Origin of the sequence: Leisingera sp. SS27 (assembly GCF_028368855.1) — a bacterium.
Taxonomy (GTDB): Bacteria; Pseudomonadota; Alphaproteobacteria; order Rhodobacterales; family Rhodobacteraceae; genus Leisingera.
Map to the genome: position 1 here is coordinate 280282 of NZ_JAQNCY010000005.1, position 57671 is coordinate 337952.

General features: G+C 60.8%; 49 protein-coding genes (2 of these 49 only partly in view). 24 read left to right on the forward strand and 25 right to left on the reverse strand.

Going from position 1 to position 57671, the window contains the following annotated elements:
* The 3 genes in view from N6L27_RS13320 to N6L27_RS13330 are tightly spaced (each overlapping or abutting the next) and all read left to right on the forward strand, a layout consistent with a single transcriptional unit that may run on beyond the window.
* Positions 1–551, forward strand: partial view of a TolC family protein gene (locus N6L27_RS13320; protein ID WP_271907760.1) — the end only. It extends 730 nt beyond the left edge of the window; only the last 551 of its 1281 coding nucleotides appear in the window; its start codon lies off the left edge, out of view; the stop codon is at positions 549–551.
* Positions 548–2884 (forward strand): type I secretion system permease/ATPase, encoded by a 2337-nt coding sequence (locus tag N6L27_RS13325; protein WP_271907761.1) that lies wholly within the window; start codon positions 548–550, stop codon positions 2882–2884. The genes N6L27_RS13320 and N6L27_RS13325 overlap by 4 nt, the downstream gene beginning before the upstream one ends.
* Positions 2881–4059, forward strand: a complete 1179-nt coding sequence (locus N6L27_RS13330; RefSeq protein ID WP_271907762.1) for an HlyD family type I secretion periplasmic adaptor subunit — start codon at positions 2881–2883, stop codon at positions 4057–4059. The genes N6L27_RS13325 and N6L27_RS13330 overlap by 4 nt, the downstream gene beginning before the upstream one ends.
* 62 nt (positions 4060–4121) lie before the next feature.
* On the opposite strand, the gene N6L27_RS13335 is transcribed toward N6L27_RS13330, so the two are convergent.
* Positions 4122–4835: a trypsin-like serine peptidase gene (locus tag N6L27_RS13335; protein ID WP_271907763.1), complete on the reverse strand. Its 714-nt coding sequence runs from the start codon at positions 4833–4835 to the stop codon at positions 4122–4124.
* Between the two features lie 573 nt (positions 4836–5408).
* On the opposite strand from N6L27_RS13335, the gene N6L27_RS13340 reads away from it, so the two are divergent.
* The 4 genes from N6L27_RS13340 (at position 5409) to N6L27_RS13355 (ending at position 10621) form a co-directional block, all read left to right on the forward strand.
* Positions 5409–7772 carry a methyl-accepting chemotaxis protein gene (locus tag N6L27_RS13340; protein WP_271907764.1) on the forward strand — a complete coding sequence of 788 codons (2364 nt, stop codon included), beginning with the start codon at positions 5409–5411 and terminating at the stop codon, positions 7770–7772.
* A 471-nt stretch (positions 7773–8243) separates the two neighbouring features.
* A complete protein-coding gene (locus tag N6L27_RS13345; RefSeq protein WP_271907765.1) occupies positions 8244–8975 on the forward strand; it encodes a response regulator in 732 nt (243 codons plus the stop codon).
* Between the two features lie 124 nt (positions 8976–9099).
* Positions 9100–9558 carry a response regulator gene (locus N6L27_RS13350; RefSeq protein ID WP_271907766.1) on the forward strand — a complete coding sequence of 153 codons (459 nt, stop codon included), beginning with the start codon at positions 9100–9102 and terminating at the stop codon, positions 9556–9558.
* Entirely contained in the window at positions 9530–10621 is a 1092-nt protein-coding gene (locus tag N6L27_RS13355) for a sensor histidine kinase (RefSeq protein WP_271907767.1), read from the forward strand. Before N6L27_RS13350 ends, N6L27_RS13355 begins: the two co-directional genes overlap by 29 nt.
* Positions 10622–10784: 163 nt before the next feature.
* On the opposite strand, the gene N6L27_RS13360 is transcribed toward N6L27_RS13355, so the two are convergent.
* Positions 10785–11399 (reverse strand): helix-turn-helix domain-containing protein, encoded by a 615-nt coding sequence (locus N6L27_RS13360; RefSeq protein ID WP_271907768.1) that lies wholly within the window; start codon positions 11397–11399, stop codon positions 10785–10787.
* Between the two features lie 172 nt (positions 11400–11571).
* Between N6L27_RS13360 and lpdA the strand changes: the two genes are divergently transcribed.
* From lpdA to N6L27_RS13395, 7 genes are all read left to right on the forward strand, one after another.
* Entirely contained in the window at positions 11572–12954 is a 1383-nt protein-coding gene (gene lpdA / locus N6L27_RS13365) for a dihydrolipoyl dehydrogenase (protein ID WP_271907769.1), read from the forward strand.
* Positions 12955–12970: 16 nt separating this feature from the next.
* The gene (gene lipA / locus N6L27_RS13370; RefSeq protein ID WP_271907770.1) at positions 12971–13915 is read left to right on the forward strand and encodes a lipoyl synthase; all 945 of its coding nucleotides are present in this window, start codon (positions 12971–12973) and stop codon (positions 13913–13915) included.
* Between the two features lie 25 nt (positions 13916–13940).
* Positions 13941–15308, forward strand: a complete 1368-nt coding sequence (locus N6L27_RS13375) for an alanine/glycine:cation symporter family protein (protein ID WP_271907771.1) — start codon at positions 13941–13943, stop codon at positions 15306–15308.
* 68 nt (positions 15309–15376) lie between these two features.
* Complete coding sequence (gene gcvT / locus N6L27_RS13380; RefSeq protein WP_271907772.1) at positions 15377–16474, forward strand: glycine cleavage system aminomethyltransferase GcvT; 1098 nt, start codon at positions 15377–15379, stop codon at positions 16472–16474.
* A gap of 21 nt (positions 16475–16495) precedes the next feature.
* Positions 16496–16861, forward strand: a complete 366-nt coding sequence (gene gcvH, locus N6L27_RS13385) for a glycine cleavage system protein GcvH (RefSeq protein WP_271907773.1) — start codon at positions 16496–16498, stop codon at positions 16859–16861.
* Positions 16862–16922: 61 nt separating this feature from the next.
* Positions 16923–19775, forward strand: a complete 2853-nt coding sequence (gene gcvP / locus N6L27_RS13390) for an aminomethyl-transferring glycine dehydrogenase (RefSeq protein ID WP_271907774.1) — start codon at positions 16923–16925, stop codon at positions 19773–19775.
* A 105-nt stretch (positions 19776–19880) separates the two neighbouring features.
* Positions 19881–20885: a helix-turn-helix domain-containing protein gene (locus tag N6L27_RS13395; RefSeq protein ID WP_271907775.1), complete on the forward strand. Its 1005-nt coding sequence runs from the start codon at positions 19881–19883 to the stop codon at positions 20883–20885.
* A 70-nt stretch (positions 20886–20955) separates the two neighbouring features.
* Here N6L27_RS13395 and N6L27_RS13400 read toward each other — a convergent pair whose 3' ends face one another.
* The 4 genes from N6L27_RS13400 to N6L27_RS13415 form a co-directional block, all read right to left on the reverse strand.
* Positions 20956–22251, reverse strand: a complete 1296-nt coding sequence (locus N6L27_RS13400; protein ID WP_271907776.1) for an ABC transporter permease — start codon at positions 22249–22251, stop codon at positions 20956–20958.
* Entirely contained in the window at positions 22248–23168 is a 921-nt protein-coding gene (locus tag N6L27_RS13405) for an ABC transporter permease (RefSeq protein WP_039170412.1), read from the reverse strand. Before N6L27_RS13405 ends, N6L27_RS13400 begins: the two co-directional genes overlap by 4 nt.
* Before the next feature lie 12 nt (positions 23169–23180).
* On the reverse strand, positions 23181–24293 hold the full coding sequence (locus N6L27_RS13410; RefSeq protein WP_271907777.1) for an ABC transporter ATP-binding protein: 1113 nt from the start codon (positions 24291–24293) through the stop codon (positions 23181–23183).
* A gap of 155 nt (positions 24294–24448) precedes the next feature.
* On the reverse strand, positions 24449–25573 hold the full coding sequence (locus N6L27_RS13415) for an extracellular solute-binding protein (protein ID WP_271907778.1): 1125 nt from the start codon (positions 25571–25573) through the stop codon (positions 24449–24451).
* 502 nt (positions 25574–26075) lie between these two features.
* Between N6L27_RS13415 and N6L27_RS13420 the strand changes: the two genes are divergently transcribed.
* On the forward strand, positions 26076–28511 hold the full coding sequence (locus N6L27_RS13420) for a GcvT family protein (protein WP_271907779.1): 2436 nt from the start codon (positions 26076–26078) through the stop codon (positions 28509–28511).
* 66 nt (positions 28512–28577) lie between these two features.
* Here N6L27_RS13420 and N6L27_RS13425 read toward each other — a convergent pair whose 3' ends face one another.
* From N6L27_RS13425 to N6L27_RS13435, 3 genes are all read right to left on the reverse strand, one after another.
* A complete protein-coding gene (locus tag N6L27_RS13425; RefSeq protein ID WP_271907780.1) occupies positions 28578–29843 on the reverse strand; it encodes an ABC transporter permease in 1266 nt (421 codons plus the stop codon).
* A complete protein-coding gene (locus N6L27_RS13430; protein WP_271907781.1) occupies positions 29840–30646 on the reverse strand; it encodes a taurine ABC transporter ATP-binding protein in 807 nt (268 codons plus the stop codon). The genes N6L27_RS13425 and N6L27_RS13430 overlap by 4 nt, the downstream gene beginning before the upstream one ends.
* Positions 30647–30746: 100 nt before the next feature.
* Positions 30747–31742, reverse strand: a complete 996-nt coding sequence (locus tag N6L27_RS13435; protein ID WP_271907782.1) for a taurine ABC transporter substrate-binding protein — start codon at positions 31740–31742, stop codon at positions 30747–30749.
* A 207-nt stretch (positions 31743–31949) separates the two neighbouring features.
* Here N6L27_RS13435 and N6L27_RS13440 point away from each other — a divergent pair, with 207 nt between their 5' ends.
* Together N6L27_RS13440 and hisD are read left to right on the forward strand one after the other, a co-directional pair.
* Positions 31950–32921, forward strand: coding sequence for a LysR family transcriptional regulator (locus tag N6L27_RS13440; protein ID WP_271907783.1), 972 nt, complete (start codon positions 31950–31952; stop codon positions 32919–32921).
* Between the two features lie 145 nt (positions 32922–33066).
* Entirely contained in the window at positions 33067–34356 is a 1290-nt protein-coding gene (hisD, locus tag N6L27_RS13445) for a histidinol dehydrogenase (RefSeq protein ID WP_271907784.1), read from the forward strand.
* A 3-nt stretch (positions 34357–34359) separates the two neighbouring features.
* Here the strand turns inward: hisD and N6L27_RS13450 are convergent, their stop codons facing one another.
* The 6 genes from N6L27_RS13450 to N6L27_RS13475 are packed head-to-tail and all read right to left on the reverse strand — an operon-like array spanning position 34360 to position 41967.
* Positions 34360–34878 (reverse strand): nitrous oxide reductase accessory protein NosL, encoded by a 519-nt coding sequence (locus N6L27_RS13450; protein ID WP_271907785.1) that lies wholly within the window; start codon positions 34876–34878, stop codon positions 34360–34362.
* Positions 34875–35696: an ABC transporter permease gene (locus N6L27_RS13455; RefSeq protein ID WP_271907786.1), complete on the reverse strand. Its 822-nt coding sequence runs from the start codon at positions 35694–35696 to the stop codon at positions 34875–34877. Before N6L27_RS13455 ends, N6L27_RS13450 begins: the two co-directional genes overlap by 4 nt.
* Positions 35693–36595, reverse strand: a complete 903-nt coding sequence (locus N6L27_RS13460) for an ABC transporter ATP-binding protein (RefSeq protein ID WP_271907787.1) — start codon at positions 36593–36595, stop codon at positions 35693–35695. The genes N6L27_RS13455 and N6L27_RS13460 overlap by 4 nt, the downstream gene beginning before the upstream one ends.
* On the reverse strand, positions 36588–37856 hold the full coding sequence (locus N6L27_RS13465; protein ID WP_271907788.1) for a nitrous oxide reductase family maturation protein NosD: 1269 nt from the start codon (positions 37854–37856) through the stop codon (positions 36588–36590). The genes N6L27_RS13460 and N6L27_RS13465 overlap by 8 nt, the downstream gene beginning before the upstream one ends.
* 2 nt (positions 37857–37858) lie before the next feature.
* On the reverse strand, positions 37859–39766 hold the full coding sequence (gene nosZ / locus N6L27_RS13470) for a TAT-dependent nitrous-oxide reductase (protein WP_271907789.1): 1908 nt from the start codon (positions 39764–39766) through the stop codon (positions 37859–37861).
* An 11-nt stretch (positions 39767–39777) separates the two neighbouring features.
* Positions 39778–41967 (reverse strand): NosR/NirI family protein, encoded by a 2190-nt coding sequence (locus tag N6L27_RS13475; RefSeq protein WP_271907790.1) that lies wholly within the window; start codon positions 41965–41967, stop codon positions 39778–39780.
* A gap of 375 nt (positions 41968–42342) precedes the next feature.
* Between N6L27_RS13475 and N6L27_RS13480 the strand changes: the two genes are divergently transcribed.
* Positions 42343–42618: a hypothetical protein gene (locus tag N6L27_RS13480; RefSeq protein ID WP_271907791.1), complete on the forward strand. Its 276-nt coding sequence runs from the start codon at positions 42343–42345 to the stop codon at positions 42616–42618.
* Here N6L27_RS13480 and N6L27_RS13485 read toward each other — a convergent pair.
* Genes N6L27_RS13485 through N6L27_RS13500 form a run of 4 tightly spaced genes read right to left on the reverse strand, consistent with a single transcriptional unit; the run spans position 42561 to position 45676 of the window.
* Positions 42561–43322 carry an ABC transporter permease gene (locus tag N6L27_RS13485; protein WP_271907792.1) on the reverse strand — a complete coding sequence of 254 codons (762 nt, stop codon included), beginning with the start codon at positions 43320–43322 and terminating at the stop codon, positions 42561–42563. The genes N6L27_RS13480 and N6L27_RS13485 overlap by 58 nt on opposite strands.
* Positions 43319–44065, reverse strand: coding sequence for an ABC transporter permease (locus N6L27_RS13490; protein WP_271907793.1), 747 nt, complete (start codon positions 44063–44065; stop codon positions 43319–43321). Before N6L27_RS13490 ends, N6L27_RS13485 begins: the two co-directional genes overlap by 4 nt.
* 9 nt (positions 44066–44074) lie before the next feature.
* Positions 44075–44839, reverse strand: coding sequence for a transporter substrate-binding domain-containing protein (locus tag N6L27_RS13495; RefSeq protein ID WP_271907794.1), 765 nt, complete (start codon positions 44837–44839; stop codon positions 44075–44077).
* A gap of 39 nt (positions 44840–44878) precedes the next feature.
* Positions 44879–45676, reverse strand: coding sequence for an ABC transporter ATP-binding protein (locus tag N6L27_RS13500; protein WP_271907795.1), 798 nt, complete (start codon positions 45674–45676; stop codon positions 44879–44881).
* Positions 45677–45773: 97 nt separating this feature from the next.
* Here N6L27_RS13500 and N6L27_RS13505 point away from each other — a divergent pair, with 97 nt between their 5' ends.
* Genes N6L27_RS13505 through N6L27_RS13520 form a run of 4 tightly spaced genes read left to right on the forward strand, consistent with a single transcriptional unit; the run spans position 45774 to position 49986 of the window.
* A complete protein-coding gene (locus tag N6L27_RS13505; RefSeq protein ID WP_271907796.1) occupies positions 45774–46415 on the forward strand; it encodes a TetR/AcrR family transcriptional regulator in 642 nt (213 codons plus the stop codon).
* Positions 46415–47599: a pyridoxal phosphate-dependent aminotransferase gene (locus N6L27_RS13510; RefSeq protein WP_271907797.1), complete on the forward strand. Its 1185-nt coding sequence runs from the start codon at positions 46415–46417 to the stop codon at positions 47597–47599. The genes N6L27_RS13505 and N6L27_RS13510 overlap by 1 nt, the downstream gene beginning before the upstream one ends.
* A complete protein-coding gene (locus N6L27_RS13515) occupies positions 47596–49200 on the forward strand; it encodes a 5-guanidino-2-oxopentanoate decarboxylase (protein ID WP_271907798.1) in 1605 nt (534 codons plus the stop codon). Before N6L27_RS13510 ends, N6L27_RS13515 begins: the two co-directional genes overlap by 4 nt.
* A gap of 3 nt (positions 49201–49203) precedes the next feature.
* Complete coding sequence (locus N6L27_RS13520; RefSeq protein ID WP_271907799.1) at positions 49204–49986, forward strand: arginine deiminase family protein; 783 nt, start codon at positions 49204–49206, stop codon at positions 49984–49986.
* Between the two features lie 226 nt (positions 49987–50212).
* On the opposite strand, the gene N6L27_RS13525 is transcribed toward N6L27_RS13520, so the two are convergent.
* Genes N6L27_RS13525 through N6L27_RS13550 form a run of 6 tightly spaced genes read right to left on the reverse strand, consistent with a single transcriptional unit; the run spans position 50213 to position 56490 of the window.
* A complete protein-coding gene (locus N6L27_RS13525) occupies positions 50213–51769 on the reverse strand; it encodes a cryptochrome/photolyase family protein (protein ID WP_271907800.1) in 1557 nt (518 codons plus the stop codon).
* 17 nt (positions 51770–51786) lie between these two features.
* The gene (locus N6L27_RS13530) at positions 51787–52335 is read right to left on the reverse strand and encodes a DUF3833 family protein (protein ID WP_039186557.1); all 549 of its coding nucleotides are present in this window, start codon (positions 52333–52335) and stop codon (positions 51787–51789) included.
* A complete protein-coding gene (locus N6L27_RS13535) occupies positions 52332–53558 on the reverse strand; it encodes an MFS transporter (protein WP_271907801.1) in 1227 nt (408 codons plus the stop codon). The genes N6L27_RS13530 and N6L27_RS13535 overlap by 4 nt, the downstream gene beginning before the upstream one ends.
* Positions 53559–53560: 2 nt before the next feature.
* Positions 53561–54052, reverse strand: a complete 492-nt coding sequence (locus tag N6L27_RS13540; RefSeq protein ID WP_271907802.1) for a hypothetical protein — start codon at positions 54050–54052, stop codon at positions 53561–53563.
* Complete coding sequence (locus N6L27_RS13545) at positions 54045–55202, reverse strand: SAM-dependent methyltransferase (RefSeq protein WP_271907803.1); 1158 nt, start codon at positions 55200–55202, stop codon at positions 54045–54047. Before N6L27_RS13545 ends, N6L27_RS13540 begins: the two co-directional genes overlap by 8 nt.
* The gene (locus tag N6L27_RS13550; RefSeq protein ID WP_271907804.1) at positions 55141–56490 is read right to left on the reverse strand and encodes an NAD(P)/FAD-dependent oxidoreductase; all 1350 of its coding nucleotides are present in this window, start codon (positions 56488–56490) and stop codon (positions 55141–55143) included. The genes N6L27_RS13545 and N6L27_RS13550 overlap by 62 nt, the downstream gene beginning before the upstream one ends.
* A 122-nt stretch (positions 56491–56612) precedes the next feature.
* On the opposite strand from N6L27_RS13550, the gene N6L27_RS13555 reads away from it, so the two are divergent.
* A complete protein-coding gene (locus N6L27_RS13555; RefSeq protein ID WP_271907822.1) occupies positions 56613–57383 on the forward strand; it encodes a DUF1365 domain-containing protein in 771 nt (256 codons plus the stop codon).
* Positions 57380–57671, forward strand: the 5' portion of a protein-coding gene (locus N6L27_RS13560) for an SDR family NAD(P)-dependent oxidoreductase (protein WP_271907805.1). Its footprint extends 434 nt past the window's final position; only the first 292 of its 726 coding nucleotides appear in the window; it begins with the start codon at positions 57380–57382; its stop codon lies beyond the right edge, outside the window. The genes N6L27_RS13555 and N6L27_RS13560 overlap by 4 nt, the downstream gene beginning before the upstream one ends.

The following is a 57671-nucleotide window of genomic DNA, read 5'->3' on the forward strand; positions in this document are numbered from 1 at the left end:
ATCTGTCAATTGGCACACCGCCCGAACAGGGCCAGTTCCTTTCAGTGCTTAAGGTCGGCGCCGAGGCGGAGCGCACCATTGCCCAGGCCAGATCCGGCCGCGCCGGGCTCCTGCCGCAAATTTCCGCGGCTGGAAATGTAACCACGGACGGGTCGGGTGCCGGTATTACCCTGGGCACCGGACAGCCGCTGGGGCTGGGCACACCCGCTGCGATTCAGGCTCTGGAAGCTTCAAAGGAAGCCGCCAAGCGTCAGGTGGGAGAAGCTGAGGAAGCTGCCCGGCGCGCCTACAGCCGCCAAGTGCAGCAGATCGCCTCCTATCAGCGGCAGGAGGGCGAGACCGCCATGCTGGTGCGCCGCAGCCGCGAAACATATGAGCTGTTCCAGAAGCAATTCGAGGCAGGTCAGCGTCCGGTAATGGAAGTGATCCAGGTCTATGAAGAGCTGGTGCGCCGCGAGCAGGCCTATATCGACGCGAAGTTCGAGGTGGTTCTGATCCAGCTGGAACTGGCACGCGATCTGGGGCTGCTGGCTGATGGGGACAAAATTTGACCGACACAACGCAAAAGCCGCCCCGCCCTCAACCCGCGCCCGGGAATAAGCCGGTTCTGCGGGCCGTTCCCGCTGCCGCGCCGAAAACTGCCGCGCAGGACAGGATCAAACCCGCCAATGCTCCGGCCCCTGCCGCACCCCCCGGGCCAAACACGCAGATCAAGCCGAAGACAGACAACCGGCCCAAGCCGCAGGACGCACAGCCCGAGGTTGGCTCCCTGCTGGAAGGGGCAGCCGCCCGCATCCAGCACCGGGCCAGCCTGATCGCCACCCTAGCCGCCCTGAAGGGCAGCGAAGTGCCCGTCAGCGATGTCGCCGCCTTCCTGTGGCAGGAGACGCCCGGCGATCTGTCGCTGCACACGCTGGCCAAGGCAGTGCAATCCGTCGGCCTGCAGCCCAAGGTGCTTGAAAAGCAGAGCCTTGCCCCCGCGTTGTGGCCGGCGCTAGCGATAATGTCCGGCGGCCAGTGCGTGCTGGTTCTGGGCCAGGCCGACGATGCGCTGACCATCTATGACACCTCCTGCCCGGATAACCGCACAGAGGTGCCGCTGGCGGAATTCAGCCCCTATTTCACCGGCACCGTGCTGTCGGCCCGCCCCTCGCTCAAGCAGATGGCGGCCAAGCACACGCCGCAGATTGATCCCGGCCACTGGTTCTGGAGCGAATTCCCCAAATACCGCCGCCAAGTGGGTGAGATTATGCTTGGCTCGCTGGTGGCAAACATATTGGCTGTGTCCGTCGCGCTGTTTTCCCTTCAAGTCTATGACCGAGTGGTGCCGCATCAGTCGCACGCCACGTTGTGGGTGCTAGCAGTCGGTGCCTTTTTAGCAATTGCGCTGGAAGCGATGCTGAAACTGGCCCGCGCCCGGCTGACCGATGCTGCAGGCCGCCAGATTGAACTATCGGTGCAGCACAATTTGATGCGCCGCCTGATTGGCATGAGGTCCGACAAAAAGCCACTGCCGCCTTCAGGCTTGTTTGCCGCGATGCGCGATTTCGGCTCGGTGCGGGAGTTCTTCACTTCTTCCACCATCTCTACGCTGGCAGATATCCCTTTCATCGCAGTGTTCCTGCTGCTGGTCGCCTCGATCGCTGGTCCTGTGGTCTGGGTGATCATCGCGGGCGGCATCCTGATGTTGCTGCCGGCCTACTTCATGCAGAAGAAGATGATCGCCTATACCCGCCAGACCCAGGGTGCGAATGCCAAGGCCGGGCGGCTGCTGCATGAAGTAGTCACAGAACTCGACACCGTGAAGACCCAGCGCGGCGAGGAGCGGGTGCTGCGGCTGTGGGATGAGCTGAACACGCTGTCTTCACACTCCGCGACCGAGCAGCGCAAGCTGTCCAGCGCCCTCACCTACTGGTCGCAGGGCGTGCAGCAGGCAACCTATATCACCGCGGTGGTGCTGGGCACTCTGCTGGTGTTTGCGGGCGAATTCACAGTCGGTACAATCATCGCGACCGGCATCCTGACCAGCCGCACGCTGGCGCCGCTGACACAGTTTGCCGCTACCCTGGCGCGCTGGAGCAACGTCAAGGCGGCGCTGGAGGGGCTGGACGCCATCGCTCAGGCGCCGCAGGAGAAAGAGCAGGAACGCACCTATCTGCGCCGCCAGAAAATCGAGGGCCGTTTCGAGCTGCGCGAGATTATGTTCCGCTATGAGGATGACGCGGCCCCGACGCTGGACGTGCAGGCGGTGGCGGTCACACCGGGCCAGCGGGTTGCGGTCCTTGGCGTCAATGGCTCCGGCAAGTCCACCCTGCTGAAACTGCTGTCCGGGCTATATGCGCCCGACCGGGGCCGTATCCTGCTGGATGGCACCGACATGGCGCAAATTGATCCGCGCGACCTGCGCGCAAACATCGGCTACCTCAGCCAGGACGTGCGGCTGTTTGCCGGTTCCCTGCGCGACAACTTGAACCTCAACCAGCTGGAGCGCGACGACGACCGGCTGATGGAGGCGCTGGAGTTTGCGGGTCTTGGCGCCCATGTGCGCAACCACCACAAGGGGCTGGACCTGGAGATCAGCGATGGCGGCCACGGACTGTCGATCGGCCAGCGCCAGTCGATCGGCTGGGCGCGGCTGTGGCTGCAAAACCCCTCTGTCGTGCTGCTGGATGAACCCACTGCGGCGCTGGACCAGACACTGGAACGCACCCTGGTGAGCCGCCTCGAGAACTGGCTGGAGGGCCGCACCGCGGTTATCGCTACACACCGGATGCCGATCCTGTCACTGACCAACCGGACCTTGATCCTGCAGTCCGGCCGGATGGTCGTGGATGGCCCGCGCGATCAGGTTCTGGCACATCTGGCCGCAGGAGAAGGCAAATGACCATGGCGCTGCACGACCCCTACGGCAACATGGAGGCTCCGCGCAGCGCCAGCCGCATCATCTACCTGGCGCTGGCGGCAGTGCTCACCTTCCTGATCTGGGCGGCCTTTGCCTCCATCGACGAAATTGTGCGCGGCGAGGGCCAGGTGGTTTCTTCCTCGCGCGCGCAAATCGTGCAGAACCTGGAGGGCGGCATTCTGGCGGAACTGCATGTACGCCAGGGCGACATCGTGACCGCAGGCCAGGTGCTGGCCAAGCTGCAGGACACCAAGTTCCGCACAGCCGCGGACGAACTGCAAAACCAGATTGATGCGCTGGAGATCCGGCGACACCGGCTGGAAGCACAGACAAAAGGGGCCTTTGAGTTTGCCGTGCCGGACATGCTGGCACAACGCTCGCCTGGCATTCTGGCCTCAGAGCGCGGCCTGCTGACCGCGCGGCAGACCGACTTTGCCAGCCGCCGCGACAGCGCCCGGCAGATCATGGATCAGCTGAACGCAGAGCTGGCCAACATGGAGCGGCTCTACAAGCAAAAAATCGTGGCGCTGATCGAAGTGAACAAGGCCCGCAAGGCCGCCACAGATGCCCGCGCCAAATTTAACGAAATCGGTACTCAGGCCGAGCTTGAGCAGGCTGAGGAATACGCCCAGACCCTGCGGGAAATCACCACCCTCCGGCAGGAACAGCGGCTGGCCGTTGATCAGCTGAACCGCACGATCATTACATCCCCGATGGCGGGGATCGTGAACAGTCTGGCTGTCACCACCATCGGCGGCGTAATCCGCCCCGGTGAGGAGATCCTGGAGATCATACCTTTGGGCGAGGAACTGTTCGTCGAGGCGCGGGTAAAGCCTGAAGATATCGCCAGCGTTCAACCCGGCCAGGACGCCACCATCAAGCTGTCCGCCTATGACTACACCATCTACGGCTCGTTGCGCGGTAAGGTGGATTTCGTCTCTGCCGACACCTTCGAGGATGAGCGCAATCCGCGCGCTGATCCCTATTACCGGGTGACGGTGCGGGTGGACAAATCCGGTTTCACCGAACGCCAGCAATCGATTGAGATCCGCCCCGGCATGCGTGCCACTGCAGAATTGCAGACCGGAGCCAAGACGGTGCTGCAATACCTGCTGAAACCGCTCTACAAGTCACGTGAGGCACTTCGCGAGCCTTAGAAAACGAAGAGACTGCTCCAATTGGGAGCAGCCTCCGAACGTTAGGTTGCCGGAAAGGGGCGTCAGCCGGCCCGGCGGATCAGGTCACTGAGCGTGGCGTCCAGTGCGGTTCCGATCGACACCGGTCTCCGGCCCATGGCTGCCTTCGCGGAAATCACCGATACCAGCCGCGGTGCCCGGCCCGGGCGCAGCTCAAGCACCGGCGACCCGGAAGCCCCAAAATCCACCAGGCATGACATAACAAGTGTGCGGCTCTTACGCGCCAGAACACTGCAGGATCGTTTCAGACTTGGCCGGGTGGCGTGATGCTGCGTATAAGACATCACATCCAGGGTATCGCCACGCTGGACACCCGCGTGCATGGCCAGCGGCACGATCTGCCGGCTGCTGATTGGCCGGTCCAGCCGCAGCACAGCCAGATCATTTCCGATTTGGTGCGTTCCCGACGGACGGTACTGGTACTGCGGATGCACAACCGCCTTTACCACTTGGCGCAACGCAACTGCGCGGCGCCCAGACAATCCGGCCTCAAACCAGATGCTCTGCGGGTCGACCCGTGCACCTGTCCTTGGATCGAACAGGCAGTGCGCTGCAGTCAGCACCAAATTGGGTGCCACCAGCGCACCGGTACACATGCTCTTGTTGGCGATGTTCAGCCGGCCGACGGCTTCAAGCCCCTGTGTAGACCCGGCGCGTGCCTGCGGCTCATCCGCAGCCGCGCCTAGGGGCATGCCCAGGGACAGGCATGCCACAATTGCAGCAATAGTCAGTCTCATAACCCACTCCAGGTTCCCACAAGGGCATCGTCATTCAAGCGTGCGGCTGGAATGAGACCCAATGTTGCCGGGCTGAGACCAAAAGGTGGACAGAATGCGGCAGCGTTAACAATTCCCTAACCCCCCGGTTATTGATGCTTAACCATGGCAAAAAAGTCTGCCGCTTGGCTAGAGAAAGTAAACAAAGTGTAAATATTTTTTCCAAATCCAGAACAACAAAGGGGAAGTCGATGATCTGCCTAAGGAGAAATCCGGCCGGAAACGCGGTTGATTGTCGCGAAACAAGGTCACCAGAGCGGAAAAAATTAACGAATCCATCCCGGCGAAGCGACAGCCTGCCCGCAGCCATTAACCAATTCGGCCCATGCCGCCACGCCCAACACGTTAACGCCGGACCGGTCAATCACCACCTGAGCAGGTCAGCCACGGCAGGGAAATACCATCATCTTGAAAGTTTTTGCCGCCTTTTTTCCGCAACATTAACGGATCGAAAATCAATCTGACATTGTATCAAACCCAATCCAGTCCCCTACCCCGGCGTCAAGCCGGAAGATGCCTGCCGGAGGTGTTGTATTGAAAATGTTGCAGTCTCTTAAGCTTTCTCAAAAACTCCCTCTGCTGGTGGTCGGCACAGCGGTGACGGTAACCATTGTCCTGATCACCTTCAGCACCAGCTACTTCCGGCGTAGTGTCATCCATGATGCTGAGATCGTCTTGCAATCTCTGGTCCGTGACCGCGAAGCAGCGCTGAATAACTACCTCGAATCCATTGAAGCGGCTATTGTCACAGTCTCCGCAGTTCCCTCCACCGCAAAAGCGATGAAAGACATGGGCGTAACTTGGGGCACCCGTAGCGGCAGCGGCCAGGAAGAAGTCAGCAATTTGTCTATGTTTGCCTCGGCGTCATCACCCTACGATATTCACTTTGAGCGCAGCCACCCGGCATTCGCAGGAATCATGGAACGCCTGGGCTATTACGACATCTTCCTGCTCACTCCAGAGGGTGACGTGATCTTTTCGGTCACCAAGGAAGCCGACTACACCACCAACGTGGTTTCCGGCCCATACAATGGAACTGGTCTGGCGCAGGCATTCCAGCTTGCTGTGGCAGGTGAAAGACAGCATGTCTATTTCTCTGATATTGCACCTTACGCACCCAGTGCGGACGCACCCGCGGCATTCGCTGCGACCCGAATCCAAGACAGCGGCGGACGTTTCATTGGTGTATTTGCGGTGCAGGTCGCAATTGACGAAATATCCGCGATCATTACGGACTTTGGCGGCGACTTGGAAACCCTCGACGTTTACCTTGCCGGTCAGGACTTCAAAGCCAGAACCGCTTCGCGTCAGGACGGAGGCCACAGTCTCTTGGGCGACCTGGGGCGACGGGCCTATCTCCTGGATGCCTTTGCAGACCTTACTGAAACAAACGCTTCTGATGACAACATGGCGGGCGGCACTTTCCACCCATCAACCGCACTGGCCGACGGCAGCACCGTTGCCGCGGTTTCGGCACCAGTGACATTCCGCAACCTCCAGTGGGCACTGGTTGCGGAACTTGACCAGGATGAAATCCTGGCGCCGGCGGTTGCCCAGCAGCAAATTATGATCCTGATCTCTCTGATCTGCGCCGCCCTTGTGTCCCTCGTCGGCTGGCTTTTTGCGCGCTCTGTGACGCGTCCGATCGACCGGATCTGCGCGGACATGGAGGCGGTGTCCTCGGGCGATCTCGATACGGAGGTCGCGGCGGCCAGCCGCGGCGACGAGATCGGCCAGATCGGCAAGACTCTGGTCTCCATGCAGGACGACCTGAAGCTGGCCCGCGCCGCCGAAGAGGAACGCGCCGAGATGCAGCGGCAGCAGCAGCAGGTGGTCGAAAAACTGAGCTCTGGCCTGGTGCAGCTCGCCGATGGCGATTTCTCGCAGCCGATCAGCAGCGCTTTCCCGGAGGAATACGAGCAGCTGCGGCAGAACTTCAACAGCACCGTCAGCAACCTCAGCACCACGGTGCAGCAGGTGATCGAGGCCTCCGGCAGCATCCGCAACGGCGCCGCCGAGATCAGCCAGGCCTCCGACGACCTGTCGCACCGCACCGAAAGCCAGGCCGCAACGCTGGAACAGACCGCCGCGGCGCTGGATGAGCTGACCGCTTCCGTCAAATCCGCCGCCGACGGCGCGCGCAGCGTCGAGGCCACCATGGCCGAGGCCCGCACCGAGGCGGAGAACAACCGCGAAGTGGTGCAAAGCGCGGTCTCGGCAATGACCGAGATCGAGCAGTCCTCGAACCACATCAGCCAGATCATCAGCGTGATCGACGACATCGCCTTCCAGACCAACCTGCTGGCGCTGAACGCAGGCGTCGAGGCGGCGCGGGCGGGTGAGGCCGGCAAGGGCTTTGCGGTGGTCGCGAGCGAAGTGCGCGCCCTGGCGCAGCGGTCCTCGGATGCGGCGATGGAGATCAAGACGCTGATCTCGGACAGTTCCAAACAGGTGGAGCGCGGCGTCGATCTGGTCGGCAAGGCCGGCGAGGCGCTGCAGAGCATCGTCGAGCAGGTGACCCATATCTCGCAGCTGGTTTCCGGCATTGCCGAGGGTGCGGCGGAGCAGTCCACCGGCCTCCACGAGATCAACACCGGGGTCACCCAGCTGGACCAGGTCACCCAGCAGAACGCGGCAATGGTGGAAGAGGCCACTGCGGCCGGCCACATGCTGAACACCGATGCCGGCAAGCTGGCTGAACTGGTGGCGCATTTCCGGGTCTCCGGCGGCACCCTGTCCGCCCGCCCGGCCCCGGCAGCGGCCCCCGCCGCCGCCCCGGCCGCCAGGCCCGCGCCGTCGGCGCATGGCGAGGACAACTGGGAGATCGAGGCCAGCCCGGCACCGGCAGCTGCCGCCAGCAGCGGCAATGCCGCCCGCGATCTCTGGCAGGATTTCTAAAAAACAACAGAAGGCGCCGCAAAAAAACGCGGCGCCTTCAGGCAGTCCAGTTGCTACAAGGCCGCCACCGAGCAGGCCAGCCAAAGGGGTAATAGCGGCTAATGTGCCGCCGGCGGAAAGCAGCAGTCTTTTAACTCGTATCCCCACACGCCCTGCAGAGGCAATTCTGACCAAATGCTCTGGTAAAAACACTTGTGCGCAGCTTTGCGCATGTTGCGAACTTTCAGTAATTTTCAAAAAATTCGAAGCGTCGTGATCGTGGCAAAGCCCTATAAAACCCTCACAAATAGCCACCTTCAACCATAGAGAGAACGTTAAATTCTCCAGCCTTCACGCACCGCTCAGCTTTCCTTAATCAACTCCCGTCAGATAATGACCCTAAGCGTGATTGAATGTGCTACACTCAACTTAAGAGTGTTTCGCTCAGGTGACCTTTGCTCGAAGGATCATCTCAACACAAAGGGGTACATAATGAGTGACAATGGTTTTTCAGAGGTGACCGCTCCGCCTTTTATGCAACCCGTGATTCTCAACATCCTTTCAGTTGATGATGACGAAATTGACAGGCTGCGCCTGAAGAAACTGTGCCGCAAGGCCGGAATGGAGGCCGAGTTCTTTGAGGCTGCGAATCTGGACGAGATGCGGCGGCGACTGGATCAGGAACAATATGACCTGGTGTTTCTGGACCATAACTTGGGTATGGACACTGGCCTTGATGCCCTGAAGCTGCTGCTCTCTCACGAAGATCAAGTGCAGGCTGTGCCGATAATGCTGACGAGCGTCACCAGTTATCAGACCGCAGTGGAGGCCATGCGCCGCGGTTGTGCGGACTACATCGTCAAGGAAGAATTGTCGGTGGATGCTCTGATCAAGTCAATTGCCTCCGCCATCGAACGGCGGGCGCTCTATGGCCAGCTCTCCAGTGCGCGGGCTTCTGAGAAGGAGCTGCGGCGCATTTTCCAGCGTTTCATCGTTGGATGCGGCCCCGACCTCCGGCTGCTGCTCAGCCGGACCCTCGCGGGAGTCAGAGTTGTGAAATCTCAAGCCCGTCAGGACGACAGTGTTTCCCCTGCCGTATTGGCAGATGTGACAATGCTCGAGCGAAGCTGCAAAGATCTGGTGGCATTCATGGATGATCTGGATAGCGTCATTGACGACACCCGTGAGTTCACCGCCCGCGTATCGCCCAATCTACTGCAATAGCATATTTTTTGGGCGAAGTCCGATCCAAGGATGTTCCGTTCCGCCACAGTTTCACCCATCGGAAACCCTAGGCCAGAGGAGTGACTTTAGGTTGCAGCTTGCATCTCTACCAAGCCGCCCGGCCTTGAATATTATTCTTGTCGAGGATGATGATGCCGATGCCAAGGCTCTGCACCGGGCCTTCGAAAAGGCTAAGATCGCCAACCCGGTGATACGGTTTGCGGACGGTGTTGAAGCTTTGGCTTTTCTGCGCGGCGAAATGAACCAGGTACCGCCGCCTCATTTCGTGGTGCTGAGTGATATCAAGATGCCGCGCAAGAATGGAATAGAACTGCTGCGGGAAATCCGTGCTGACCCGTTGCTCCATAACATCCTTTTCCTTGTGCTAACGACCTCGGATGACGAGCGCGACATTTCCGAGGCTTACGCTAACAACGTCGCAGGCTATATTCGGAAATCCAAAGCTGGCGACATGTTTGCTGACCTGATGGCTACGCTCGACAGCTATTGGCGCATTGTTGAGATACCCGAAATTCACACTGGAAAGGTGGCTGATGGCAGTTCTCAAGATCCTGCTCATTGATGATGACGCCGGAGACCGGAAGCTGCTGCGCCGGCTTCTGACGAAAACACATCCCGGGGCTAAAATCACCGAAGCCGAAAGCGGCGAAGCTGCGCTGGAACACACCGGGCATCCCGCCGACGTGATTTTCCTGGACTATCTGCTTCCCGATGGGACCGGGCTGGACCTTATCACACGGCTGAACGAAGCTTGGCCGCGGGCGGTGCTGTTTATGACAACCGGTCACGGTGATGAGGAGATTGCCAAGAGCGTAATTCTGGCCGGAGCCAGCGACTATATTCCCAAGTCAGCTCTCAGCGCAGAAGCACTCAATCGGATGATCGCAAACGGGCTGAAAGTCGCAGACATGCGCTGGCGGATCCAAGAGCAGCAAAGCGAGTTGAGGTTGTTTTCGGATGTGCTGGTCCACGACATGCGCGCGCCCCTGAGGGCCATCAAGTTTCTAAGCGAACAGATCCAGGAGGAGTACGAGAGCGGCGACCTTGACGAGGTTGCCAGGCAATTCGACCTGATGAAGAAGTCAGTAAATAAAACGTCCGAACTGATCGAACGGCTGGCCAACCATATCAACCCTCACAGCGAAGGACGAGCGGAGCGTGTCACTGTTGAAAGCCTCTTTGACAGCCTGCGCGCAGTCCTGGCCCAGGACCTTGCGGTGTCGGGCGCCCGGCTGGAATGGCAGCCCCACGGATTGAGCGTGCTGTGCTTCCCGCCGGATATCGTACAGCTGCTGCAAAATCTGGTCAGCAATGCTATCAAGTACAGTGGCAGCAGGACGCCTGAAATTTCCGTAGTTGCCGAACCTGCCGAATCCGGACTGATGATCTCTGTCTCTGACAATGGGATTGGCGTTCCGCCGGAATATCGGGAGAAGATCTTTGAACCGTTCAAAAGGCTGCAGCGCGGCAGAGAACAGCCTGGTACGGGCCTCGGTCTGGCTACCTGCGCGAAAATCGCCAAGCGGCACAAAGGCCTGATTTGGTGCGACCCGCAAGCAGTTGCCGGCACTACAATCCGCTTTACGGTCTGCCTCGACGCGCTGGACACGCGAGAGACCGCTTGACCGCAGCTGCACTTCTGCCCCACGTCATGACGTTCCCTAAAACTGAAAAAGGCAAATTCTCGTTAAACACGAGAACTCTGCCCGGCTTTTTCTCTTGATTGGCGCCTCTCTCGTGGAGCGGCGGCTTCGAAAACAGCTTCGGCCCTTCAAAAGTCTTGGAGCTTCACCCTTCCAGAGACACCCAAAGAACCCTGGCATCTTCTTCGCTAACCGAGACGCAGCCATGGCCCATACCGCTGTCATAGTAAACTGAATCACCCGTCCTCATCCGCAACGGCCGGTAATGCTCAGTATAGAGGACCAGTTCTCCGCTCAAAACAAACATGAACTCCTCCCCTTGATGGCGGACCCAGTTGTCGAACTCGGTCACGTCCCGCGCCTTGATTGTACTGATGTATGGCACCATGCGCTTGCTGGTCAGTTCACTGCACAACAGCTCATGATCGTAAGTGGTGGTTTCCTTGTGCTCACCCTCTCCGGTACGAGTGAAGTCCCGTCGTCCTGTGACGCCGCTCTGGCCTGACTGCACAAACAATTGAGGTGTTTCCAGTTCCAGCGTTTGCATCAGTCGGCGGATAATTTCGAAACTGGGCCGGGTTTGGTTGTTCTCAATCTTGGACAAGGTGGACCTGCCAATGGCTGCGGCCTTGGCCGCTTCCTCCAGCGTCAGTCCCTTTTCTTTGCGGGCATCCCGAATCATTTTCCCAAGGATTTCTCCATCCGGGGCCTCTACCGCCTCGGGACCCAGTCCTGTTTCTTCTAAGGGAATTGGTTCCATTCCGCGAATTCTCCTGATCTGCAAGCACCTTAGCTTTGATGTATCTGCGGGTCAAAATTTCCGTGACCGCACTTTATGTTTGCAAAAGGGAAAAAGTTTCCTATAGGAGATCGAACGTCGTATACGACTGAATACGTGCCGGTCCTGAACCGCTTTTCGGAGGAGAAACCACATGAGCGCATATGATCTGATCGTGATCGGAGCCGGTCCGGGCGGTTATGTCGCAGCAATCCGTGCAGCACAGTTGGGTCTGAAAGTCGCCTGCGTCGAAGGCCGCGGCTCTCTGGGTGGCACCTGCCTCAACGTTGGCTGCATTCCCTCCAAGGCCCTGCTGACCTCCTCAGGCAAATATGCGGAACTCTCCCATCTCTCCTCGCACGGCATTTCAGCCGGGGAGGTTAGTCTGGATCTGGACGCACTTATGGCGCGAAAGGAAAAGATCGTAGCCGACCTGACCAAAGGCATCGCGTTCCTGTTCAAGAAGAACGGGGTCGACTACATAGACGGCTGGGCAAGCATCACCGCCCCGGGCCATGTGCAGGTCGGCGACGAAACCTACACCGCAAAGAACATCCTCATCGCCACTGGTTCGGAACCCGCCACCCTCCCTGGTGTGGAGATCGACGAAGTGGACGTGCTGAGCAGTACCGGTGCGCTGGCGCTTGAAGCCGCGCCAGAGCATCTGGTGGTGATCGGCGCCGGCGTGATCGGGCTTGAGCTTGGCCAGGTCTGGTCCCGCCTAGGTTCCAAAGTGACGGTTGTGGAATACCTCGACCGTATCCTGCCCGGCATCGATGGCGAGATCGCCAAACTGGCCCAGCGCGCGCTGTCCAAGCGCGGACTGAAGTTCCAGCTGGGCCGCGCGCTCAAGACCATCGAAAAGGGCGAAAACGGCCTCACCCTGACGCTGGACCGTGTCGGCAAGGACAAGGAAGAGCAGCTTGAAGCGGACAAGCTGCTGGTCGCCATCGGCCGCCGCCCGGTAACCCGCGGGCTGGGCCTGGAAGACTTGGGCGTTTCCATCAACCCAAGGGGCTTCATTCAGGTCGACGAGCGCTTCTCCACTTCTGTTCCGGGCATCTTTGCCATCGGCGACTGTGTGCCTGGACCGATGCTGGCCCACAAGGCAGAGGAAGACGGCGTCGCCTGTGTCGAGATGCTGGCAGGCCAGCATGGCCATGTGGACTACAACACTGTGCCGGGCGTGGTTTACACCGACCCCGAAGTTGCCTCCGTCGGCCAGACCGAGGAAGCGCTGAAAGAGGCAGGCACCGACTACATCACCGGAAAGTTCGCCTTCATGGCCAATTCCCGGGCCCGCTCCACTGGTGAAACCGACGGTGCGGTGAAGGTGCTGGCAACGCCCGGCGGTAAGATCCTCGGCGCCCATATTTGCGGCGCGCATGGCGGCGACCTGATTGCTGAACTGGTGCTGGCAATGACCAAAGGCGCCACCGTTGAAGAGGTCTCCCGCACCTGCCACGCGCACCCGGCGATGGGCGAGGCTGTGAAGGAAGCCTGCCTCGACGCGCTTGGCCGCGCCATTCACGCCTGATCCGGAGGTTCGCCAGATGACGATCCAGCTGCGCCCCCGCCATCCGGAAAAGGCCCATAAAGCCGACAGCGCCATCCCACGTAAACCTCAGTGGATCCGCAAGAAGAAGATCGAAAGCGCGGAGTATTATGAGACCCGCAAGCTGATGCGGGAGCATGATCTGGCGACCGTCTGCGAAGAGGCTGCCTGCCCCAACATCGGTGAATGCTGGTCCAAGCGCCACGCCACCATGATGATCATGGGCGAGGTCTGCACCCGCGGCTGCTCCTTCTGCAACGTGACCACCGGCAAGCCGGACACGCTGGACGCCTTTGAGCCGGGCCGGGTTGCCGCAGCGGTCAGGAAGCTGGGCCTGCGCCACGTTGTGATCACTTCCGTCGACCGCGATGATCTGGCGGACGGCGGCGCAGAGCATATCGCCCAGACAATCCGCGCAACCCGCCACCAGAACCCGGGCACCACCATCGAGGTGCTGACCCCGGATTTCCTGGGCAAGGGCGAGGCGGCGCACACGGTGTTCGAAGCGGCGCCGGACGTTTTCAACCACAACCTGGAAACGGTGCCGCGCCTCTACCCGCGTGTGCGCCCTGGTGCCCGCTATTACACCTCGCTGCGGCTCTTGGATGACGCCAAGCGCGCCAATCCGCAGCTGTTCACCAAATCCGGCATCATGGTTGGCCTGGGCGAGACGCTGGACGACGTACGCCAGGTGATGGACGACCTGCGGGCCGCACAGGTCGATTTCCTGACCGTGGGCCAGTACCTGCAGCCCACCCCAAAACACCACCCGATCGACCGCTTCTGGTCGCCGGAAGAGTTTGCGCAGCTGGAACAGATCGCGCGATCCAAGGGATTTTTGCATGTGTCAGCGACACCGCTGACCCGCTCTTCGTTCCACGCGGATGAAGATTTTGCCGCCCTGAAAGAGGCCCGTCAGATGGCCTTGGCAAAGGGTACATAACCATAACGCAAGCGGGAGGAGACCCATGGAAGCGTTAAATTCAATCGTAGGAGCCGTAAACGGCGTGGTTTGGGGGCCGATGATGCTGGTCCTCATTCTGGGCGTTGGCTTCTTCCTTCAGGTTGGCCTGAAATTCATGCCGATCCGGAAACTGGGCATGGGCTTCGGCCTGATGTTCAAGGGCCGTGAAGCTACCGGCGAAGGTCAGATCACCCCGTTCAACGCGCTGATGACCGCCCTGTCGGCCACCATCGGTACCGGGAACATCGCAGGCGTTGCAACCGCTGTCTTCCTCGGCGGCCCCGGCGCACTGTTCTGGATGTGGATGACCGCATTGGTCGGCATGGCCACCAAGTATTCCGAAGCTGTCTGCGCCGTGAAATACCGCGAGCGCGACGAAGAAGGCAATTATGTCGGCGGCCCGATGTACTACATCAAGAACGGCCTCGGCGCGAAGTGGGCCTGGCTGGGTGTAGCCTTTGCCGTGTTCGGCTCCATCGCAGCCTTCGGCATCGGCAACGGCGTGCAAGCCAACGGTGTGGCGCAAGTGCTGGAAACCAACTTCGGCTTCAACACCTCTGTCACCGGCATTGTGCTGATGGTGCTGACCGGCGCCGTAATTCTGGGCGGCATTACCCGCATTGGTGCGGTGGCTGGTTTCCTCGTTCCGTTTATGGCTGTTGGCTACATTGTAGCCGGCCTGATCGTGTTGGTCATCAATGCAGACGCCATCGGCACTGCCTTCAGCCTGGTTTTCACTCATGCCTTCACCCCCTCGGCAGCCGAAGGCGGCTTTGCCGGTGCAGCGGTTTGGGCAGCCATCCGCTTTGGTGTGGCACGCGGTGTGTTCTCGAACGAGGCAGGCTTGGGTTCCGCGCCTATCGCTCACGCTGCAGCTGAGACCAAAGGTCCGGTCAACCAGGGCCTGATCGCTATGCTGGGCACCTTCATCGACACCATCATCGTCTGCTCGATCACCGGCCTGGCGATCATCGCCTCCGGCGCCTGGACCTCCGGTGAGTCCGGTGCGGCGCTGACGTCGCTGGCGTTTGAAACATCTTTGCCGTACGGTGGCTATTTCATTGCCGTAGCTCTGTCGATCTTTGCCTTCACCACCATCCTTGGTTGGTCCTATTATGGCGAGAAGTGCATGGAGTTCCTGTTCGGTGTGAAGGTCATGCTGCCCTACCGTATTCTGTGGATCGTCGCGATCTACTTCGGTGCCACCGCCGACCTGGGCTTCATCTGGCTGCTGGCTGACACGCTGAACGCGATGATGGCCATCCCGAACCTGATCGCCCTGGCGCTGCTGAGCCCGATCGTCTTCAAGGTGACGAAAGAGTTCTTTGCCACCGGCGGCAAATCGGAAGAAGCCGGCCACGCTGCCGAGTAAACTCTCCGGGAGGGCGCGCCCTGCGCCCTCCCCACCCCGAAACCCTAGTAATTCAAAGGCTGCACAGGATGACCGACGCACCCAAACGCACCCCGCTTTATGACCTGCACGTCGAACTTGGCGGCAAGATGGTCGACTTCGCCGGCTGGGAAATGCCGGTCCAGTACCCTATGGGCATCATGGGCGAGCACAAACAGTGCCGCGAAAAGGCCGCGCTGTTCGATGTCTCCCACATGGGCCAGGTGATCCTGCGCGGTGAAAACGTGGGCGAGAAGCTGGAAACGCTCTGCCCGCAGGCCTATGCCACCCTGAAGGAGGGCAAGGCGCGCTACGGCTTCTTCACCAACGAAGACGGCGGGATCATGGACGACCTGATCGTGTCCAACGCCGGCGACCACTACTTCGTGGTGGTGAACGCCGCCCTGCGTCACCAGGACATCCCGCATATGCAGGCGAACCTTGACGGCGTCGAAGTGACTGAGATTTTCGACCGCGCGCTGGTTGCCGTGCAGGGCCCCAAGGCCGAAGAGGTGGTGGGCGAGCTGTGCCCCGCTGCCCGTGAGCTGAAGTTCATGGAAACCGCCATTGCCGAGATTGGCGGTGTCGAGTGCCGCATCTCGCGCCTCGGCTACACCGGTGAGGACGGCTATGAGATCTCGATCCCGGAAGCCGACGCGATCCGCGTGTCGAAACTGTTCCTGGCCCATGACGACTGCGAGCCCGCAGGCCTTGGCGCCCGCGACAGCCTGCGCCTGGAAGCCGGTCTTTGCCTCTATGGCAACGACATTGACCAGTCGACTTCGCCGATCGAGGCGTCGCTGTCCTGGGCGATCCAGAAGCGACGCAAGGAAGAAGGCGGATTCCCTGGGGCTGCCCGCATCCAGAAGGAACTGACTGAGGGCGCCGCCAAGAAGCTGGTCGGCATCAAGCCCGAAGGCCGCGCCCCGGCACGCCAGGGTGTGGGAATCCAATGCGCCGAAGGCAATACTATTGGCGCGATTACCTCGGGAAGCTTCGGACCGACCGTCGGCGGCCCCGTTGCAATGGGTTATGTCTCGGCAGGCCACGGCGAGCCGGGCGAGAAAGTGAACCTCATCATCCGCGGCAAGGCGCAGCCGGCTGAGATCGTCGCCCTGCCCTTCGTCACTCAGAACTACAAACGCTAAGACATCATCAGGAGAGTCAAAATGGCCACCTATTACTCCGAAGACCACGAGTGGATCACCGTTGAAGGCGACACCGCAACCCTGGGCATCACCCAGCACGCCGCTGACCAGCTGGGCGAGGTTGTTTTCGTCGAGCAGCGCGAAGCCGGCGACGAGTTCGAAAAAGGCGGCGAGATCGGCGTCATCGAATCCGTTAAAGCGGCCTCCGAAATCTACGCGCCGCTGGATGGCGAAGTTATCGAGGTGAACGAAGCCCTGGCCGACAATCCCGGCGCTCTGAACGAAAGCCCGGAAGGCGACGCCTGGATCTACAAGATCAAGCTGTCGGACGCGTCCCAGCTGGACGATCTGATGGATCTGGACGGCTACAAAGCCCTGATCGGCTAAGCACCCCCTCCCCGCCGGAACCGTCCGGCGGGGTCCATTGCCCCAGACAAGGACCTCTGTAATGGCCTTTAAACTTACCGATTACGAAGCCTATGACTTCGCCAACCGGCGCCATATCGGCCCGTCTCCGACTGAGATGCGGGATATGCTGCAGGTGATCGGCTTCAAAACCCTGGACGAGCTGATCGACGCCACTGTGCCGCCCGCCATCCGCCAGAAAGAGGCGCTGGACTGGGGCCCGGCGATGACCGAGCGCGACGCCCTCTTCCACATGAAAGAGGTGGCTTCCAAGAACAAAGTGCTGACCTCGCTGATCGGCCAGGGCTACTACGGCACCACCACCCCGGCACCGATCCTGCGCAACATCCTGGAAAATCCGGCCTGGTACACCGCCTATACACCCTACCAGCCGGAAATCTCCCAGGGTCGTCTTGAAGCTCTGCTGAACTTCCAGACCATGGTCAGCGACCTGACCGGCCTGGACATCGCCAACGCCTCGCTGCTGGACGAAGCCACCGCTGCTGCCGAAGCCATGGCAATGGCGCACCGCGGTTCGCGCTCCAAGGCGAACAACGCCGCCTTCTTTGTCGACAAGAACTGCCACCCGCAGACAGTCGCCGTTATCCAGACCCGCGCCGAGCCTTTGGGCATCGACGTGGTGGTTGCCGATCCCGACGAACTGGACCCTGGCGCGGTCTTTGGCGCGATCTTCCAGTACCCCGGCACCTACGGCCATGTGCGCGATTTCACCAAGGAAATCGAAGCCATCCACGAGCACAAGGGCATCGCCGTTGTCGCCGCCGACATCCTGGCGCTGGCGCTGCTGAAGTCGCCCGGCGAAATGGGCGCGGACATCGCCATCGGCTCCACCCAGCGCTTTGGCGTTCCGATGGGCTATGGCGGCCCGCACGCAGCCTACATGGCAACCACCGATAAGCTGAAGCGCGCCATGCCCGGCCGCATCATCGGTGTGTCCGTCGACGCGCGTGGCAACAAGGCCTACCGCCTGGCGCTGCAGACCCGCGAACAGCACATCCGCCGCGAAAAAGCCAACTCCAACGTTTGTACCGCTCAGGCGCTGCTGGCTGTCATCGCGTCGATGTACGCGGTCTACCACGGCCCCGACGGCATCAAGGCCATCGCCCAGTCGGTGCACCGCAAAACTTCGCGCCTGGCTGCAGGACTTGAGGAGAACGGATACAAGGTGCAGCCGGAAGTCTTCTTCGACACCATCACCGTCGAGGTCGGCCCGCTGCAGAAAACCGTCATGGAAGCGGCGGTTGCCCGCGGCGTGAACCTGCGCAAGATCGGCGACAGCCACATCGGCATCTCGCTGGACGAGCAGACCCGCCCGGAAACCATCGAGGCTGTCTGGGGTGCCTTTGGCATCGACAAGAAAGACGACAGCGTTGCCAACCGCGCCTACCGCCTGCCCGACTATGCGCTGCGTGAAAGCGAGTATCTGACCCACCCGATCTTCCACAAGAACCGGGCCGAGGCAGAGATCACCCGCTACATGCGCCGTCTGGCAGACCGCGACCTGGCGCTTGATCGTGCAATGATCCCGCTGGGATCCTGCACCATGAAGCTGAACGCAACCATTGAGATGATCCCGGTCACCTGGCCGGAATTCGGCAACCTGCACCCCTTCTGCCCGGAAGACCAGGCGCAAGGCTACCACCAGATGATCGCCGATCTGAACGACAAGCTGTGCCAGATCACCGGCTATGACGCGATCTCCCAGCAGCCGAACTCCGGTGCCCAGGGCGAGTACGCAGGCCTTCTGACCATCCGCAACTACCACGCATCGCGCGGCGAAGCGCACCGCAAAATCTGCCTGATCCCCACATCCGCGCACGGTACCAACCCGGCGTCGGCACAGATGGTGGGCTACAAGGTGGTTCCGGTGAAATCGGATGACAGCGGCAACATTGACGTCGCCGACTTCCGCGCCAAAGCCGAAGAGCATTCCGCGAATCTCGCGGCCTGTATGATCACCTACCCGTCGACCCACGGCGTGTTTGAGGAAACCGTGCAGGAAGTCTGCCAGATCACCCATGATCACGGCGGTCAGGTTTATATCGACGGTGCCAACATGAACGCCATGGTGGGCCTGGCCCAGCCAGGCAAAATCGGCGGCGACGTTTCGCACCTGAACCTGCACAAGACCTTCTGCATTCCGCATGGCGGCGGCGGCCCCGGCATGGGTCCGATCGGCGTCAAGGCGCACCTCGCGGAGCACCTGCCGGGCCACCCGGAATACGGCACTGCGGTGGGGCCCGTTTCAGCGGCGCCGTTCGGCTCGCCCTCGATCCTGCCGGTCAGCTGGGCTTACTGCCTTCTGATGGGCGGCGCTGGCCTGACCCAGGCGACTAAGGTTGCGATCCTGAACGCGAACTACATCGCAGCCCGTCTCAAGGATGCCTACAAGATCCTCTACACCTCGGACACGGGCCGCGTGGCGCATGAGTGTATCCTGGACACCCGCCCGCTGGATGAGGAAGGCCACGTCACCGTGGACGACATCGCAAAGCGCCTGGTCGACTCCGGCTTCCACGCCCCGACCATGTCCTGGCCGGTGGCCGGCACGCTGATGGTGGAGCCGACCGAGTCCGAACCCAAGGACGAGCTGGACCGCTTTTGTGATGCTATGCTGTCGATCCGTAAGGAAGCGCAGGACATCATCGACGGTAAGATCGATCCCCAGAACAACCCGCTCAAGCACGCACCGCACACAGTGCGCGACTTGGTCGGGGAATGGGACCGTCCTTACAGCCGTGAGCAGGCCTGCTTCCCGCCGGGTAACCTTGGCGTCGACAAGTACTGGCCAGCAGTTAACCGAGTCGACAACGCCTATGGCGACCGTCACCTGATCTGCACTTGCCCGCCAATGTCGGACTACGAAGAAGAGTAAGCCCGGGTTTTCCAGGCTTACTGCCCCGCCGGCTTGTCCGGCGGGGCACCCAGCAGCCCGGACAAGCCGGCTGCATCCCGCATGACCCGCTCAGAGGAGAGAATGATGTCCCGTCTCGAACCGCTGACCGTGCCAGCGCCCCGGCAAACCGCTGACAGCGCGGCACAAGCCCGCTTCCACGATGTAGAAATCATTCTGCCGCAGCCGGATTCACCCGCCGCAGCCCAGATGATCTGCGAAGTCTTCCGAGCCGCCAACGATCTGTTTCCCGACAGCGGCTACCGCACCGCCGTGCGCAATCTGGCGTCACAAATGCGCAGCGTGCCGGAAGGCTGGAAGCCGCAGACCGTCATATTCCTCGGCGGCATTTCCAGCCGCTGGCCACTGAACGGAGGCGAGAAAGCCAGCCTGCAGCGGATCTGCCGCCAAGCGCAGCGCTGCCTGTTTGCCGGCAGCGCCATTTTCCTTCTGCCGGAAACCGGCCTGAACGCCACGGTCGAAACCGCCGTGCACACGAATTTTGCCGCTGCCGCAGAGGAGGAGCAAGTGATCGGCGCCCCGGCTGGCACGCTGACCACCACGTCTGGCCGCATCAGCACTGCTGTCAGCAGCTTTGCCGCACTGCGTCTGCTGACCGGCTTCCTGCGCGCTGACCGCGGCGCCTTTATCGCGGATGCGGTTTGCGATTACCTGGGCCTGGCCTTTGGCCCGGCGTCGGAACAATCTAGGGTCTCCCTGCAGTTACGCCAGACTGCTGGCGGCGACGCGCTGGTGGTAAAGATTCTCGACCTGATGCAGCAGAACCTTGAGGAGCCCCTTTTGATCCGCGACATCGCTCAGCAAGCTGGGGTTTCTCCGCGCAAACTGGAACGCCGGTTCCAGCAGAAGGCCCGGACCAGCCCGCTTGCCGCCTACCGCAAGCTGCGCATTGAAAAGGCCCGCCAGCTCTTACTGCACACCACGCTGCCGCTGGCCGAAATCGTCGCCGCCACCGGATTCGGCTCCCGAAGCAGCCTGACGGAATGGTTCAAGCGCGAATACAAGACCAGCCCGCAGGCCTTCCGCAAACAGTATTATGCTGACCGCCACCCTGCGGGTTCCCTGGCCTGACAGATGCTGGCCCCGGCAACGTAAAAGGCGGCCCCATTGGGCCGCCTTTGGTGTTTCAGGGTAGAGGAGTTCAGTTTCCGGAATCGCTGTCCTCGCCGTCGCCCGACAGGGCATTCGGGTCAAAGACATTGCCGAAGCCGGAGCTGTTGCCTTGCGGCTCTTGCTCTGCTTCAGGCGCCGCCTCGCCGTCGCCCGACAAGCTGCCCGGGGCAAACACACCGCCAAAGCCGGAATTATTGCCGGAGCCGGTAGAGGGTGCAGTCTGAGCCGGTGCGGCCTCTCCCTGCTCTTCCAGCTGCTGCTGGCGGCGCAGTTCGCGCTGGCGGCGCAGTTCCTGGATGCGCTCTTCGGTCTCCAGGCGTTTCTGCTCCTGCACGTTGGCAATGCATTGCGCCGGGCTGTAAACCGAGGCGGTGCCGACCACTGCCACCGTTGCACAGGCCACAACGACCAGCGCCACCGCAGCCACATTGGAGCTGAGGAAGCCCGGCAGCCGCAGCTTGCCGCTTTCCAGCTCTTCCACGGTTGCCTTTTTACGTGCTTCGGCCACCAACTGCTTGCGGCGGATGCTGGCCTCGTTGAAGAGTGCCGCGAACACCGTCAGCACCACGATGATAAAGGCCAGGGCCGAGATCGCCGGCGTGATGCCGTAACGCACCTTCTGCGCCAGCTCGATGGTCAGCGTCGGATATTCGCCGAAGGTGAAGGTGGTGGTGTTGTAGTTCTCGAAGCTTGCCAGGAAGGCCAGCACCGCAGCCGATGCAATGGCCGGCCGCATGAATGGCAGCAACACCTTGCGGAAGGCCTGAGCATGGGTTGCGCCCAGATCCAAAGCCGCCTCTGTCAGCGCGATATCATAGCGCTGCAGACGCGCCACCAGCACCAGCATGCAGTAGCTGGCGATAAATGTGGACTGGCCGATGATGGTCAGGAACAAGCCGTTCGACAGGAAGCTGTCGGCGCCAAGCCCCAGCATCCGGTTGATCCGGTCCCAGAACACCAGTGTCGAGATACCAAGCACCACACCCGGGATCAGGATCGGCGCAATGATGACGGTGTAGTAGGTCGCCCGCAGCTTGGGCCAGATCTGGGTGAGCATCAGCGCACCCGCCAGACCCATCGCAACAGACAGCACAACCGTACCTGCCCCCACAAGGATCGAGTTCCAGATGCCGTTCAAAATCCGCTCGTCCTGAAACAAGGCCGAGAACCATTCAAACGTCAGGCACTCCCAAGGTGTCATCCGCGGGAACGATGGCGAGTTGAAGGCGGTTGCCGACATGATCACCAAAGGGCCCAGGAGATAGGCAAAGAAGATCGCCAGATAGACCCAAAGGCTCAGGCGCATAAAGGTGAAGTTCTTCATTTGCCGATATCCCCCATGTTCACCTTGAACAGGCGCATGACCGCCAGAACAAGCAGGATACAGGTGACCAGCAGAACCACAGCATAGGCTGCGCCCTGCGGCCAGTCGGAGTTGTCATTGAACTGCTGGTAGATCAGCTGCGTGAACCAAAGGGAAGAAGGCCCACCAAGGATCTGCGGTGCCGCCAGCGCACCTGCTGACAGCATGAACACCATGGTGCAACCAGAAGAAATCCCGGGCTTGGCATAGGGAATGACCACCCGGCGATGGATCATCGGCCAGCTGGCGCCCATGTCGCGTGCGGCCTCGATCTGGTTGCGGTCAAGACTCTCGATCACGTTGTAGATCGGGAAGATCATCAGCAGGATATAAGCGTAGCCAAGGCCCGCATAGAGCGCGATGTCATTGCGGATGAAGTCAAAGGGCGTGTCGAAGACACCCAGCCCCACCAGCATGTTGTTGAGCACCCCGGTCTCGCCGAAGATGATGCGCAGCGCAAAGGCGCGCAGGATCTCGTTGATCCAATAGGGGATGATCAGCATAAGCGCGAAGATGCGGATGTGATTACCCTTGGTCTGGGCCAGGTAATAGGCGATCGGATAACACAGGATCAGGTTGAAAATTGTGACGCAGACCGCTGCCACCAGGGTGCGGAAGAACACCTTGAGGTCGACCGCATTATAATCCTGGCTGCCGCCCTCCGGACCGTAGATCAGGTATTTGTAATTCTCCAGCGTATAGACGTCCTTAGGTCCGCCAATCTCTGGCGGCGGCAAATTCGGACGGAACGAGAAGTCGAGCATCGACAGCTGCGGCAGAATAATGAGGCCAATGGTCCAGAACAGGACAAGACCCAGCATCAAACTGCCCATGCCGACACCGTTTCGTTTGAAGAACTCCCTCAGGAAGCTTGGCATGGCTTGGCCTCCTTATTCTGCGGCCAGTTCACCAGCCGGAACACAGACGGCATTGTTCGTCTCGTATTCCAGGGTGATGTTCTGGCCGGTGTGATCCTCAAACGACTGGCCGAGATTGGGGATTGAGACCTTCAGTTCCTTGCCGCCTTCGCCTTCCATGAAGATGTTGAAGACGTTACCCTCGAACTCCTCGTGGTTGACCTTGGCGGTCACGAAGTGGTCGCCGGACGCGCCTTGCGGCGCCAGGGCAAAGGCCTCGGGGCGAATGAACATCATCGCCTCGTCGCCTTCTTTCATCCTGCCTTGGTTGGCAGTGGAAATCCGCGCCACCAGTTCGCCGGAGCGGTTGGTCGCGATCAGAGCTTCATTGCCCATGACGCGCTTGATTTTGCCGCGGAAGACATTGTTTTCGCCAACGAAAGACGCGGCAAAAGCAGTAGAGGGATCATTATAGATGGTCTTGCCATCGGCAATCTGATCAATGACGCCCGCCTTCATCACCGCGATATTGTCGGACATGGTCAGCGCTTCGCCCTGGTCATGGGTGATGTAGATGAAGGTGATGCCGACACGCTGCTGGATCTCGCGCAGCTCGGTGCGCATGTGCTGGCGCAGCTTCAGATCGAGCGCCGATAGCGGCTCATCCAGCAGAAGCACATCAGGTTCTGCGCAAAGGGCCCGCGCAATCGCCACACGCTGACGCTGGCCGCCCGACAGTTCGCTGGGCAGCTTGTCGCCCTGACCCGGCAGCGCGATCATGTCCAGGAGCTCATCCGCGCGCTTGCGGCGCTCCTTCGCGGAGGCCCCCTTGATCTCCATGGAAAAGGTGATGTTCTCCCAGATCTTCATCAGCGGGAACAGCGCCAGGTTCTGGAAGATCAGCGCGGTCGGACGCTTGTTCGGCCCGATCCCTTTCATGTCATTGCCGCCGATCAAAACCCGGCCGTCACTTGGATCCAGAAAGCCCGAGACGGCGCGCAGGATCGTCGTCTTGCCACAGCCCGATGGCCCGAGAAAGGAAAAGAAATCCCCCCCATTGATGTTCACATTGGCATCACGCACGGCGACAAAGTCGCCGAAGCGGATCCAGAGATTCTCGAGATCAACGCCGACCCCAGCACTCATTTGGCTTCTCCCCAGGGCACAGGTCCCCAATCCGGCGGCAGGCCGCCGGCCCCGCAAGGCCTGTTTCCTGTTTTATGTTCTTGTGTGATTGCGCCGCAGATGCGCGGCCGGCCCCCGGCAGAACTGCCGGGGGCCGGTTTGTTCAAATGCTGCGATCAGGCGCTCTTGAACTTGTTGACAAACTCGGTGCGCACGTCGGCGTACCAGGGCGCCTCTGCCGGCCAGGGATTCAGATTGGCCAGCGAGTTGCCCGGATAGGCTTCGGCGAAGTTCTTCTTGTATACGTCGCCCGAGAAACCATCGGCGCCGAGAACCGGCGAGTTGTAGCCGTGGCTGTCGATTGCCTTGCCCGCAGGCTCCTGCTCATAAGCATAGGAGATGAAGGCATAGACCTGCTCTTCGTTCTGCGCGCCCACCGGCATCGAGATGCCGTCGACCCAAGCCATCGCGCCTTCGACCGGTGCCTGATAGTGCACCGGCTCACCTGCAGATTTCAGCGCCAGCGGCGGGCCATCCCAAGTCTGACCAACCACCACGCCTTCGTTCAGCAGGCCGTTCTTCTGGGTGTCAGCATCGTTCCAGATCAGCTTGATGCGGTTCTTGCGCGCAACGCACCAGTCGGTGACCTGGCCCCAGACCTTGCGCATGGTTTCCTCGTCGTCATAGGCCGCCCAGATCGAACCCGGCTCCATCTCACCTGAGGCCTCCATGTAAAGGCCCGCACCCAGCATCATTGAATGCGCCCTGCCCATGGTTTTGCCTGCGTTCTCTTCCGACCAGACGTCGCCGTATGACGGCGCGTCGCCTTCCGGCAGCCAGAGATCAGTGCGGTAGGCGATACCTTCGGTGCCCCAGATATGCGGCAGCCAGTGCACACCGCCGCCGCCAAAGTTCCAGGCGTCGGTGCCGATCTTGGCCATCGCCGGGTTCACAGCGTCAATGTTGACCTTGCTCATGTCAAACGGCTTCAGCAGTTCCAGCGGTCCCCACTGCAGCGAGCGGTTGTTGGTCGGCGAAACGATGTCGAAGCCCTGGCCTTTGGTGGCCTTCATCTTGTTGATGATTTCTTCGTTCGACCCGATACCCGTGTAGTTCACCTTGATGCCGGTCTTGGCTTCAAAGCCCGAGATGAATTCAGGCGGCAGATAGTCTGACCACATCAGGATGTTGATCTCGCCTGAAGATGCCAGCGCGCTCTTTGAATAGAGAGGCGCTGCCAGTGCTGCGGCGCCGGCGCTCTTCAGAACGCTTCGCCGCGTCAGCTTACCAGTGTTTGCCATTTATCCAATTCTCCCTTTGGACTGCTAATTGTTGTTTTTGTTGTTTCAACGATGAAACCTTGCGAAGGCTTACCCGTCTCCAACAGTGACAGTTTTAGAAAACGATAAGACCAGATCACCCATCAACTTGAGCAACATGGCGCCAGTTTCGGCGCGGTTTAAAGACACTCGCGACATAACCGCGATGAGAAACTATCGCTGCAATCGCAGTGTGCGCGCCGTAAGGCGTGCCGTCAACGCTCCTGCGCCCGCGGCCAGCAAAAAGCTGTATCGCCTTGGCAGGTAAAAACACTGTGACAAAAAAATAATTAACAACAACTTAGTTGAGAAAGAGCGCATTCGGAGACGCTAGCCCGCCAGTGCCCTGCTGCTGCTCCTATTATCGGCATCCTTCCAAATCGCTCAATATTGCTTTCGATTTTTTGCGAAACGCACTGCGTTGTCTTGCCGCCGCAGCGAACCTGCCGCTTAGTCGAAATGGAACTGTTGGGAGGTCCGTTTCATGAAATCACGCACCAAAGTTGTGGTTATCGGCGGCGGCATAGCCGGCTGCTCCGTCCTCTACCATCTTACCCAGGAAGGCTGGAGCGACGTTGTTCTGCTTGAACGCAATGAACTGACAAGTGGCACAACCTGGCACTCAGCTGCGCAGGTCACAAATTTCGGCGTGAACCAGACCATGGTTGGGCTGAAAAGCCATTCCATTGCCTTGTACAAAAAGCTGGCGGAAGACCCGGAATACCCGATCAACTACCACCACGGCGACGGAGGCATCCGTCTGGCCAACACACCAGAGCAGATGCAGGGCTACCGCCATTTCGCCTCCATGGCCCGTGGCATGGATGTGCATCTCGAGGTGATTGACGCGGCAGAATGCGCTCGCCGCCACCCGTTGGTTTCCACCGACAACCTCACGGGCGGATTGTGGGATCCGCTGGACGGCGACATTGACCCGGCGCAGTTATGCCAGGCATTGGCCTATCACGCGCGTAAGGCGGGGGCAGAAGTCTACCGCAACACGCCAGTGACGGCCCTCACCCAGCACAAGGATGACACTTGGACCGTGCACACAGAACACGGCGATATCGACTGCGATATCGTCGTCAATGCCTGCGGCTACCGGGTGAACGAGGTGGGCGCGATGATGGATGTGCACCATCCCGTCGCCTCAATGGAACACCAGTATTTCCTGACAGAGGACATCCCGGGCGTCGTCGAAGCGAGCCACCGACTGCCGCTGATCCGTTGCCCGATCTCGGATTACTACTGCCGTCAGGAAAAGAACGGTCTGCTGATCGGCTTCTATGAGCAGGACTGCAAGACCTGGGGTATGGGCGGGATCGACCCGAACTTTGTGAACGCGCTTTGCCCCGACGATCTGGAGCGGGTGATGGACGTCCTGGAAGGTGCCTTCGAGAGAATGCCTGCGCTGCGCGAAACTGGCATCCGTTCCATCGTGAACGGGCCCATCACCTACACAATCGACGGCGCGCCGCTGATCGGCCCGATTCCGGGCAAGCGCAACGCCTTTTGCGCCGTCGGCTTGCGCGCGGGCCTTGGCGAAGGCGGAGGCCACGGCTGGCTTTTGGCGCAGATGATCGTGCATGGCGAGGCCTGCTATGACACCTGGTGTATCGACCCACGCCGCTTCACTGGCCACGCAAATGCGGAGCTGACTGCACTGAAGGCAATCGAGGATTACCAGAACGAATTCCGCTTCCACTTCCCGCATGAGCACCGGCCGGCGGGCCGCCCGGCCAAAACCACGCCACTGACACCTTTGCTGGCAGCAGAGGGTGCAGAGTTCACGGTGGTCAATGGTTGGGAAAGGATGGATTACATCAAGCCTTCGCCGGATTTCCACCCTTCGCTCAATTTCAACTTCGACGAGACCTTTGGCGTTGTCGCCGCTGAAGTGGCGAACGTGCATGAAAACGCAGGCCTCGCCGAGGTCAACGGCTTCAACCGTTTCGAAATCACCGGTACTGACCGCCACAGCTTCCTCGACCGCATGTTCTGCGGCACTGTCTCCAAACACGTTGGCCGCGTCGGGCTGGGATACCTGCTAAACCACCAAGGGATGGTCAAGGGCGAGGCCACCGTTGCCAATCTCCCTGCCTCGGACCGCGGGCCGGAGCGGATCTGGTACGGTTCCGCTGCCGCCAGCGAATTCCACGACATGGACTGGCTTACCCAGCACATCCGCGTGGAAGAAGACGTTCAGATCCGCTCGCTCACCAATGACCAAACCATCCTGGTCCTCGCCGGCCCCCGAGCGCGGGACGTACTCTCAGCCTGCGTCCGGGGCGACTGGTCGCGCGACGCCTTCCCCTGGCTGTCGGTGCGTGAATGCTTCATCGGCTTTGCCCCAGCCACTGTGATGGGCGTTAGCTTTTGCGGTGAGCTTGCCTATGAAATCCACGTGCCTAACGCTTCGCTCTACGCCGCCTACCTGGTGCTGCGGAAGTCAGGTGAAGAGCATGGGCTCAAACTTTTCGGTTCCCGTGCAATAGAGTCGATGCGGATGGAAAAGGGCTTTCTGCACTGGAAAACCGATCTTATCACCGAATTTAACCCGTTCGAAACAGGCTTGGACCGGTTCGTCAAACTGGAGAAGGGTGACTTCATTGGCAAAGAGGCATTACTGAAACTTCGGTCCGATGGCGTGCGCAAGAAGCTGGTCACACTGAAGGTGGACGCAACACACGCCCCGGCCCACGGCGGCGCCTCGCTAATGAAGGGGAGCAAGGTTGTGGGCACTGTGACCTCCGGCAGCTGGGGTCATCGGGTGGGTATGAACCTTGCCTATGCGTTTGTTGAACCCGGCCTGGCCGAAATCGGCAACACCATGCAGCTAGACCTTTGCGGAGATCTGGTCGCAGCTCAGGTGATCGCCCCGTCACCTTATGATCCAAGCTTTGACTGCATCCGCAGTTGAACCATTACTGAAACAGCAAAACGCCCGGGGAACACCCCGGGCGTCTTGTTTGCGGCGGCTCTCAATTCAGCTGCGGCCTTTCCAGGGCACCAGCCAGTTCTCTGCCTTGCGCATCAGGATATCGATGCCATAGCCGATGATGCCGATGAGCACGATGCCCATGATCACGATGTCCGTGAGCTGGAACTTGGACGCCGCAATGATCATCATGCCTGCCCCCTTTTGCGCGGCAACCAGTTCGGCGGCCACAACAGTTCCCCAGCAGACGCCCATCGCCACCCGCGCGCCGGTGAATATTTCCGGCAGCGAGTTCGGCATAATTACATGGCGCATGATCTGCCACTTGGAAGCACCCAATGAGTAGGCTGCGTGGATCTTTGAGATGTTCACACCTGACACTCCGGCCCGCGCCGCAATCGTCATGATCCACAGCGCCGCAAGGAAAAGCAGAACGATCTTGCCGGTTTCCCAGATGCCAAACCAGATAATCACCAGAGGGATCAATGCCAGCGGAGGCACCGGCCGCATGAATTCGACAATCGGGTCAAACCAACCGCGGAACCATCCGGAAAGGCCCATGGCGTATCCCAGCGGAATGCCAATGATCGCGCCGGTCACAAAGCCCGCCACAACCCGCAGAAGCGACCACCCCAAATGCTGCCAAAGCGAGAAGTTCTGATAGCCCTCGGATGCGATTTCAAAGAACCGCGCCACCACCGTTTCCGGGGCTGGCAGCCAGATCGGATTCATCTGCATACCGCCGTGCGGAGTAAAACTGATCGCACCTTTGCCTGTCAGTGTCACGGTTCCATCGCCGGTGTCCACTGCTCCATCAGCAGTAATTGGCGCGCCGTTGATGGCAACAATCTTTGCGCCATCCCGGCGCTTGGCCTCATCGTTCTTGTCGAAGAGAAGCGTTGTTGACCGCCCCGCCTGTGCTGCCAGCGCGTCATTCGAGGCAAAGCCCTCGCCGCCTTCAACCTCGAACTTCTCAACGTCCTCGCCAAATCCGAAGACACGCACAGTGACATTCGCATCATCCGTTGCGCCATCGGCGTTTTCCAGCGTGTAGGTGAAAGTGGTCTCGCCGGTAAACGGCCCCGGCACATGGATCGGGAAAAGTTTGGAGCCTGTAAACGCCGCCCAGATCACGAAAATCACCAGCACCGAGATGATCGAAGCCGCCCGGTCCGGCGTGACCGCGCTCTCGTCGCCGAAAGTAACGGTCTTGAGACTGGTGAAATCCTGCCGGGATTGCATCCCTTTACGGATCAGCTGCACCAGAAAGAAGGCACCGGCAAACAGCGCGATGTAGAAGAGAAAGACTGTCATGCCACCTGCTCCGTCCGGCCCATGATCTCCTCTTCCATCTCCCAGATCATTGATAGGATCTCATCGCGTGTCTCAGCGAAGCCTTCGGATTTCTTGACGTCGCGCAGATCAGCGTTAACCCCGCGTTCGGCAAAGGGCAGGTTGTATTCGCGGTGGATACGCCCGGGACGCGGCGCCATCACAATCAGCCGTTCCCCCAGCAACAGAGCCTCTTCCACCGAGTGGGTAATCAAGATGATGGTCTTGCCTGTTTCCTTCCAGAGCTTCAGCACCAGCCCTTGCATCTTCTCCCGCGTCAACGCATCCAGCGCTCCCAGTGGTTCGTCCATCAGGATCACATCGGGCTCATTGGCCAGGCAGCGTGCCAGCGCCACGCGCTGCTGCATCCCGCCCGACAGCTCGTACACCGCCTTTTCCTTGAAGTCCTGCAAGCCAACGATTTCCAGCAGATGGTCCGAGATCTTCTCCCGCTCTGCTTTTGGCATGCCCTTCATACGAGGGCCAAATTCCACGTTGTCGCGCACGTTCATCCACTCAAACAGCGCGCCCTTCTGGAATACCATGCCGCGTTCTGCGTCAGGGCCGGTCACCACATGGCCGTTCAGCTCCACCTCACCTTCGGTCGGAGCCAGGAAGCCGGCCAGAATGTTCAGCAGCGTGGTCTTGCCACAGCCCGACGGCCCCAGCACAGACAACAGCTCCCCCGCCTGCAAATTTAATGAAACGTCTTTCAGCGCCTGAACCGAACTGCCGTTGGGCAGGTCAAAACGCATGGAGACACTTTTGATGTCCAGTCCTGACATCTCTTCCCCTTCCTTTTTGCGCCAGTTTGCAGCCGGCCTGCATATGCAGATGCAGGCGGCCCGGGATCCGGGCCGTCCGCCTTGGCCAAAGTATGCCGGTTCAGTTCAGCGCGGCTTCCAGCGGTCCGCTGTCCACGGCACCGTCATAGGAATCCAGCGCCGCCTCAATGCTGCCTGCATTCACAAACACATCCGCCACGCCCTTCATGAAGGTCTGCGCGCCGCCGCCGAGCCATTTTTCTGAAAGCTGTTCTTCAGCTGAAGGGAAACTGAAGGTCGCGATGGTAGCCTCCGCATCGGCTAAATCCATGCCTGCGTCCTTGGCAATTACCGGCAGCATTTCGTCTTTCTGATCGCCGGAGTTCCACATTGCATTGGCATCTGCTGTCACCTTCAGGAACTTGCTGAGAAGGGCGCCCTCGTCCGCGATGAATCCAGCCGGTGCACTGGTCACGTCAAACACCAGAATGCCCAGCTCTTCCTTCTCCGCACCCGTTAGCAGCACATTGCCATGCTCCAGCATCCGCCGCAGCGCGCCACCCCAGCCGCAGACCATGTCCAGATTGCCCTGGGCAAACGCCGCCGCGCCATCTGCAGGTGCCATGTCGACAATTTCCATGGAACCAACGTCGACACCGAAATGCGCCATCTGAGACAGGAAGCCATAGTGAGCGGCTGTGCCGATCGGCACGCCGACTTTCTTCCCATTTAATTCGCCTGCGTTGTCTTTGTCGATTTCCAGAGCCTCGGCCACCACACAGTTGTCGTTTTCAGCATAGCTGACAGCCACATCCACGGTCTGAATGTCCTGCCCGGCGGAAGTAGCAACCACGAAAGGCGGCACACCCTGACTGACGGCAATCTGTACATCGCCTGAAGCCATGGCTGCAGACATTGCTGTACCGGTGTCAAAGGAGACCCAATTGATTTTGACACCCATCTCTTCTTCATAGGTGCCTTTAGCCTTGGCGTACTGGAACGGCATTGGCCACTCCAAGAAATACGCCACGGTAATCTCGTCGAGGGCCGAAGCCTGAGTCGCTGATATGGTGGCGGCGGCCGCGCAGACTGTTGAAAGCAGATACTTTTTGATCATGTTAATCGTTCTCCCAGTTGTCACGCCTGGCTCGTTCTATGCGGGCCTTGAGGCGTTGATTTTTACACGGAAAACCTTATCCGGGAAGAGAATTCACTGTAGAATAAAATTACTCCTGCACGGAAAGTAAAACTCAGTTTCGATTTTTTCGCATGTATTGGCGCAATTCTCTGGATAGCATATGCAAATCCGCAGGGAGGACCGCACATGCAAAAGACGCTGAGTCTGCGCTGGCTGGAAGTATTCCAGCTTATCTCGAAATCCGGCTCTATACAGAAAGTCGCCGCCGAAACCGGCCTTTCGATCAGCACAGTGTCTAACCATCTGCGCAGTCTTGAAAACGCGCTTGGTGTCGATCTGGTTGACCACACCCGGCGCCCCATGGGTCTGACGCCGGCAGGTGTGGTTTTTGCCCGGTATGTTTGCGACGGGCTGATGACTCTCAGGCGCGGTGAAGCGGAAATGCGTTCCGGCAGCTGGCAGCATGCAACAGATCTGCGCATGGCCCTGCTGGATGATTTCGACAATGAGGTGGGCCCGGAACTGTTCCAGTTCCTGTCTTCCGCCCTGCCCCGCTGCAGTTTCCGGCATTACACCCGCCCCAGCCACGAGATCATAGAGAAATTGCAGGCGCAGAAGCTGGATGCAGGCGTTGCCACCCGGCCGTCCGGGCTGCTACCGGACCTTATCGAGTACCCCCTGATGCGCGATCCTTTCATTCTGGTTGTGCCAACGGGCTACGCCGGCAGCATTGAGGATCTGACAAAAGCAGACGCTCCGCTGCCCCTCTTGCGCTATTCCCGCGACCACACAATCGGCAAACAGATAGAGACCCAGCTGACCCGTCTCAAGATCGCGCTGCCCAACCGGTTTGAATTGGAATGCAACCAATCGATCATTGGTCTGGTGTCCGAGGGCAGCGGCTGGACCGTCACCACTGCCGCCAGCTACCACCGCGCCCAGCGGTTCCACGAGAAGGTCAAGTTGGTGCGCTTTCCGGGAAAAAGTTTTGCCCGCACGGTCTCGCTGTTCACGACCAGCGTCTATCCTGCAGCAACGTCGCAGCTGATACATGAGGCGCTGCAGAAGTCCCTGAGGCTGCATTTCACAGACCCTATAACCCAACGTTTCCCCTGGCTCGGGGAAGAATTCCGAACCTTGCCTTCAGGCGCGGACTAACCACCGGGGCAATTAGAAACAAACATCCGTGTTTTTCGAAACCCTTGGCTCGCGGCTTGACCGTTTGGTCTCTCAACCGCTGTTTTAGGCGCAATCCGCACCCTGCGATTTCTGCACAGGCGGCGGCACTTTGAGGAACATGGACATGGCAATCACATACCTGAAACAAGCCAAGGCGCGTCCTGCCACTGAATGCAGCGATATTCGCGACACCGTCGCTGTGATGCTGGCCAACATCCAGCGCGAGGGCGAGGATGCAGTGCGCCGCTATTCGGAAAAACTTGACCGCTGGACCGGTCCAGTCGTGGTGACAGACGCCCAGCGCCGCGCGGCCTGCAACAGGGTTTCGCAGCAAACTAAGGACGACATCCAGTTTGCCCACGCGAACATTCGCCGCTTTGCCGAGGCACAAAAGGCCACGTTAGGCGAATGCGAGGTGGAAGTGATCCCCGGCCTGATTGCAGGCCAGAAACAGATTCCGGTATCCAGTGCCGGCTGTTACGTTCCGGGCGGCCGCTACAGCCATATTGCCAGCGCCCTGATGACCATCACCACTGCCAAGGTCGCCGGTGTACCGCACATCACCGCGGTCTCGCCGCCGCGCCCCGGCAGTGGAATTCCCGATCCGATCATTTATGCCATGGATCTTTGTGGCGCCGACCTGATCCTCAACTTGGGCGGCGTGCAGGGAATCGCTGCTATGGCCCAGGGTTTGTTCGGGGCTCAACCCGCCGACATCCTCGTCGGTCCAGGCAACTCCTATGTGGCAGAAGCCAAGCGTATGCTTTTCGGCGAGGTTGGCATCGACATGTTTGCCGGTCCAACGGACTCGCTGGTGATTGCCGACCACACCGCAGATGTGGAAACCGTCGCCTGGGATCTGGTTAGCCAGGCCGAACACGGTGCCGACAGCCCGGTCTGGCTGGTTACTACCAGCGAGCTGCTGGCCAAAGGCGTCATGGCCCGTGCACAGGCGTTGATTGATCAACTGCCCGAGCCCAACCTCTCCGCCGCTCACCGCGCCTGGCACGAACGCGCCGAGGTGGTTCTTTGCGGCAGCCGGGAAGAGGCCGCTCAGGTGGCTGACCGCTATGCGCCGGAACATCTGCAGGTGCAGGCCGAAGACCTAGACTGGTGGCTAGGCCGCCTCTCTGCCTATGGCTCGCTATTTCTAGGCAAGGAGACAACCGTGTCCTTCGGCGACAAGACCTCCGGCCCCAACCATGTTCTGCCGACCAGCGGCGCTGCGCGCTATACTGGCGGGTTGTCGGTGCACAAGTTCACCAAGACCGTCACTTGGCAGCGCTGCAACGCCGCTGCCTCTCATGAGCTGGCACAGCGCACCGCCCGGATCAGCCGGATGGAAGGAATGGAAGGTCACGCAATCGCCGCCGAAATGCGGTTGATACCCGAGAAACTGTCTGAAGCCGTTTAGCGCTCAGGAAGGCGTCTCCAGCTTCTGATCGAGGTCAACTGGCCCCAACACCGCATCGTCGGGAATGCTCTCAAACCCGGCGACTGCACCACCATAACGCTTTGCAAACCGCGCGGCTTCTTCTTGCGAGGCAAAGGGCACAACCTCCGGCGCACCCATACCGCCCGCGGCCTTGGAGCCTACCACGAAATGCGCCTCCCTGGCATCAATCCAGTTGCTGCTGCCAGGATGCTCCCAGCTTGCCGCCGCACCCATGTCGCTGACATAGATCGCGGTGATGTCTGCATCCCGCTCCGGGCCTTTCACATAGGCCGCCAGATCGCGCACCTGCGCAAAAAACAGCGGTGCCGGAAAGCCATCCAAGTGAATCTGCCCCTTTGGTCCGCCGTGTTCAGCAACATTCATCTGGCAAAAATAGCTGAGCGCTGCTTCGGTCAATTCCACTGGCGCGGGCGGCACTTTGTCTGCCTCCTCCTGGCAGGCAGACAAGATCAAGGCCGCAACAAGGATCAAGCGCTTCATGGCTCCACCCTCCGGAACGCGGCGCAAGCCAAAGCAAAGCCCAGTGCGGGCCACAGCAACAGCGACAAAGGAGCGGCCCAGCCGGGCAAGGCACTTGCCGCGCCTGCCATGCCGCTGGACAGCGCCACGCTTTCCGAGGCAGCCACATTCCACAGCCGGAACGCATCCGCCGGGTTGGCGACCATCACCCAAGGGAAGATCTTCTGAGTGAAGATCCCGCCGCTGTCCATCACTACGGCACCCAGCAGCCCCAGATCATAAAGCACCACAAACACAAGCCAGACACCGGCAGACAGGCCTGCGGCAGCGGTTGCCCCGCTGCTGAGCGCCGACAGCGCATAGCCCAGCACCAGGAACACCGCACCCAGCAGGATCGAGGTCAGCACCAGCCGCCCCAGTGCGAGCAGGCTCTCAGCCCCGGCGCCGCCGAACCAGGCGGCGACGGCCCCCGCCGCGCCAAATCCGATGCACATGGCAACTGCCAAGGCCGCCAGATGCGCCATCAGCTTGCCCAGCAGAATCTCTGCCCGGCTCGCGGGATAGGCCAGCAGCAGGGCAAGACTGCCCCGGTCGCGGTCGCCCGCCACCGCATCAAAACCCATCATCAGCGCCAAGAGCGGTGCGAGGTAGACCGACAGAGTGGTCATCGAGGCAACCGAGACCGTCAGCATGTCCACCCCTAGCGTCCCGGTCGGCGCCGATCCGGCAAAAGACAGCGCCAGCGCAAAGGCCAGCATGATCAGCGTGGCTATGAACAGCCAGCGGTTGCGGCGCAGGATCAGCATCTCGGCGCGGGCAATGGCAAAGGCGCGTCTCATCTGCGGTCCTCCCCGGAGTAATGGCGATAGAGGTCTTCCAGCCGCGGCGGCACCATGTCGATGTCGGCCACCGCATCTCCCATGGCTGCGATCTTGCGCAGTTCTGCCATCTTGTCCTGCGGACTGCACAGGATTTCGACTGAAGCACCGTTGATCCGCCGCCCGCCGGTCTCAACTGCAATCCGGTCGGCATGCGCGTCGCTGGCCTGTACCCGCAGCCTGACCGGCAGCCCGGCCTGGGCCGACAGGCCCGCCAGCGTGTCATCCGCCACCTTCACGCCTTTGCGCAGGATGGCGATGCGGTCGGTGCGCGCCTCGACCTCAGTCAGCGCGTGGGAGGCGATCAGAACCGCCGCGCCCTGTTCGGCCAGTTCGTTGATGATCGCGTAGAGGTCCTGCCGCGAGATCGGGTCCAGCCCGCTGGTTGGCTCATCCAGCAACGCCAGCTTGGGGCGGCCCAGCAGCACCTGCGCCAAGCCCAGCCTTTGCCGCATCCCCTTGGAATAGGCTCCAATGCGGCGATGCATGGCCTCTCCCAAGCCTACCCGTTCCAAGAGGCCATCAATGTCCGCGCGTTCGCCCGCCAGGCGGGCAAACAGCGACAGCTGCTCATGTCCGGTCAGCGCCGGATGGAAGCTCACGGCTTCGGGAAGAAAGGCGGTCGCGGCCCGCGCCGCAACACTGCCGGGGGCCGCGCCGCAAATCTGGATGCTGCCGCCCTCGTGCCGGATCAGGCCCAGTACCGCCTTGATCAATGTCGACTTGCCCGCGCCGTTGTGGCCCAACAGCGCCAGCCGCTCGCCCGGCGCGATGTCCAGATCGATGCCATGCAGCACCTGGGTCTTGCTGCGGAACTTATCTAAAGCGCGGATCTGCAGCGGGCTTTTTGCGTTATCCATCTTGTTCAACCTTTCTGGCGGCCTCGGGCCGCTCTGGCCGCATCAGCGGGTGGCTGTCGATCACCCCGCCGGGCAGCAGCGCCGGAAATGCAGACTGCGACCAACGCACCAGCTGCACCGCAGGCGATCCCATCAAGAGTTTCGCCGCAGGCTGGGTCCACAGCACATGGTCCATGCTGTCGTTCGGACGGTAAGGCGCATCAGCGATGCCGTCGCCATCCACATCAAAACCTGCAAAATCGGACCAGTAATTACCCTGGCCCTCTTCGCTCCACTCCACCCATTTGGTGGAGACAAATTTCACTTGGTGCCGGTTGCCGACAAAAGCGTTCCCAACCATCCGGTTGCCGTCGCTGCCCGCGGTAAAGTGGATGCCGATGCCGCAGCCCTCGAACCAGTTGCCGGAGAAGTCGTTCTTGTGCGCGTTATAGAGGAAGGTGCATTTGCCCCTGGCCCCCTTCACATAGTTGCCCCGCACTTCGCCCTGGTTGGCATAGTTCAGCATCACCCCGTGATCGCGGTCGTTCAGCGAGACATTCCCGGTCACCTTGACCCGTTTCGAGAACATCACCGCATAGCCCAGGTGATTGCCGATTGAGACATTGCCCGAAACTTCGGAATTATCGGCATACATGTAGTGCACGGCAAAGCGCAGGTCGCGGAAGCTGTTGTTGATGAAACGGTTCTTTTTGGAACTATTCACAAAGATCCCGTCGCGGCCAAAGCGGATGTCATTGCCGTCCACAACCGCACCCGGCGCGTTCCAGACATAGACCCCGTTGCCACGGGCGTTCATGTGGCGGTCCAGGCGGCCCTCGATCCGGTTGCCTTGCACCAGGCTGTCTTTAGCGCCGTGAATATCCACACCATAAAGGTTGCCCAGCAGCACATTGTTCAGGATCCGCGGCGCCTTTGCGGTCTTGGTCAGCTTAATGCCGCTGTCGATCTCCTGATGCGAGGAGCCGGAGCCGGTAACGATCAGGTTCTGAACGGTCACGCCCGGCCCGGTCACGGTGATCACCGATCCCTTGCCCTGCCCGTCCAGTGTGGCATGGCCCTGCCCATCCAGCGTCACAGGCCGGTCCAGCACCAGGGTTTCGGCATATTCGCCGGGGGCGAGGCGGAGGGTGTCGCCATCCGCCGCCTGCGCCAGTGTTTCAGCGATGGCCCCTGCCCGGTTGGGCACATCCCAATCCGCCGCCCATGCGGGCGCCAGGCCGGCAAGGGCCGCAACCAGGGATATGGGCAGGAGCCGTCTCATCTTCAGGCGCTCCGCGGCTCAACCAGCATCCGGCCGCGCATCTCCATGTGCAGCGCGTGGCAGAACCACTGGCAGTAGTACCAGTGCACGCCCGGACGCTCCGCCTTGAAGGTGACAGAGGCGGTGGCCAGCGGCCCGACTTCCATGGCGATACCGAAGTTCGACAGGCAGAAGCCGTGGGTCAGATCGTCGATGTCGTCCAGGTTAGTGACATAAACGGTGACCTCATCGCCCTGCTTCACGGTGAACTTCTCAAGGCTGAAGTTCGGCGCCTGGCTGGACATGTAGACCCGCACCTTGTCGCCGTCGCGGATGATGGTGTCCTGATAGTCGTCCAGATCGACGCCATCCGCCTCGGCCTGCTTGCGCGCGTCTTCCCACATCGGATCGTTGCGCTGCCAGGTGCTGGCCGGGTTCACCTTTGAACGGTGAACAAGGATCGAGTCATGCGGTTCCGCAAAGGTCGGGCCGTCGTGCACCACCTTCATCTTGTCGCCGGAGATGTCGATCAGCTGCTCGTTCTCGGGCTTCAGGGGGCCGACGTTCAGAAACCGGTCCTTGGAGAACTTGTTCATCGAGATCAGCCACTTGCCATCCGCCTCGGCAGTTTCGCCCATGGAGGTAGAGTTGTGGCCCGGCTGGTACTGCACATCGACCTTGTCCATGATCGGGTCCACATCGGCGCCAGCATAGGCGTCGATGGCTTTCTGGATGTCCCATTTCACCACCTGGCTGTCGAGGAACAGGGTGGTGTAGGCATAACCGCGGTTGTCGAAGGCCGTGTGAAGCGGGCCAAGACCCAGCTGCGGCTCGGCAACCACGGCGGAACGCGGATCCGCGTTGTCGCTGAACAGCGCGTCGACCTTCTCCACATCGATCACAGAAACCGTCGGCGACAGCTTGCCGTTGATCATGATGTGTTTCTTGTCAGGCGCGGCATTCACGCCGTGCGGCGAGTTCGGGATCGGGATGTAGCGGGTGAAGTTCTTGCCGGACTCTTTGCGCCCGTCCACAACCTTGGCCCCGTTCAGCTCCTGATAGTCGCCTGCCGCAATCGCTTCCTCAATCGCCTTGATGTTGAAGACAACAACGTGGTCCAGCTCGCTCTCGGTCATCTCGGCCAGGTTCATGCCCATTTCCGAGTTGTACGAGGTCGAGAAAGCGTATTTGCCCTGATAATCGCAGTCGGTGTTGTCCAGGTTGCCCGAGACGATCACCTGCCAGGCGACTTCCATGGTGTCGCCGTCGATGGCCGAGAAGATGTTCACGTACTGCGACGGATCATCCAGGATCTGGCCATCGTTGATCAGCGGCGCTTCGTGCTCGCCGTTGGCAAAGACATAGCCGGTGCGCGGGAATTTCTGCGGGCGCAGGCCGTGGATGTCCTTGGCGTTGGGGATCTCGATGATCTTGTCGCATTTCATCACGTCGCAGCGCACCCGAGCAACGCGGGTGTTGGCCTTGTCGTTCATGAACAGGTAGCGGCCGTCATAGGTGCCGTCGGTGAACGACATATGCGGGTGGTGCAGGTCGCCGTTGTCATAGGTGACCTTGCCATTGGCAGCCAGGAACTCCTTGGTTTCCGGCAGCAGGCCCTCGGTCAGGATTTTCAGCGACTCGTTGGTCTGGCCCCAGCCGGTGGCAGAGCAGCGGTTGAACACCGGCACCCGCATCAGCTCGCGCATGGACGGCACGCCCATGATCCGCAGCTCGCCGGTCTGGCCCGACGACCAGAAGCCGTAGTATTCATCCAGCTCGCCCGGCTCCAGGCCGAAACCGGCAGCCTGCGCGGGCTTCGCACCCAACAGTGCAGAGCCGGCACCGGTGGCCGCCAGAACGGCGCCGGAGGCAGTGGCCCCCAGAAGGCCGCGGCGGGTGACGGGCAGTTTGCTTTTCAGGTCTTCAGACATGATGTCCTCCTTCAGGAAACTTTTGTCCTGTTCGCGTTGGGGTGATTGGCAGGCGGGCGGCCCAGAGTGACGTCTGGGGCCGGGCTGCCGGTCTTGGCCCGGCGTTTCAGCTGTTTGATCACAACCGGGCATTTGGCTTCGGATTGGTACAGAACCTGGCAATGCAGGCAGTTCACACATTCGTTCGGGTTGATCTCACCGGAAGGGTGGATGGCCTGAACGGGGCACTCGTTGGCACAGGTCTGGCAAGGGCTGCCGCATTCCTTGTAGCGGCGCAGCCAGTCGAACATCCGCACCCGCGCCGGGATCGCCAGCGCCGCGCCCAGCGGGCACAGGTAGCGGCAGTAGAAACGCTCGATCAACAGGCCGGCCAGCAGCAGCGCCACGGCAAAAACGACAAACGGCCAGTCCCGCACGAACTTCAGGATGATCGCGGTCTTGAACGGCTCCACCTCGGCATAAGTCTCGGCCAGCGGGATCGACACCATCGAAATGCCGAACAAGCCGAGGAAAATCATGTATTTTGCAGGCCACAAGCGTTCATGCAGGCCCCAAGGCAAGGTGATCTGCGGCACCTTGAATGCGCGGGCGATCTTGTTCGTCAGCTCCTGCAGCGCGCCAAACGGGCACAGCCAGCCGCAATAGGCACCCCGGCCCCAGAACAAGAGCGCGGCGGCAACGGCAAACCATTGGATGAACACCAGCGGGTCCAACAGGAACGCATCCCAGGAGAACCCGCTGCGCAAGCTGCCAGCCAGGGCCATCAGGTTGACCACGCTCAGCTGCGCATTGGCATACCAGCCCAGAAACACCAGTGTGACGGTAAGGTATCCGATGCGGAACCAGTAGAATGTGCGCGCATTCACCGTCGCCTGGAACTGGAAGAAAAACACTCCCGTCAGCACCAGCAGCATCACCCCCAGCACACCGATCTCCAGCGTGCGGTCCTTCCAGATTCGCTGCCACAACGCGGCTTTTGCAGCCGCCTCGCCAGTGTCGTCCGCTACCACCTTGGGCGCAGGCGCGGCAGGCAGCAGGTACTGCTCCGGCAGTTTGTAGCCCAGATCAAAGGTCAGGAACGCCCGCTCCAGCGCACCAACGGACCGCTGCACCAGCAATTGCAGGCGGAAAGGCTCAGCGGGGTCGAATTCCGCATCTGCCGGGATCTTGAACAGATCCAGTTCAGTGAAACTTGGGCTATCGTCCGTGGCCAGCGCCCCAAGCCGCTTGTGCTGCTTATCAAAGAACCGTACCGAAGCATCACCCTGGATCAATTGGATGCGGTCGAAGATACCACCGCGCACATAGCCAGATCCTTTGAAGCTGTAACTTCCGCGCCCCAGCACCAGAATGGCGTGCTCGCCTTCCTTCAGCCAGGATTGCAGGTTCCGGTACTCCGCCTCACCCAACAGCGACTTGCCGATGGAGGGAACGGAAACCAGCGCCATGTGCATGTCGAAAAATGTGTCGTCTGGCGCTCCCGACTCCGGCCGCTTGATCGCGCGCGCATCGCCAGTGGCTTCAAAGGCCGCATTGATCTGACCCACGTCCAGCGTCATCCGCCGAACAGAGCCATCGCCTGCCAGTGTGGTCCAGTCTGCAACCTCATCGCGGGCCAAATCAACCTCGCGCTTCGGCCCGTCTGCCTGCACCGGTGACAAGCCGCCCAGACCCAGTGCCCGGGCCACTTTGATGCCTGCCCGCACTAGGCTGTCATCGATCACCATGATCGTGACCGTCGCGCCCGAAATGATGTCGAGGTCGTGGGCATCACCGCCCGCCGCCGCCTCGGCCTTCAGGTCCAGCCCGGCATAGCTTTCGGTCAGCTTGACCATTTTGGAGTTCGGGATGCCGATCAGCACGATCGGTTCGGAGTGTTTGACCAGCTTGACACCCGTTAGCACTGCATCGGTGTCAATTGCCGCTACCACATGGATTGGCTTGCCGCTGTAGCCGGTGGTGCCGACAAAGTCAGAGGTCAGAAAGGCATAGGCGACGGTTTCCCCCGCCTTCAGCACCGGCGCCGCAGGCACATCGTTGCGCACCGGGCCAAACGCCTCGGCGCCAGGCACTAGGTCTGCAGGTGCCAATTCTGTCAGGAAGCTGTCGAGGCTGTCTGCCTCTGCCGCCACTGCAAAAAGCGCGGCGAGTGTCATCACAAGGGCTGTCAGCCAGCCCTGGAAGGCGCGTGTCAGGACCATGGCGCCTCTCCTTTAATTTGAGTGGCTGCCACGGACGCGCTCAAGGCGCGTTCGGATTCATTTTTGGTCACCAGCGGAGGCCCGCGGCCGTCATGCCAGTATTGCGCAGGGTTCGGCTGCACCGCGGTCTGCGCAGGCAACAGCACAGCGCAATCTGCCGCTAGGCTGGCAGCGGAAAACAACAGTGTTGCCGGACTGGCCCCGGTTTCAGCCGCGCACAATGCGCAGGTACTGCATTTGGGGCAATCCTGCTGCTCCTTGCTGCCCTCATCAGAAACCTGGATTTCGACCACCCCGGACCCGCCGCAGATCTCGATCCACTCACCGGCAGCATCAGCTTGTGCCGCACCGGGAAAGGCCACTTGAAGAACCAGCATGAAGATGACGCACACCCCCGCCAGCCGCCGGAACAGTCCGGCGCGGCATGCGGAAGATATGAAGAACGTGCGCGGCATCTGTTACAAGAATCTCTTGCTGCATTCGCCGCTGACACTAGAAGGAACTTCAGTGCCGTTATTTGATGTATGTCAGATAAATCAGATTTTCCTGACCAATATCATCCGGTCCGAAAAACACGCTAAAGACCCGTTTTTTCAGCCTTTCTCGAATCGGCGGAAGGCAAAAGCAATCACCCCGGCGATGGCCATGTAAACCAGCGCCAGCAGCAAGAGCGGCTCGTAGACGATGAATGTGTCGGCCCGCACGCGCGAGGATACGGCATAGATTTCCATCACGGTGATCGTCGCCACCAGCGGCGTTGCCTTCAGTTGCAGGATGGTTTCGCCGCCCAAGGTCGGCAGCACATTGCGCACCGCCTGCGGCAGCCAGATCCTGCGGAACATAGTGAAGCGCGGCATACCAAAGGACTTGGCGGCTTCCAGTTGCCCCTTGGCCACACCCGAAAACGCGCCCCGCATGACCTCCCCTTCATATCCTGCATAGGACAGGGTCAGCGCCAGAACCGCATAGGGCCAGGCCTGCCGCAAATAGGGCCACAGCTCAGAGGAGCGGATCCAGGGAAACTGCGGGAACAGCGACCCCAGCCCGTAATAGAGCAGCCAGATCTGCAACAAGAGCGGTGTGCCGCGAATGATCGTACAGAAGGTACGCGCAGGAATCGACAGGTACCAGGGTCCCACCGCCTGCGCCAATCCCAGCGGCACCGCCAGCAGGAAGCCCAAAACCGTCGAGACCGCTAGGATCCAGATCGTGGCCCAAAGCCCCTCCAGCGCCAGCGGCGCGTACTTCGGGATCCAGTCCCAGCGCAGCGCAAAGGCGCACCAGATCACCAGTGCCGCAAAAACCAGCATCATCACGATGCGGTGTGGCTGCATCAGATCCTTCAAACCGGTCATCTTGTGCCCCCCCTCAGCGAAGGCTGGCCGCGCCGCGCCCATTTCTCGATCCGGGCAAAGACCGCGCCGGAACACAGGGTCACCATCAGATACAGAAAGCCCGCCGCCAGAAAGAAGGTGAAATAGGCCCGGGTGCTGCTGGCCGCCTGACGGGTCTCCAGCGTCAGCTCATTAAAGCCGACCACCGCCAGCAGCGCCGTGTCCTTGGTGGCAATCAGCCAAAGGTTTGCCAGCCCCGGCACCGCAAAGCTCATCATCGCCGGGATAGTCACCCTCCGCATGATCATGAAGGCTGGCATCCCATAGGACTTCGCTGCCTCGATCTGCCCCGCCGGCACCGCCTTGATGGCACCGCGCAGAACCTCGGTGGCATAGGCCCCCTGCACCACGCCCAAGACCCAGATGCCGGCCGCAACGCCGTTGATCTCAACCCGGCCGCCGCCCAAGCCTTCGGAGATCTTGTTGATGATATCGCTGCCCACGTAGTAGAGGATCAGGATCAGCACCAGTTCCGGCACTGCCCGGATCACCGTGGTGTAAATGGCGAGAAGATCACGCGTGACCTTCCCGCCGTAGAGTTTTCCGTAGGCCCCGAACAGCCCGATCACCAACCCCAGCCCAAAGGCGCCAAAGGCGATCTGCAGGGAGTTGGCAAGCCCGCGCAAGAGGTTGCCGCCCCAGCCTGACAGCGACAGCAGCTCTGCGCTGGCGCCGAGGCCCAGTAGTTCGAACAGTCCGGTCACGGCAACACCTTAGTAGATGCTGGTGGTGAAGTATTTGGCGGTGATCTTCTCGTGGGTGCCGTCGGCCAGGATCGCCGCGATACCCTTGTTCAGCGCCTCGCGCAGCGCGTCGTCACCCTTGCGCACGCCTGCGCCTACACCACGGCCCAGGATCGCCGGATCATCTGCCACCGCACCCTTGATTTCGCAGCAGCTGCCGGTGTCGGAGCCGACGAAATCCGCCATCGCGATGCTGTCCGCCTGGGTCGCGTCGATGCGTCCCGCAAACAGGTCCTGGTTGGCTTCATCCTGGGTCTGGTAGACCTTCAGCTCGGCATCCTTGAAGTATTCCTGCGCATAGGCCTGGTGAATGGTGGAAGCCTGGATACCGACTATCTTGCCTGCCAGCGATTCCGGGGTTGCGTCAATATCCATCGACTTGTCCGCTACGATCACCGCGGGGGTGTTGTAGTAGGGATCAGAGAAATCAATGGTCTTCATCCGCTCTTCGGTGATCGACATAGAGGCCATGATGGCGTCGATCTGCTGCCCGGTCAGCGACGGGATGATTCCGTCCCAGGCCACCGGCGTGATCACGCAGTCCAGCTCAGCCGCGGCGCAGACCGCGCCGATCACCTCGACCTCCCAGCCGACCCAGTTGCCGGAGCTGTCGAGCGAAGCAAACGGCGGATAAGGCTCGGCGGCAATACCGATCTTCACCTGTTCCGCAGCCGCGGCACCGGCGGTCAGAGCAGCAGCCGCAGTGGCCGCGGCAAGCAATGCTTTCAGTTTCATCTTAGTCTCCCAGTTGGTTATTATTTTGGTGGCAGTGGATCAGGCGACCGAGCTTAGAAATTGCTTCAGCCTCTCTGATTGCGGGTTGCCAAAGACCTCGGCAGGCGGCCCCTGCTCTTCGATGCGGCCCTGGTACAGGTAGACAACGTAGTTCGCGACTTCGCGCGCGAATTTCATTTCATGAGTGACCAGCAGCATGGTGCGCCCCTCGGCGGCCAGGTCGCGGATCACCGTCAGCACCTCGCCCACCAGTTCCGGGTCCAGCGCCGAGGTCGGCTCGTCAAACAGCATCGCCGACGGATCCACCGCCAGCGCCCGGGCAATCGCCGCCCGCTGCTGCTGCCCTCCGGACAGATAAGCAGGATAGGTGTCCTCCTTGCCGCCCAGTCCCACCCGGTCCAGCAATTCGCGCGCACGTTCAATTGCTTGCACCTTGGGCACCTTCAGCACATGCACCGGCACCTCGATCACATTCTCGATCAGAGTGCGGTGGGTCCACAGGTTGAACTGCTGGAACACCATCGCCAGCTTGGTCCGGATTCGTTCGATCTGTTTCTGTTTGGCCGGGCTGCCGTCGCCCTGCATCGCCACTTCTTCGCCGCCGATCACGATTTTGCCAGAGCTCGGCGTCTCCAGGAAATTGATGCAGCGCAGCATGGTGGACTTGCCGGATCCGGAGCCGCCAATGATGGCCACCACATCACCTTGTTGCGCGGTCAGATCAACACCCTTCAGCACTTCCAGATTGCCGAACGACTTGTGCAGATCCTCGACCCGGATCGCCTCCCGGCGCGTATCTGTCTCCAAAGCTGATGCGGTGGCTGCGGCTGAGTCCATCTTTGCGTCTTCCCGAATTTTCTGATTGCAGTAAGCCGCGACTCGCGTAATTATGCAAGTGTATAATTTCTCCGCCAGCACAAAAACAGGAGCTGAGGTGACCGACGAGCGCCGCAAATTCAAACGCGAATCCGCCGAGGCCCGGAAGGAAGCGCTGATTCTCGCCACATTGGAACTGGTAGCTGACAACGGTGTGCGCGGCGCCACGGTGCGAGGCATCGCCCAGCGCGCCGATGTCACCCAGGGGCTGATCCGGCACTATTTCAGCTCCAAGGAGGAGCTGATCATCGCAGCCTATGAACACCACATGAACCAGATGACGGACCTGACTTTTGCACCCGGGGCGGCGGCAGGCAGCGCTCGGGCGCGGCTAAGGGCCTTTGTCGATGGCTCGTTGACGCCGCCGGTGGTCGATCCGCGCGCGCTGGCGCTGTGGGCCAGCTTTCTGAACAAGGTGCAGAACGATCCGCAGATGAAGGAAACGCACGAGCGCACCTACGCCTACTTCCGCGACAGGCTCGAGGCACTGATCACCGCCGCATTGGAAGAGGCCGGGCGCCCCGCCCCGGCGGCCCGGCTGCGCCAGCTGGCGATTGCCTGCAACGCGGTGATCGACGGGCTATGGCTGGAGGGCGGCGCCCTGCCGGATGCCTTTGCCCCCGGTGAACTGGTTGAAATCGGGCGGCATTCCGTTGCCGCCATCACAGGATTGGATCTAATGCAGGAGGCTGGAACCTGATGAGGCTGACAGCAATCACCGAACGGCTGGCGGGACTTGGCGGCGGCAAATGGGAAGTACACGCCAAGGCGCGGGAGTTGGCCGAAGCCGGCGTCGATCTGGTGGAGATGACCATCGGCGAGCCTGACGTGCCAACCCCACCGGAATTGATTGAGACCGCCGCGCAGTCAATGCACGCAGGCCGTACCGGCTATTCTGATGGCCGCGGCGAGGCGCATCTGCGCGCCACCCTGGCAGAGGCCTATACCGCCAGCCGCGGACGGGCGTTCGGGCCGGAGAACATTCTCTGCTTCCCAGGCACCCAAACCGCACTTTACGCGGTCCTGCAGGGTGTGGCCGAACCCGGCACCGAGGTCCTAGTCGGCGACCCGATGTATGCCACATACGAGGGTGTGATCCGCGCGTCAGGCGCCAGCATGGTGCCGGTGCCGCTGCGGCCCGAGGCCGGTTTCCGGATGCAGGCCAGCGACATCGCCGCCCGCATCACACCGCACAGCCGTGCCATCCTGCTGACAACCCCGCACAACCCGACCGGCGCCATTCTGACACCGCAGGACCTGCAGGAAATCGGCGAGCTGGCGGTGCAACACGATCTCTGGATCATTTCCGACGAAGTTTATGAGCACTTGGTCTTTGAGGGCGCGGAATTTTTCTCCCCTCTCTGCGACCCGGCACTGGCGGACCGGGTAATCTCGGTCTCGTCAATCTCCAAGTCCCATGCCGCGCCGGGCTTCCGCAGCGGCTGGTGCACCGGGCCTGCCGAGTTCTGTGCGGCCCTGCTGCCGGTCTCGGAAACCATGCTGTTTGGCAACCAGCCCTTCATCGCCGATATGACCGAAAAGGCGGTGCGCGAGGGCTCTTCCGTCGCCGCAGGGATGGCCGCCCGCTTTTCCGCCCGCGCCGCCCTGCTGGAACAGCGCTTGCATGCAGAGACCCGGCTGCACGTCCACCGGCCCGAGGCAGGCATGTTCGCGCTAATTGACGTTTCCTCTACCGGCATGAATGGCGACGCCTACGCCTGGGACCTTCTGGACAGCGGCGTTGCGGTAATGCCCGGCGCTGCCTTCGGCGACGGCCTGCGCAACTGGGTGCGGGTCGCGCTCACCATCGACGACAGCAGCTTTGCCACCGCTCTCGACCGGATTACGGCCCACGCAAAACGCAAGACACGGGGTGCCGCATGACCGCAGCAACAGTTGGCGAAGCCCTGGTTGCCGGGCTGAAGGCCCGTGGCGTCACCTGCGTGTTCGGCATCCCCGGCGTGCACACGGTAGAGCTCTACCGCGGCCTGGCCGCCTCTGGCATCCGTCATGTCACCCCCCGTCACGAACAGGGCGCGGGCTTCATGGCCGATGGTTATGCCCGCGTGTCCGGCCATCCCGGTGTGGCCTTTGTCATCACCGGCCCCGGCCTTACCAATACCCTCACTCCGATGGCCCAGGCCCGCGCGGATTCGGTGCCGATGCTGGTCGTGTCCGGCGTCAATGCCAGTGCAACCCTAGGCAAGGGCTACGGTCACCTGCACGAATTGCCCGACCAGCATGCACTGGCCAAGACCGTGGCGCTGGCCTCTGAACACGTTGCCAGGCCAGAGGAACTGGAGGCCTCGCTGGACCGCGCTTTTGCCCCCTTCGCAGCAGGCCGACCCGGCCCCACGCACATCCAGATCCCGCTTGATGTTGCAGGCATTGAATCTCAGGCGGGCCTCTCCACCCAGGATTCCGCAGGACCGCCAATCAACAGCGCTCAAATCACCGAAGCTGCATCCCGCCTGTCCAAGGCAGACAAGGTGGTGATCCTCGCAGGCGGTGGCGTAAAGAGCGCAGGCGAGGACCTGCAGGCCCTGGCCGAAAACCTGGACGCGCCTGTGGTTCAAACCGTCAACGCCCGCGGGCTGATGCACGGCCATCCGCTGACTGTTCCCGCAAGCCCCAGCCTGCAAGCGGCCCGGGAGCTGATCCAAGACGCCGATTGCGTGCTGGCGCTGGGAACAGAGCTGGGGCCGACCGATTACGACATGTATGCCACCGGTAGCATGGCGGCCATGGCCGGGCTGATCCGGGTCGACATCTGCGCGGAGCAGCTGGCCCGACACGAGACAGACCTCGCCATCCACGCCCACGCTAGTGAGGCTGCGGCTGCGCTGCTCGCGGCCCTGCCCGCTGCGCCCAAACAAAGCCAGGGCGCCCAGCGCGCGAACCAAACCCGCGCCGCCGCGTATGAGGAGATCGGCCCGGACTACCGCCAGCAGGTCGAGGTGCTGAACGCCATGCGCGACGCAGTGCTTAATGCCCTGATGATCGGCGATTCCACTCAGCCGATCTATGCCGGCAATCTCTACTTTGACCACGACCGTCCCGGCGGCTGGTTCAATGCCGCTACCGGCTATGGCGCGCTCGGCTATGGCATCCCCGCCGCAATCGGCGCTGCGATTGCCGACCCCTCAGCTCATGTTATTTGCATCGCCGGCGACGGTGGCGCCCAGTTCTCGCTGCCGGAGATCATGGCCGCCGTGGACGAAAATCTGCCAATCACCTTCGTGATCTGGAACAACCGCGGCTATGGCGAAATCGCAATCTCGATGGAGGCCGTGGACGTTGCCGTGGTAGGCTGTGACCCCACCCCGCCTGACTTCGGCCCCGCCGCCGCTTCCTTCGGCATCCCTTACACCCGCGTGCCGATGGAACCGCAAGCAATTGCAGCCGCGCTCCGGGAAACCAGCAAACGCGGCACCCCATCCATCCTCGAAATCAACATCACCGGATCCGTTCCGGGCCAGGAGTAACCCATGCGAAACCCAACCTTCGAGTTCACCCGGGCCATCACCCGCCGTCCCGCCTCCACCATCGCCAAGGGCCTGCGCGCCGAAGATATGGGCAACCCCAGCCTCGAAGGCATGCTGGCCGCCCACGCCGCCTATGTCACCGCGTTGCGCAGCACCGGCGCCGAAGTGATCGAACTGGATCCGTTGGAGACATTCCCTGACGCCCAATTCGTGGAGGACACCGCCCTCTGCCTGCCGCAAGGCGCAATCCTGATGCGCCCTGGCGCGCCAACGCGGTTGGGTGAGGTGGCAGAAATGGCTCCTACCCTGCGCGCCTGTTACGATGAAGTCCGCGAAATCACCGGCCCCGGACATATCGAAGGCGGCGACATCCTGGTGACCGGCAAGGAGATTATGGTCGGCCGCTCCGACCGCACCGATGCTGCAGGAGTTGCTGAACTGGCAGAGATCGCTGCCGAATGGGGCCATGCCTTGCGCGAAGTGTTTACGCCCGAAGGCGTCCTGCACTTCAAGACCGACTGCTCCCTGATGGATGCTGAGACGATCCTGTCGACCAAACGCCTTGACGCCTCCGGCTGCTTCGAAGGGTACCGGGTGCTGCATGTTGCCGAGGGAGAGGAAGCCGCTGCCAACGCCATCCGCTTCAACAATCTGGTGCTGATGGCCGCGGGCTTCCCACGCACCGCCGAAATGCTGGATAAGGCAGGGTTTCAGATCGTCGAGATCGACAACACTGACTGTGCCAAACTGGACGGTGGCATGTCCTGCCTGTCTCTGCGGTTCTGACTACCAAGCTTTCAGCTTCGGCCCTTGCCCGGCGTTTTCTGATACCGGCGACAAGGGCCGCTGCACTATCAGGCAACCTGCTCAACTGGACTGGCTGCCATCGAAGATTTGAAACGGCAGTTGCCGCTCCCTAACCACCCCGGATTTACGTAGCCTTCTGCAGTTGAGCCCACGACAACGAGGGCCGCTCCATGCAACCGCGAAAACAAAATGCAATCTGGAAGGCTTATTCTTTGAGATGCCTTTCCAGCACTTCTCTAGCCGCTTCCAAGTAGGCGTTTTGCCGTTCAGCGCTCATCCTGTCCCAAGTCCGGTAAACCTGACGCAGGCGGGGGTTACCGCGCAGTTTGCCAGCGTTGCGCACCAGGAAATCCCAGTACAACGAATTGAACGGGCAAGCCTTCTCGCCGGTCTTGCGTTTCACATCATAGCTGCAGCCCGCGCAATGATTCGACATTTTGTTGATATAATTGCCGCTGGCAGCATAGGGTTTCGACCCCAGCAAGCCTCCGTCGGCAAACTGGCTCATGCCTATCACATTCGGCGCCTCAACCCACTCATAAGCATCGGCATATACCGCCAGATACCATTCATGCACTTCATGTGGGTCAACACCGGCAAGCATAGCAAAGTTTCCCGTCACCATCAGACGCTGGATGTGGTGTGCGTAAGCCTCATCCCGGGTCTGGGTGATGGCAGCCGCAAGGCAGGCCATTCCGGTCTCGCCATTCCAATAAAACTCCGGCAGCGGACGGGAGGCACCAAAGTAGTTCTGCTCTGTATATCCCGGCATATTGAGCCAATAGATCCCGCGCACGTATTCGCGCCAGCCGATGACCTGGCGGATGAAACCTTCGGCTGCATTCAGCGGGGCATCACCTTCGTAATACGCCCGCTCGACCCGGCGGCAGACCTCCATCGGCTCCAGCAAGCCTGAATTCATGTATTGCGAAAGAACGGAGTGATAGAGAAACCGCTCCCCTTCCAGCATCGCATCCTGATAGTCGCCGAAGCAGGAAAGGGCCTTTTCTGCAAAGTCTTCCAAGGCTTGCAACGCGCCCTCCCGCGTCACCGCGAACCAGAACGGCCGCAATGAACCGAAATGGCTGCCGAACCTTGCCTCCACCAAGTCCAAAACTTCCTCAGTAATTGCATCAGGGCGGGTTTCCAACGGGTGCGGCAGGCATAGATCTCCCTTGGCGGGTTTACGGTTTTCCTGGTCGAAATTCCACTTGCCGCCCTCCGGCTGATCCCCCTGCATTAGCAGTCCCGTTTCACGGCGCATCTCCCGGTAGAAGTACTCCATGCGCAACTGCTTGCGCCCTTCCGCCCAGCTTTGGAACCGCTCATGGGAGCACAGAAACCGGCTGTCCTGCCGCATCTCCAGGACGGCACCGGATGCTTCAGCCCAGGCATCAAGTGCAGATTTCACCCTGTATTCGCCAGGTTCGGTGATCACCACACGGGAAAACCTTTGACCGTCAAGCGCACGCTCTATCTCACCGGCCAAACTACCAGAGTTTTCAGGGTCATCCAGCTTGGTATAGCGAACCTTCCAGCCATCCTCTTCAAGCTCCCGCGCGAAATGGCGCATCGCCGAAAACAGAAACGCTATTTTCTTCTTGTGATGCCGGACGTAGCCCGCCTCTTCTGACACTTCGGCCATCAGGATGATGTCCTGATCACGGTCAGCCCCGTCAAGCGAAGAAACATTCCTGCAGAGCTGGTCGCCCAGGACGAGGATCAGGTTGCGTAACTCCTGAGTGTTCTCTTGGGATGCCATCACATGTACCCGCCAGTTCAATCCGCAGGCCGCATAGTCGCGACCAGCTCAGCCGCCTTGAGGCCAAACTTGCGCATCTCCGACTTGTTAATGATCACCCCATTGGCGGTGAGGTAAAGCCAATCGGTAGCCTGCAACGTATGGCCGCCAGAGTTCGCGGGCAGTATAATGTTATAGGTCAGCCGCACAGTTGAACCGGACACTACCCCTTGCGCGACACCGTCCAGATCGTCCGCGGTTGCTGTGAAGGTGTTTCCAGAACCAAGCTCTAAATGCCATTTGCGGCTTTGGGTGGCACCGTTGGAAAAAGTGAACTCTTCACTGAGTGTGCCCGTGTCGCCCTCCCATTTTCCAACCATCCGGGCGGTAAAGCTGCTTGTCATCTTGCCTGTTGGGCCAAAAACCACCCCCTCGGACAAGATCTCGCCGGACAAGTGCTCAGTCAGAACAAACTGCGGGCCGCTGCCCGCATAGTCCTGCGGCGACTGAAAGCGGAAGCTGAACACATATGTTTTCGCAATCATTACAAGAAGAGCGATCACGAGGCAGATGGTAAGGAGTTTCATTGTGTTGCTCTTTCTGATGGCAGGGTAAGGGCAAAGGCGAAGGCAGCGGTTTTTAAGACGCAGGGCAGCACGGCGTAGGACAGGTTTAGTGCGGAAAGCGCTTGCGGGCTGTTTTTTGTTCCGGGCTGATATCCTTGCTGTTCCAGCAACGGCAGCGCCAGAGCGGCGGCAAGCGCCAAGGCCAGTTTACCAGCGAAGGACCAGATGCCAAAAGCAGCGGAGGCATTGAGGCCCGCGCGGGTCAGCGCAATGCTGAACATGGCGGGCAGCAGCACCATGTCGGCGCCCAGGGTGGCGCCCGATACCGCGCAGATCACCGCAAAGCCCAGCAGGCTGCCCGGTCCAAGAAAGGCCGCGCCGGCAAAGCTGGCAATGGCCAGCGGCATGGCGATCAGCAGCGTCTGTTTCGCCCCAATCCGCTGGCCGAGGCGTGCCCACAGCGGCACACTGAGCCCGGCGCACAGAAAAAACAGCACCAGCAGCGGCCCTGCATAGGCGGGAAGGTTCAACCGGTCCTCGACAAAGAACAGGAACAGGGTTGAGGTCAGCGCCACCGGCAGGCTGTTGAGCACAGCCAGAGCCAGCAGGCGCACCGCGCCGGCCTGGGTCAGGGACATCGCCGACAGCGGCTGCCCGGTGACCGCCGGGCGCTTCCACATGGGCCGGGTGGCCGCAGCGGTGAAAAGGGCAAAGCCGCCGAGGGTCAGGCCAAAGGCGGCATAGCCCTGGCCCGCGGCTCCGAGTGCCACCAGGACCGCCGGCGCGATGGCGGCAAAGATCACGCCGCTGAGCATGCCCGCCTCGCGGAAGGCGGCCAGCGTCATCAGCTCGCGCGGGGTGGATTGCTTGGCCAGCGTGGCGCTGCGTCCATAGAGCAGGATCATGCCAAGGCTGTAGGCCGAAAACAGCAGCAGCAGGACCAAGACCAGCTTAGGCACCGCTAGCGGGCCCGTCGTCAGGCCGAACAGCAGCGGAAAGCCAACGGCCAGACCGCCCGCCGCCGCCAGCGCGAACCAAAGCTGCGCCCCGGGCCAGCGGTCGATAGCCCAGCCGATCAGCGGGTCCTGAACCAGATCGAACAGACGGATCACCAGCAGGATGGCGCCAAGCGCCCCCAGGCCGATCCCCAAATTCACCGAGGCAAACTGCGGCAGGTGAATATAAAGCGGGATCCCCGCCGAGGCGAGCATCATCGCGTAGAGACTGACGCGGGGGTACAGCATCCTCAGCCTAGAAGCGCGCGGGTGAACCGGGCCGAGCGGGTGTTTGCACCGACAAATATCGACATAAAGCCCCGCTTGATGCCCGGCTGGCTGAGGGTGCAGACAGTACGGCCGTTGCGCAGGAACTTCATCTTGTCCGGACCTTGGCTTACGGCCAGATAACGGTCGCCGGGGGAGACAGCTTGGAAACAGGCCTCAAACCGGACGCGGTTCGGAACGCTGTGCCCCAGACGCTGCATCTCCGCCAGGGTGGCTTCCACCAAGTTATCTTGGCTCAGCCGCCGCTGATAGGTGAGTTCGATCCCGAAGTCCCGCGTCCAGTCTAACGGCGCAGCATTCTGTGTGAACAGCCGGGCCTGATAGACCGGCAAGCCGAATAACCGGAAAGTGGCCGAACCACGCTGTTCCGCACCCGGTAGCAATGACTGCACCGGAGAGCTTAAACCTGCAACGGGCACTGTTAGCAGGCACAAGGTCAGGAGCATCTTACGCATGAGCCAGCTCCACCTGCACAACATCGGTGTGACCAATTGCAAAGGAGGCGGCGCAAATTTCCAGATAATACTGCCAGTTGCGGAAGAACGCCTCGCCATAGCCCAGTTCCGCGATCCGGCGTTTCTGCGCCGTCAGGCGCTGCGCCCAGATCCGGCAGGTTCTGGCATAATCCTGGCCGAAAGCGAAATTGTCCGTGACCTGCAGCCCCGCAGACTTTGCCTGCTGAGCGATCACTTGATCGGAAAGCAGCATACCGCCGGGAAAGACATACTGGCGGATATAGTCAGAGGAGGTGCGGTAGGTTGGGAAGTAATCGTCGCGCACTGTGATCGCTTGCAGCAGCACGCGGCCGCCTTCGGCCAAACTGTGTTTGAGCTTGGCAAAATAGCCCGGCCAGTAACGCTCTCCAACCGCCTCGATCATCTCGATGGAAACGATGTTTTCGAATTTGCCGTCGATGTCGCGGTAATCGCGGAGCTGGATATCAGCGCGTCCGTCCAGGCGGCCTTCGGCATAGCTGTGCTGGTTGCGCGAAATGGTGACGCCGGTGACATCGCGGCCCTCAGTACTGGCCTGCTCGGCAAACCCGCCCCAGCCGCAGCCTATTTCCAGCACCCGTTCGCCGTTCCCCAGCCGCGACAGGATGCGGGCGTTCTTGCGGGTCTGCGCCTGCGCCAGGTCATCGCCCTCTGTACCGAAAAGGCCGGAGGAGTACGTCATCCCATCATCCAGCCATAACTGATAGAATTCATTGCCGACGTCGTAATGCGCGCGAATGTTCTTACGGGCGCCGCGCTTGGAATTGGAACGAAGCAGGGTGTCGACGATACGGAACTTGGCGCGGTTCAGCGGGCTGGCCTGATCATAGCTGCCCAGGTGATCCCGGTTGCGCATCGCCAGCTGCATCAGCCCCTCAATGTTCGGAGTGTCCCACAAACCTTGCACATAGGCTTCGCCCAGACCGACCTGGCCGTGCGCCGCCATCGCAGAAACGGCAGCCCAGTCGTTTATCTGCATTTCGGCCTCAGGACCCGTTTCGCCGAATTCATAGCGAGCACCATCCGGGGTGCGCAGAGTCAGTCGTCCATCACGCACTCGCGCGCAGGTTTCCAGAAATTCCGACTGCAGCGCTTTGTCTGTCAATGCCATGGTCTGTTCCTTTGGCCGTCTGAAAAGTGAGGGGGGTCATCATGCGAACAATTCGCATGGCACTCGCGATACCGTCTTCATGGAAACCGTGACGGTTGTAGGCGCCGGCAAACCAAGTGCTGTTCTGGCCCTGCATAGCCCGGATCTGGTGTTGGGCACGCAGGGCGGCCTTATCGAAAACAGGATGAGAGAAGTCCACCTGGTCATAAATCTTGTCCGCCGGAATGGGCTGAGTAGGATTCAGTGTCACAAACAGCGGATCGCTGTCCGGGATGTTTTGCAGACGGTTCATCCAATAGGTGACCCCAACCCTGCCCTCCTGGCTGCGATAGGCCCAGCTGGACCAGCAGTTGCGCCGCTTCGGCATCTGCCCGGCGTCGCAGTGCAAGACAGCTGTATTCGGCTGATATCGGATTGCGCCCAGCGCCACGGCCTCAGCAGGCCGGGCATCCGCGCCCAGTATCGCCAGCGCCTGATCGGAATGGCATGCGAGGATGAGTTCGTCGAAACGGCACGAGGGTTCACCCTGAGCCTTAACGAGCACACCCTCCTGCAGACGCTCAACGCTTTGAGCCGGGCTGGACGTGCGGATTGAGCAACCGCGCGCATGCAGCGCTGCCTCCAGGCGGCGGACATATTCTATGCTGCCGCCCTTGACCGTCCACCACTGGTGCTTTCCGGTTCCGGCCAGCAGCGCGTGGTTGCGAAAGAACCGGACCAGGGATTTTGCCGGGAAGGCGTCCACTTCGGCAGCCGGGGTCGACCAGATCGCGCCGCACATCGGCATCAGGTAGTGATTGCGGAACCAGCTGCCGAGGCCCAGTTCCTCTACCAACTCGCCTATTGTCTTTTCGTCATCGGTAGCGGCAGCCTCGGCCTGTTTTCCAAACCGCAGGATATCCGCGATCATGCCGTGAAATTGCGGGCGCAGCAGATTGCGTCTCTGGGCGGTCAGCGAGCGCAGGCTGTTCAGCCCGTATTCCAGCCGCCCGTCATCAATACTGGCGCAAAAGCTCATGTCGCTCTTGATGACCGGCACGTCCAGCTCGCGGAACAACCGTGTAAGATAGGGGTAGGTAGCATAGTTGAACACGATGAAACCGGTGTCGACAGGCTGGTCACCGTTCCGCCCCGCCAGGACCGTGCGAGCATGGCCGCCCAACTTGGGGGCAGCTTCAAACAGGGTCACGTCATGGAATGCAGACAGATAATAGGCTGCGGATAGCCCCGATATCCCACCGCCAGCGATGGCAATCCTGCGGCGGCGTCCCTGCGTCTGATCCAGCATCTGACTGTTTTCCTTGCTGTTGTTTGGATCGGATACGCCGCAAGCAAGAAACCGGATCACCCCATTCGCGAAAAAACTGCAAAGAAGGTGATCCGGGAGGGCAAAGCAGGCGTATGCCATTTATGATTGAACATGTGGCAGCCCAGACCTTTCACGCCCGCAGGGGACGTTTGAAAAACGCCTTCCGATACGGCGTCGACTACATTCTGACAGATCTGACGCATGGTGCACCGCCGCTCCTGTCGCGCAATCGGTTCAATCTGTTTTCGATCCACGACCGCCGCCACGGCGGCCCGCGCGGCAGCGGGCACGGCGTAGCCTGGTTCCGCGAGGAGCTGGAGCGGCGCGGCTTTCCCTTAAAGGGTGCGCGGCTGCTGCTGCTGACCCAGCCCAGTTACCTGTGGTTCCATTTCAACCCGGTCAGTTTCTGGATCGCTGAGAAGGACGGCAGCCCCCGCGCCTTCATTACCGAGGTAAACAACACCTTTGGCCACCGGCACTGCTATTTCGCGGCGCACCCGGATTTCCGCCCGATCACGCGCAGCGATGTGATAGAGGCGGAAAAGCTGATGCATGTCTCTCCGTTCCAGCAGGTGGCAGGCCGCTACAGCTTCAACTTCGGGATGACGAATGAAGCCTTCAACATCCGGATTGCTTATACCAATGGCCAAGAAGGGGTGCTGGCGACGCTGAACGGACTGCGTCGCCCCGTCACTTCTGGCGGGCTGCTGCGTGCTGCCCTGCGCAGGCCGCTCGGGGCAGCGCGTGTGGTCGCACTGATTTACTGGCAGGCGCTCAAGCTCTGGATCAAACGCGCACCGTTCCTGAAGAAGCCAAAACCGCCGGAACCCCTGATTTCCGACAGCGCAACGTTTTCGGGGAAAAAGGCATGACGCGATTTGCAGGCAAAACCTTTTGGCTGGTCGGGGCGAGCCACGGGCTGGGCCGTGAGGTCGCACGCCAGCTGGACCGAGAGGAGGCCAGGCTGATCTTGTCGGCACGCTCAGAAGATGCGCTGCAGGAGCTGACCCAAGAACTGCGCCATGCGACAGCACTGCCTTTGGATGTGACAGATACGTACGCGGTTGCAGAGGCCGCGCGTGCCGCTGGACCGCTGGATGGTGTAATTTACAACGCAGGCGCCTACGAACCGATGCGGACACAGGATTGGGACAGCGGCG

Bases quoted from the DNA above. Each gene is read 5' to 3' on its own strand.
- N6L27_RS13330 (WP_271907762.1), top strand. From the start codon at position 2,881: ATGACCATGGCGCTGCACGACCCCTACGGCAACATGGAGGCTCCGCGC.
- N6L27_RS13335 (WP_271907763.1), bottom strand. From the start codon at position 4,835: ATGAGACTGACTATTGCTGCAATTGTGGCATGCCTGTCCCTGGGCATG.
- N6L27_RS13345 (WP_271907765.1), top strand. From the start codon at position 8,244: ATGAGTGACAATGGTTTTTCAGAGGTGACCGCTCCGCCTTTTATGCAA.
- N6L27_RS13355 (WP_271907767.1), top strand. From the start codon at position 9,530: ATGGCAGTTCTCAAGATCCTGCTCATTGATGATGACGCCGGAGACCGG.
- N6L27_RS13360 (WP_271907768.1), bottom strand. From the start codon at position 11,399: ATGGAACCAATTCCCTTAGAAGAAACAGGACTGGGTCCCGAGGCGGTA.
- lpdA (WP_271907769.1), top strand. From the start codon at position 11,572: ATGAGCGCATATGATCTGATCGTGATCGGAGCCGGTCCGGGCGGTTAT.
- lipA (WP_271907770.1), top strand. From the start codon at position 12,971: ATGACGATCCAGCTGCGCCCCCGCCATCCGGAAAAGGCCCATAAAGCC.
- N6L27_RS13375 (WP_271907771.1), top strand. From the start codon at position 13,941: ATGGAAGCGTTAAATTCAATCGTAGGAGCCGTAAACGGCGTGGTTTGG.
- gcvT (WP_271907772.1), top strand. From the start codon at position 15,377: ATGACCGACGCACCCAAACGCACCCCGCTTTATGACCTGCACGTCGAA.
- gcvH (WP_271907773.1), top strand. From the start codon at position 16,496: ATGGCCACCTATTACTCCGAAGACCACGAGTGGATCACCGTTGAAGGC.
- gcvP (WP_271907774.1), top strand. From the start codon at position 16,923: ATGGCCTTTAAACTTACCGATTACGAAGCCTATGACTTCGCCAACCGG.
- N6L27_RS13395 (WP_271907775.1), top strand. From the start codon at position 19,881: ATGTCCCGTCTCGAACCGCTGACCGTGCCAGCGCCCCGGCAAACCGCT.
- N6L27_RS13400 (WP_271907776.1), bottom strand. From the start codon at position 22,251: ATGAAGAACTTCACCTTTATGCGCCTGAGCCTTTGGGTCTATCTGGCG.
- N6L27_RS13405 (WP_039170412.1), bottom strand. From the start codon at position 23,168: ATGCCAAGCTTCCTGAGGGAGTTCTTCAAACGAAACGGTGTCGGCATG.
- N6L27_RS13410 (WP_271907777.1), bottom strand. From the start codon at position 24,293: ATGAGTGCTGGGGTCGGCGTTGATCTCGAGAATCTCTGGATCCGCTTC.
- N6L27_RS13415 (WP_271907778.1), bottom strand. From the start codon at position 25,573: ATGGCAAACACTGGTAAGCTGACGCGGCGAAGCGTTCTGAAGAGCGCC.
- N6L27_RS13420 (WP_271907779.1), top strand. From the start codon at position 26,076: ATGAAATCACGCACCAAAGTTGTGGTTATCGGCGGCGGCATAGCCGGC.
- N6L27_RS13425 (WP_271907780.1), bottom strand. From the start codon at position 29,843: ATGACAGTCTTTCTCTTCTACATCGCGCTGTTTGCCGGTGCCTTCTTT.
- N6L27_RS13430 (WP_271907781.1), bottom strand. From the start codon at position 30,646: ATGTCAGGACTGGACATCAAAAGTGTCTCCATGCGTTTTGACCTGCCC.
- N6L27_RS13435 (WP_271907782.1), bottom strand. From the start codon at position 31,742: ATGATCAAAAAGTATCTGCTTTCAACAGTCTGCGCGGCCGCCGCCACC.
- N6L27_RS13440 (WP_271907783.1), top strand. From the start codon at position 31,950: ATGCAAAAGACGCTGAGTCTGCGCTGGCTGGAAGTATTCCAGCTTATC.
- hisD (WP_271907784.1), top strand. From the start codon at position 33,067: ATGGCAATCACATACCTGAAACAAGCCAAGGCGCGTCCTGCCACTGAA.
- N6L27_RS13450 (WP_271907785.1), bottom strand. From the start codon at position 34,878: ATGAAGCGCTTGATCCTTGTTGCGGCCTTGATCTTGTCTGCCTGCCAG.
- N6L27_RS13455 (WP_271907786.1), bottom strand. From the start codon at position 35,696: ATGAGACGCGCCTTTGCCATTGCCCGCGCCGAGATGCTGATCCTGCGC.
- N6L27_RS13460 (WP_271907787.1), bottom strand. From the start codon at position 36,595: ATGGATAACGCAAAAAGCCCGCTGCAGATCCGCGCTTTAGATAAGTTC.
- N6L27_RS13465 (WP_271907788.1), bottom strand. From the start codon at position 37,856: ATGAGACGGCTCCTGCCCATATCCCTGGTTGCGGCCCTTGCCGGCCTG.
- nosZ (WP_271907789.1), bottom strand. From the start codon at position 39,766: ATGTCTGAAGACCTGAAAAGCAAACTGCCCGTCACCCGCCGCGGCCTT.
- N6L27_RS13475 (WP_271907790.1), bottom strand. From the start codon at position 41,967: ATGGTCCTGACACGCGCCTTCCAGGGCTGGCTGACAGCCCTTGTGATG.
- N6L27_RS13480 (WP_271907791.1), top strand. From the start codon at position 42,343: ATGAAGATGACGCACACCCCCGCCAGCCGCCGGAACAGTCCGGCGCGG.
- N6L27_RS13485 (WP_271907792.1), bottom strand. From the start codon at position 43,322: ATGACCGGTTTGAAGGATCTGATGCAGCCACACCGCATCGTGATGATG.
- N6L27_RS13495 (WP_271907794.1), bottom strand. From the start codon at position 44,839: ATGAAACTGAAAGCATTGCTTGCCGCGGCCACTGCGGCTGCTGCTCTG.
- N6L27_RS13500 (WP_271907795.1), bottom strand. From the start codon at position 45,676: ATGGACTCAGCCGCAGCCACCGCATCAGCTTTGGAGACAGATACGCGC.
- N6L27_RS13510 (WP_271907797.1), top strand. From the start codon at position 46,415: ATGAGGCTGACAGCAATCACCGAACGGCTGGCGGGACTTGGCGGCGGC.
- N6L27_RS13515 (WP_271907798.1), top strand. From the start codon at position 47,596: ATGACCGCAGCAACAGTTGGCGAAGCCCTGGTTGCCGGGCTGAAGGCC.
- N6L27_RS13520 (WP_271907799.1), top strand. From the start codon at position 49,204: ATGCGAAACCCAACCTTCGAGTTCACCCGGGCCATCACCCGCCGTCCC.
- N6L27_RS13525 (WP_271907800.1), bottom strand. From the start codon at position 51,769: ATGGCATCCCAAGAGAACACTCAGGAGTTACGCAACCTGATCCTCGTC.
- N6L27_RS13530 (WP_039186557.1), bottom strand. From the start codon at position 52,335: ATGAAACTCCTTACCATCTGCCTCGTGATCGCTCTTCTTGTAATGATT.
- N6L27_RS13535 (WP_271907801.1), bottom strand. From the start codon at position 53,558: ATGCTGTACCCCCGCGTCAGTCTCTACGCGATGATGCTCGCCTCGGCG.
- N6L27_RS13540 (WP_271907802.1), bottom strand. From the start codon at position 54,052: ATGCGTAAGATGCTCCTGACCTTGTGCCTGCTAACAGTGCCCGTTGCA.
- N6L27_RS13545 (WP_271907803.1), bottom strand. From the start codon at position 55,202: ATGGCATTGACAGACAAAGCGCTGCAGTCGGAATTTCTGGAAACCTGC.
- N6L27_RS13550 (WP_271907804.1), bottom strand. From the start codon at position 56,490: ATGCTGGATCAGACGCAGGGACGCCGCCGCAGGATTGCCATCGCTGGC.
- N6L27_RS13555 (WP_271907822.1), top strand. From the start codon at position 56,613: ATGATTGAACATGTGGCAGCCCAGACCTTTCACGCCCGCAGGGGACGT.